The 57,505-nt window shown below is 72.4% G+C and carries 48 protein-coding genes and 2 tRNA genes (1 of these 50 cut by a window edge); 30 read left to right on the forward strand and 20 right to left on the reverse strand.

Features of this window, described 5'->3' with window-relative positions:
* The first annotated feature begins 155 nt into the window (after positions 1–155).
* From ACYF6T_RS33660 to moeZ, 5 genes are all read left to right on the forward strand, one after another.
* The gene (locus ACYF6T_RS33660; RefSeq protein ID WP_461701277.1) at positions 156–2,093 is read left to right on the forward strand and encodes a DUF3492 domain-containing protein; all 1,938 of its coding nucleotides are present in this window, start codon (positions 156–158) and stop codon (positions 2,091–2,093) included.
* Positions 2,090–3,433, forward strand: a complete 1,344-nt coding sequence (locus tag ACYF6T_RS33665; RefSeq protein WP_461701278.1) for a hypothetical protein — start codon at positions 2,090–2,092, stop codon at positions 3,431–3,433. The genes ACYF6T_RS33660 and ACYF6T_RS33665 overlap by 4 nt, the downstream gene beginning before the upstream one ends.
* Positions 3,434–3,512: 79 nt before the next feature.
* Positions 3,513–4,472: an NAD-dependent epimerase/dehydratase family protein gene (locus ACYF6T_RS33670; RefSeq protein WP_461701280.1), complete on the forward strand. Its 960-nt coding sequence runs from the start codon at positions 3,513–3,515 to the stop codon at positions 4,470–4,472.
* A complete protein-coding gene (locus ACYF6T_RS33675) occupies positions 4,460–5,209 on the forward strand; it encodes a spherulation-specific family 4 protein (RefSeq protein WP_461701281.1) in 750 nt (249 codons plus the stop codon). Before ACYF6T_RS33670 ends, ACYF6T_RS33675 begins: the two co-directional genes overlap by 13 nt.
* A 63-nt stretch (positions 5,210–5,272) precedes the next feature.
* Complete coding sequence (gene moeZ, locus ACYF6T_RS33680; RefSeq protein ID WP_461701283.1) at positions 5,273–6,451, forward strand: adenylyltransferase/sulfurtransferase MoeZ; 1,179 nt, start codon at positions 5,273–5,275, stop codon at positions 6,449–6,451.
* 62 nt (positions 6,452–6,513) lie between these two features.
* Here moeZ and ACYF6T_RS33685 read toward each other — a convergent pair whose 3' ends face one another.
* The 3 genes from ACYF6T_RS33685 to ACYF6T_RS33695 all read right to left on the reverse strand — a co-directional run bounded on the left by ACYF6T_RS33685 (position 6,514) and on the right by ACYF6T_RS33695 (position 12,543).
* Complete coding sequence (locus tag ACYF6T_RS33685; protein ID WP_461701284.1) at positions 6,514–8,067, reverse strand: alpha/beta hydrolase; 1,554 nt, start codon at positions 8,065–8,067, stop codon at positions 6,514–6,516.
* A gap of 138 nt (positions 8,068–8,205) precedes the next feature.
* Positions 8,206–9,750 carry an alpha/beta hydrolase gene (locus ACYF6T_RS33690; protein ID WP_461701285.1) on the reverse strand — a complete coding sequence of 515 codons (1,545 nt, stop codon included), beginning with the start codon at positions 9,748–9,750 and terminating at the stop codon, positions 8,206–8,208.
* Positions 9,751–9,822: 72 nt separating this feature from the next.
* Positions 9,823–12,543 (reverse strand): lysylphosphatidylglycerol synthase domain-containing protein, encoded by a 2,721-nt coding sequence (locus ACYF6T_RS33695; protein ID WP_461701286.1) that lies wholly within the window; start codon positions 12,541–12,543, stop codon positions 9,823–9,825.
* 186 nt (positions 12,544–12,729) lie between these two features.
* On the opposite strand from ACYF6T_RS33695, the gene ACYF6T_RS33700 reads away from it, so the two are divergent.
* From ACYF6T_RS33700 to nudC, 5 genes are all read left to right on the forward strand, one after another.
* A complete protein-coding gene (locus ACYF6T_RS33700; protein ID WP_461701287.1) occupies positions 12,730–13,107 on the forward strand; it encodes an MGMT family protein in 378 nt (125 codons plus the stop codon).
* A gap of 257 nt (positions 13,108–13,364) precedes the next feature.
* Positions 13,365–16,877, forward strand: coding sequence for an ATP-dependent helicase (locus ACYF6T_RS33705; RefSeq protein WP_461701288.1), 3,513 nt, complete (start codon positions 13,365–13,367; stop codon positions 16,875–16,877).
* A 59-nt stretch (positions 16,878–16,936) separates the two neighbouring features.
* Positions 16,937–20,521 (forward strand): UvrD-helicase domain-containing protein, encoded by a 3,585-nt coding sequence (locus tag ACYF6T_RS33710; RefSeq protein ID WP_461701289.1) that lies wholly within the window; start codon positions 16,937–16,939, stop codon positions 20,519–20,521.
* Positions 20,522–20,531: 10 nt separating this feature from the next.
* The gene (locus ACYF6T_RS33715; RefSeq protein WP_461701290.1) at positions 20,532–21,944 is read left to right on the forward strand and encodes a dipeptidase; all 1,413 of its coding nucleotides are present in this window, start codon (positions 20,532–20,534) and stop codon (positions 21,942–21,944) included.
* A 72-nt stretch (positions 21,945–22,016) separates the two neighbouring features.
* On the forward strand, positions 22,017–22,961 hold the full coding sequence (gene nudC / locus ACYF6T_RS33720; protein WP_461701291.1) for an NAD(+) diphosphatase: 945 nt from the start codon (positions 22,017–22,019) through the stop codon (positions 22,959–22,961).
* 117 nt (positions 22,962–23,078) lie between these two features.
* Here the strand turns inward: nudC and ACYF6T_RS33725 are convergent, their stop codons facing one another.
* Positions 23,079–23,321 (reverse strand): mycoredoxin, encoded by a 243-nt coding sequence (locus ACYF6T_RS33725; protein WP_461701292.1) that lies wholly within the window; start codon positions 23,319–23,321, stop codon positions 23,079–23,081.
* 182 nt (positions 23,322–23,503) lie between these two features.
* Between ACYF6T_RS33725 and ACYF6T_RS33730 the strand changes: the two genes are divergently transcribed.
* The 5 genes from ACYF6T_RS33730 (at position 23,504) to ACYF6T_RS33750 (ending at position 27,408) form a co-directional block, all read left to right on the forward strand.
* On the forward strand, positions 23,504–25,711 hold the full coding sequence (locus ACYF6T_RS33730; RefSeq protein WP_461701293.1) for an ATP-dependent DNA helicase UvrD2: 2,208 nt from the start codon (positions 23,504–23,506) through the stop codon (positions 25,709–25,711).
* 162 nt (positions 25,712–25,873) lie between these two features.
* Entirely contained in the window at positions 25,874–26,194 is a 321-nt protein-coding gene (locus ACYF6T_RS33735) for a hypothetical protein (RefSeq protein ID WP_461701295.1), read from the forward strand.
* A 176-nt stretch (positions 26,195–26,370) separates the two neighbouring features.
* A complete protein-coding gene (locus ACYF6T_RS33740) occupies positions 26,371–26,739 on the forward strand; it encodes a WhiB family transcriptional regulator (RefSeq protein ID WP_019072119.1) in 369 nt (122 codons plus the stop codon).
* Positions 26,736–27,059 (forward strand): hypothetical protein, encoded by a 324-nt coding sequence (locus tag ACYF6T_RS33745; RefSeq protein WP_461701296.1) that lies wholly within the window; start codon positions 26,736–26,738, stop codon positions 27,057–27,059. The genes ACYF6T_RS33740 and ACYF6T_RS33745 overlap by 4 nt, the downstream gene beginning before the upstream one ends.
* 136 nt (positions 27,060–27,195) lie before the next feature.
* On the forward strand, positions 27,196–27,408 hold the full coding sequence (locus tag ACYF6T_RS33750; RefSeq protein ID WP_461701297.1) for a hypothetical protein: 213 nt from the start codon (positions 27,196–27,198) through the stop codon (positions 27,406–27,408).
* A 22-nt stretch (positions 27,409–27,430) separates the two neighbouring features.
* Here ACYF6T_RS33750 and ACYF6T_RS33755 read toward each other — a convergent pair whose 3' ends face one another.
* Positions 27,431–28,798 carry an ABC1 kinase family protein gene (locus tag ACYF6T_RS33755; protein ID WP_461701298.1) on the reverse strand — a complete coding sequence of 456 codons (1,368 nt, stop codon included), beginning with the start codon at positions 28,796–28,798 and terminating at the stop codon, positions 27,431–27,433.
* Entirely contained in the window at positions 28,791–29,945 is a 1,155-nt protein-coding gene (locus tag ACYF6T_RS33760) for a TOMM precursor leader peptide-binding protein (protein ID WP_461701349.1), read from the reverse strand. Before ACYF6T_RS33760 ends, ACYF6T_RS33755 begins: the two co-directional genes overlap by 8 nt.
* Positions 29,946–30,311: 366 nt before the next feature.
* Between ACYF6T_RS33760 and ACYF6T_RS33765 the strand changes: the two genes are divergently transcribed.
* From ACYF6T_RS33765 to ACYF6T_RS33780, 4 genes are all read left to right on the forward strand, one after another.
* A complete protein-coding gene (locus ACYF6T_RS33765; protein ID WP_461701299.1) occupies positions 30,312–30,908 on the forward strand; it encodes a M48 metallopeptidase family protein in 597 nt (198 codons plus the stop codon).
* Between the two features lie 132 nt (positions 30,909–31,040).
* Complete coding sequence (locus ACYF6T_RS33770; protein ID WP_461701300.1) at positions 31,041–32,711, forward strand: TerD family protein; 1,671 nt, start codon at positions 31,041–31,043, stop codon at positions 32,709–32,711.
* Positions 32,712–32,724: 13 nt separating this feature from the next.
* Entirely contained in the window at positions 32,725–33,405 is a 681-nt protein-coding gene (locus ACYF6T_RS33775) for an AIM24 family protein (protein WP_461701301.1), read from the forward strand.
* An 18-nt stretch (positions 33,406–33,423) separates the two neighbouring features.
* Positions 33,424–34,179 carry an AIM24 family protein gene (locus ACYF6T_RS33780; protein WP_461701302.1) on the forward strand — a complete coding sequence of 252 codons (756 nt, stop codon included), beginning with the start codon at positions 33,424–33,426 and terminating at the stop codon, positions 34,177–34,179.
* A 64-nt stretch (positions 34,180–34,243) separates the two neighbouring features.
* Here the strand turns inward: ACYF6T_RS33780 and ACYF6T_RS33785 are convergent, their stop codons facing one another.
* Both ACYF6T_RS33785 and ACYF6T_RS33790 read right to left on the reverse strand, forming a co-directional pair.
* Entirely contained in the window at positions 34,244–34,765 is a 522-nt protein-coding gene (locus ACYF6T_RS33785; RefSeq protein ID WP_461701303.1) for an NUDIX hydrolase, read from the reverse strand.
* Positions 34,762–36,219 (reverse strand): zinc-dependent metalloprotease, encoded by a 1,458-nt coding sequence (locus ACYF6T_RS33790; protein WP_461701304.1) that lies wholly within the window; start codon positions 36,217–36,219, stop codon positions 34,762–34,764. The genes ACYF6T_RS33785 and ACYF6T_RS33790 overlap by 4 nt, the downstream gene beginning before the upstream one ends.
* 193 nt (positions 36,220–36,412) lie before the next feature.
* Here ACYF6T_RS33790 and ACYF6T_RS33795 point away from each other — a divergent pair, with 193 nt between their 5' ends.
* The 4 genes from ACYF6T_RS33795 to ACYF6T_RS33810 all read left to right on the forward strand — a co-directional run bounded on the left by ACYF6T_RS33795 (position 36,413) and on the right by ACYF6T_RS33810 (position 39,624).
* Complete coding sequence (locus tag ACYF6T_RS33795) at positions 36,413–37,525, forward strand: SDR family oxidoreductase (protein WP_461701305.1); 1,113 nt, start codon at positions 36,413–36,415, stop codon at positions 37,523–37,525.
* 149 nt (positions 37,526–37,674) lie between these two features.
* Positions 37,675–38,136, forward strand: coding sequence for a molybdenum cofactor biosynthesis protein MoaE (locus ACYF6T_RS33800; protein ID WP_461701306.1), 462 nt, complete (start codon positions 37,675–37,677; stop codon positions 38,134–38,136).
* A gap of 151 nt (positions 38,137–38,287) precedes the next feature.
* Complete coding sequence (locus tag ACYF6T_RS33805) at positions 38,288–38,452, forward strand: hypothetical protein (RefSeq protein WP_461701307.1); 165 nt, start codon at positions 38,288–38,290, stop codon at positions 38,450–38,452.
* An 80-nt stretch (positions 38,453–38,532) separates the two neighbouring features.
* Positions 38,533–39,624, forward strand: a complete 1,092-nt coding sequence (locus ACYF6T_RS33810; protein WP_461701308.1) for a YlbL family protein — start codon at positions 38,533–38,535, stop codon at positions 39,622–39,624.
* Positions 39,625–39,634: 10 nt separating this feature from the next.
* On the opposite strand, the gene ACYF6T_RS33815 is transcribed toward ACYF6T_RS33810, so the two are convergent.
* Positions 39,635–40,177 (reverse strand): PPA1309 family protein, encoded by a 543-nt coding sequence (locus ACYF6T_RS33815; protein ID WP_461701309.1) that lies wholly within the window; start codon positions 40,175–40,177, stop codon positions 39,635–39,637.
* 163 nt (positions 40,178–40,340) lie between these two features.
* Between ACYF6T_RS33815 and ACYF6T_RS33820 the strand changes: the two genes are divergently transcribed.
* The 4 genes from ACYF6T_RS33820 (at position 40,341) to ACYF6T_RS33835 (ending at position 45,638) form a co-directional block, all read left to right on the forward strand.
* The gene (locus ACYF6T_RS33820) at positions 40,341–43,295 is read left to right on the forward strand and encodes a UPF0182 family membrane protein (RefSeq protein ID WP_461701350.1); all 2,955 of its coding nucleotides are present in this window, start codon (positions 40,341–40,343) and stop codon (positions 43,293–43,295) included.
* 43 nt (positions 43,296–43,338) lie between these two features.
* Positions 43,339–43,412 (forward strand) — tRNA-Met (locus ACYF6T_RS33825).
* A 206-nt stretch (positions 43,413–43,618) separates the two neighbouring features.
* Positions 43,619–45,478: a tetratricopeptide repeat protein gene (locus tag ACYF6T_RS33830; protein WP_461701311.1), complete on the forward strand. Its 1,860-nt coding sequence runs from the start codon at positions 43,619–43,621 to the stop codon at positions 45,476–45,478.
* An 86-nt stretch (positions 45,479–45,564) separates the two neighbouring features.
* Positions 45,565–45,638: transfer RNA gene (locus ACYF6T_RS33835), tRNA-Met, on the forward strand.
* Between the two features lie 66 nt (positions 45,639–45,704).
* Here the strand turns inward: ACYF6T_RS33835 and ACYF6T_RS33840 are convergent.
* From ACYF6T_RS33840 to ACYF6T_RS33855, 4 genes are all read right to left on the reverse strand, one after another.
* Positions 45,705–46,847 (reverse strand): ABC transporter substrate-binding protein, encoded by a 1,143-nt coding sequence (locus ACYF6T_RS33840; RefSeq protein ID WP_461701313.1) that lies wholly within the window; start codon positions 46,845–46,847, stop codon positions 45,705–45,707.
* Positions 46,844–47,704 carry an ABC transporter permease gene (locus tag ACYF6T_RS33845; protein ID WP_461701314.1) on the reverse strand — a complete coding sequence of 287 codons (861 nt, stop codon included), beginning with the start codon at positions 47,702–47,704 and terminating at the stop codon, positions 46,844–46,846. Before ACYF6T_RS33845 ends, ACYF6T_RS33840 begins: the two co-directional genes overlap by 4 nt.
* Positions 47,701–48,465 carry an ABC transporter ATP-binding protein gene (locus ACYF6T_RS33850; RefSeq protein ID WP_461701316.1) on the reverse strand — a complete coding sequence of 255 codons (765 nt, stop codon included), beginning with the start codon at positions 48,463–48,465 and terminating at the stop codon, positions 47,701–47,703. Before ACYF6T_RS33850 ends, ACYF6T_RS33845 begins: the two co-directional genes overlap by 4 nt.
* A gap of 150 nt (positions 48,466–48,615) precedes the next feature.
* A complete protein-coding gene (locus ACYF6T_RS33855; RefSeq protein WP_461701318.1) occupies positions 48,616–49,032 on the reverse strand; it encodes a Fur family transcriptional regulator in 417 nt (138 codons plus the stop codon).
* 144 nt (positions 49,033–49,176) lie between these two features.
* Here ACYF6T_RS33855 and ACYF6T_RS33860 point away from each other — a divergent pair, with 144 nt between their 5' ends.
* Positions 49,177–50,628, forward strand: coding sequence for a catalase (locus ACYF6T_RS33860; protein ID WP_461701320.1), 1,452 nt, complete (start codon positions 49,177–49,179; stop codon positions 50,626–50,628).
* A 71-nt stretch (positions 50,629–50,699) separates the two neighbouring features.
* Here ACYF6T_RS33860 and ACYF6T_RS33865 read toward each other — a convergent pair whose 3' ends face one another.
* Both ACYF6T_RS33865 and hisN read right to left on the reverse strand, forming a co-directional pair.
* On the reverse strand, positions 50,700–51,092 hold the full coding sequence (locus tag ACYF6T_RS33865) for a CBS domain-containing protein (protein WP_461701321.1): 393 nt from the start codon (positions 51,090–51,092) through the stop codon (positions 50,700–50,702).
* Between the two features lie 179 nt (positions 51,093–51,271).
* Positions 51,272–52,072: a histidinol-phosphatase gene (hisN, locus tag ACYF6T_RS33870; protein WP_461701322.1), complete on the reverse strand. Its 801-nt coding sequence runs from the start codon at positions 52,070–52,072 to the stop codon at positions 51,272–51,274.
* 168 nt (positions 52,073–52,240) lie between these two features.
* Here hisN and ACYF6T_RS33875 point away from each other — a divergent pair, with 168 nt between their 5' ends.
* Positions 52,241–52,846, forward strand: a complete 606-nt coding sequence (locus tag ACYF6T_RS33875) for a TetR/AcrR family transcriptional regulator (RefSeq protein ID WP_461701351.1) — start codon at positions 52,241–52,243, stop codon at positions 52,844–52,846.
* A gap of 127 nt (positions 52,847–52,973) precedes the next feature.
* Here ACYF6T_RS33875 and ACYF6T_RS33880 read toward each other — a convergent pair whose 3' ends face one another.
* The 5 genes from ACYF6T_RS33880 to ACYF6T_RS33900 form a co-directional block, all read right to left on the reverse strand.
* A complete protein-coding gene (locus ACYF6T_RS33880; protein ID WP_461701323.1) occupies positions 52,974–53,318 on the reverse strand; it encodes a DUF1330 domain-containing protein in 345 nt (114 codons plus the stop codon).
* A 102-nt stretch (positions 53,319–53,420) separates the two neighbouring features.
* Entirely contained in the window at positions 53,421–53,744 is a 324-nt protein-coding gene (locus ACYF6T_RS33885; RefSeq protein WP_461701324.1) for a DMT family transporter, read from the reverse strand.
* A gap of 76 nt (positions 53,745–53,820) precedes the next feature.
* The gene (gene rsgA, locus ACYF6T_RS33890; protein WP_461701326.1) at positions 53,821–54,831 is read right to left on the reverse strand and encodes a ribosome small subunit-dependent GTPase A; all 1,011 of its coding nucleotides are present in this window, start codon (positions 54,829–54,831) and stop codon (positions 53,821–53,823) included.
* Positions 54,832–54,843: 12 nt separating this feature from the next.
* Entirely contained in the window at positions 54,844–56,172 is a 1,329-nt protein-coding gene (aroA, locus tag ACYF6T_RS33895) for a 3-phosphoshikimate 1-carboxyvinyltransferase (RefSeq protein ID WP_461701327.1), read from the reverse strand.
* 64 nt (positions 56,173–56,236) lie between these two features.
* On the reverse strand, positions 56,237–56,956 hold the full coding sequence (locus tag ACYF6T_RS33900) for a M50 family metallopeptidase (RefSeq protein WP_461701328.1): 720 nt from the start codon (positions 56,954–56,956) through the stop codon (positions 56,237–56,239).
* 332 nt (positions 56,957–57,288) lie between these two features.
* Here ACYF6T_RS33900 and ACYF6T_RS33905 point away from each other — a divergent pair, with 332 nt between their 5' ends.
* Positions 57,289–57,505, forward strand: the 5' portion of a protein-coding gene (locus ACYF6T_RS33905; protein WP_461701330.1) for an SOS response-associated peptidase. 599 nt of this gene lie beyond the right edge of the window; 217 of the gene's 816 nt are visible here — the first part of the coding sequence; the start codon lies at positions 57,289–57,291; its stop codon lies beyond the right edge, outside the window.

A 57,505-nucleotide genomic window follows, 5' to 3' on the forward strand; every position in this document is an offset into this window, starting at 1 on the left:
CCCCCCCCCCCCCCCCCCCCCCCCCCCCCCCCCCCCCCCCCCCCCCCCCCCCCCCCCCCCCCCCCCCCCCCCACCGCCTTGTCCGCATACGTTCTTCCCGCTGCGAGCCGTCGAGTCAACGGCGGCTCCCCATACGGGAGATCGGGGGTGCACTCGTGCGCATCGGACTGCTTACGGAGGGTGGCTATCCGTATGTGAGCGGTGACGCCAGGCTCTGGTGCGACCGGCTCGTGCGCGGGCTCGATCGACACGAGTTCGACCTCTACGCGCTCAGCACCAGCGAGCGCCAGGAGGACGAGGGCTGGGTCCCGCTGCCGCCGCAGGTCAGCCGGGTGCGCACGGCGCCGCTGTGGATGGCCGAGGACGACGGCGTCGGCCATGGGCGCCGTGCACGGCGGCGGTTCGCCGAGGCGTACGGCGAACTGGCGGCCGTTCTCTGCACGGCCCCGCAGGAGGGCGCGACCGCCGAGGCGGACCGTTTCGGCAGGGCGCTGTACGCGCTGGCCGAACTCGCCCGCGACGAGGGCGGGCTGACGGGCGCGCTCCGCTCCGAGAGCGCCGTACGCGCCCTCGAGCGCGCCTGTCGCGCGCCCGGCGCCCTGCGCGCGGCGCGCGAGGCGCGCGTACCGGATCTGCTCGCCGTCGCCGCACACCTGGAACGCGCTCTGCGCCCCCTCACGCTCGACTGGTACGAGGACGACGGCCTCGGCTCGGTCGACCTGTGCCACGCGACGTCCGGCGGGGCCGCCGCCCTGCCCGGGCTGCTCGCCCACCACTTCTTCGGCGTCCCCCTGCTGGTCACCGAGTACGGGGTGCGGCTGCGCACGCACTACCTCGCCTCCCGCCAGGCCCCGCCCGCCGTGCGGTCCCTGCTCGCCGCCTTCCACGGCAGGCTCGCCGCCGAGATCTACGGGCGGGCCGCGCTCATCACGCCGGGCAACGCCCACGCGCGCCGCTGGCAGGAACGCTGCGGCGCCGACCGGGCCAGGCTGCGCACGGTCTACCCGGGCATGGACGCCTCCCGCTTCGCCGAGGTCGGCGAGTCCCCGGAGAGCGCGGACCCCGACACGCTGGTGTGGATCGGCCGCGTCGAACCCGCCAAGGACCTGATCTCGCTCCTGCACGCCTTCGCGGAGATCCGCAAGGAGGAGCCGAAGACACGGCTGAGGATCGTCGGCACGCCGGCCGGCCCCGAGGGCGAGTCCTACCTCGGCCACTGCCGGGCGCTCGCCGCGCAGCTCTTCCCCGACGAGGCCGACGGCCTGCACGCCGTGGGCGACAACCCCGTCTCCTTCGAGGAGATCGGCGGCCCGGAACTGCCCACGGCCGCGGACGCCTACGCCGCCGGCGCGGTGACGGTGCTGTCGAGCGTCGTCGAGGGTTTCCCGATCACGTTGGTCGAGGCCATGTTCTGCGGGCGCGCGACGGTGTCCACGGACGTCGGCGCGGTCGTGGAGGTCATCGGCGGTACGGGGCTCGTCGTACCGCCGCGCAACCCGCGGGCGCTCGCCGAGGCGTGCGTGGCGCTGCTGCGCGACCCCGAGCGCCGCGAGCGCCTGGGCGCGGCCGCGCGAGCGCGGGCGCTCGAACTGTTCACCGTCGAGCAGAACATCGCGGCATTTCACGGCATTTACCTGGAGATCGTCTCGCGCACGCCGGTCCGCCGTGTCCTCCTCGACCCCGCCGGCGAGCCCCTGCCGTTCGCGGCCCCGGCCGAGTCCCACGTCCCCGGCCGCTGGACCGGGACGGGGACGCGGGTGGTGGCCCGCGGCGGCCCGGGGTGGCCGACGGCCGGCACCGACCGCGGTGGGGCGGGGGGCGCCGAGGATGGGACGGGTCGCGCGGATGCGGATGCGCACGCCGGTGCGGATCGGACGGGGGCAGGACCGGTCGCCGGAGACGGTGACGGTCGGTCCGGAGGCGGTGACGGTCGGCCCTGGGGCGGCAGGCCGGGCGGTGGACGGACGGCCGGTGGACGGCCCAGGTGGGCTGTCAGCGCTTCTGGGACGGGGCCGGCGGTCGGTTCCTCGGCCGCGTTGCGTGCCACTGCTCCGGCTCCGGCTGCCGCTCCCGCTGTGGAGGGAGTGCGATGAGCGGCCTCGGAGAACTGGACCGGCCCGGCATGCCGAGCGGCGCCGACGCATGGGACGCGCGGTCGCGGGAGTGGACGGCGAGGGAGCCGGAGGAGAAGGAAGCCGAGCCGTCGGCTGAGCGGCCGTCGGCAAACGCCGACGCCCCGGCTGCGGCGCGCGGCGACACCCGTACCGCCCGAGCTCCCGAAGCCCCCGGCACCCCGTCCGCCCACCGTCGTCAGCCCCCCTCCCGCCGTACGCCCGCCGACCCCGTGAAGGCGCTGATGCACCGGCACCGCGAGCTGTGCGAACGGGCCGTCGACCCCTTGGAGATCGCGGCCGGCCTGGAGGCGCACGGCGTCACCGACCGGACCGCCGCCCGCTTCAGGCACCGGGACGTCTTCTCGCTCGCGGAGGAGATGTTCGCCCGCGCCTCCCACGCCGACCACGACGAGGACACGCCCCCGCGCCCCGCACCCACACCACCCGACGAACCGCGTACCCGTTGGCCCCTGCTCACCCTCCTCCCCGGCGCCCTGGGCATCGCGACCGTCGTCGGCCTGCGTCTCACACACGGCCGGCCGCGCCTGGCCGTGGCCGTCGTCGGCGCCCTGGCCCTGTCCGTCGCCCTGCGCGCGGCGATCGGCAGGGGCCCGCTCGGCGCGGACCGCACCGGCCCGGCCGCCCCCGCGCAGGCCCCGGGCGCCGGTGTCCGGACGTACTGGCTCCTCGCCTACGCCCTCCTCGGTGACGGACTCCTGCGCGCGGCCGTCGACGCGGGCCCCGCCGGCTTCCCCACCGTCACCGCGAACGGCCCGTGGCCCGTCGCCACCGCCCCGGTCCTGGCCCTCGCCCTGTCCTGCGCCCCCGCGGCCTGGTGCGCCCACCTCTTCACCAGCCGAGCCCGGCGCAGACGGGACGCCAGCCGGCGCCTGGAGGACTTCGCCGCCTCCGTACGGCCCCTGCTGCTCGGCACGTTCGCCCTCTACCTGTGCGCCCTGGCCGCCCTGCTCGCGGTGTGCGGCGCCGCGCTGGACGAGCCCGCGGCCCCTGCCCAGGCCCTGTCCCTGGGCGCCCTCCTGCTCCTCGCCCGCCTCCTCACCACGCACGGCTTCACCCGCGCCCCCGCCCTGGTCCTCACCGCCACGGCCGCCGCCGAGGCGGCCGCCCTGGCCACGGCCTTCGCGGGCCGCCTCCCCGGCTGCGGCTTCCTCGCCACCCCCGTGGAGGCCCTCGTGCAGGCCATGGGCCCCGGCGCGGTCCCGGCCCTCGTCTGCACCGCCGCCGCCCTGACCCTGCTGATCCACGCGACCGGCACCCTCACCCGGGCCTCGGCCCACCCCCCACGGGCCGGCCACTGACGGCAGCAACCGCACCCCCCGAAGGAGAACCCCGAATGATCACCTCCCGACCCGAACCCTCGGCCCCGGGAGCCGCCCGATGAGAGTCCTGCTGATCGGAGCCAACGGCTACCTCGGCCGCTTCGTCGCCGACCGTCTGCTCGCCGACCCGGCCGTCCAGCTCACCGCGCTCGGCCGCGGCGACGACGCCGACGTCCGCTTCGACCTCGCCTCGGGCAGCCCCGGCGCCCTCACCCGCTTCCTCGACGCGGTGCACCCCGGTGTCGTCGTCAACTGCGCCGGCGCCACCCGGGGCGGCGCCCGCGAACTCACCCGCCACAACACCGTCGCCGTCGCCACCGTCTGCGAGGCCCTGCGCCGCAGCGGCTGCGGCGCCCGACTGGTGCAGATCGGCTGCGGTGCCGAATACGGCCCGAGCCAGCCCGGCTCCTCCACGGCCGAGGACGCTATCCCGCGCCCCGGCGGCCCGTACGGCGTCAGCAAGCTCGCCGCCACCGAGCTGGTCCTCGGCTCCGGCCTGGACGCGGTCGTGCTGCGCGTCTTCTCCCCGGCCGGTCCCGGCACCCCGGCCGGCTCCCCGCTCGGCCGCCTCGCCGAGGCCATGCGACGCGCCATGCAGTCCGGCGACGGTGAACTGAAGCTGGCCGGCCTCGGCGCCCAGCGCGACTTCGTCGACGTACGCGACGTGGCCCGCGCCGTGCACGCCGCCTCGCTCTCCGCCGCCCAGGGCGTCATCAACATCGGCTCCGGCCGCGCCGTCCGTCTGCGCGACGCCGCCGCCATGCTCGCCCGCGTCGCCGGATACGGCGGTGCCCTCCACGAACTCGACGGCCCGCCCGGCCCCCTGCGCGCGTCCATCGGCCACCCGCGCACCGACTCCGACCACGCGGCCCCCGTCGTATATCCGTACCCGGACGGCTGCGGCAGCTGGCAGCAGGCCGACGTGCGCACCGCACGCGACCGCCTCGGCTGGCGGCCCCGGATCAACCTCGAAGAGTCCCTCGCCGACATCTGGATGGAGGCGGCATGCCGCATCTGACCAGCACCCGAGCAGGCACCACCGGCACCGACGTCCGTACCGGCTTCGGCGTCCCCGGCTACGCGCACCCGCTCGTCGCGCCGACGGAATGGGGCGAACTGACCCGCCCCGGCACCCCCTTGCACTGGGTCGTCCTCAACGTCGCCGACGGCCCCGGCAGCCGCCCCGACCCGCACTGCCTGGAAGCCGCCGGACGCCTGCGCAACGCCGGCGTCCGCGTCCTCGGCCACCTCGACGCCCTCCACGGAGCCCGCGCCGCCGGCGAGCTGCTCGCCGACGCGCACCAGTACCTCGACTGGTACCAGGTCGACGGCTTCCTCCTGGACCGCTGCCCGACCGAGCGCACCACGCTCCCGGAGATCCGCCGCACCGTCACCACGCTCCGCGCGATGCGTGACGGTGCCCACATCGTCCTCGGCCACGGCACGCACCCCTACCCGGGCTACGCCGAGAGCGCGGACCAGCTCGTCACCTTCTCGGGTCCCTGGAGCGACTACCGCTGGTCGCAGGTGGCCGAGTGGACCGCCGACCATCCGCCCGAGCGGTTCTGCCACTTCGTCCACGGAGTGCCCCGCCCGCACCTGGAGGAGGCCCTGCGCATCGCCCGCTGGCAGGGCGCCGCGACCATCTACTTCACCGACCGCACGGACCGCGGCGGCCGCGCCGACCCCTGGGAGACCATGCCCGGCTACTGGGACGACCTCGTCTCGCGGGTCGGAACGGGTGTCTCGGAATGAAGATGGCCATGGCAGTGTTACAGGGAGAACAACCGTAGTGATTGACCGATCAACGGAGTCCCCGTGTCGCTGCCACCCCTGGTCGAGCCAGCCTCTGAGCTCACCGTAGACGAGGTCCGCAGGTACTCCCGCCACCTGATCATCCCCGACGTCGGGATGGACGGGCAGAAGCGGCTGAAGAACGCCAAGGTGCTCTGTGTGGGCGCCGGCGGCCTGGGCTCGCCGGCGCTGATGTACCTGGCCGCGGCGGGCGTCGGCACGCTCGGCATCGTGGAGTTCGACGAGGTCGACGAGTCGAACCTGCAGCGCCAGATCATCCACAGCCAGGCCGACATCGGCCGCTCCAAGGCCGAGTCCGCCCGTGACACCGTCAAGGGCATCAACCCGTACGTGAACGTGATCCTTCACGAGGAGCGGCTTGAGGCCGACAACGTGATGGACATCTTCAGCCAGTACGACCTGATCGTCGACGGCACCGACAACTTCGCGACCCGCTACCTGGTCAACGACGCCTGCGTGCTGCTGAACAAGCCGTACGTGTGGGGCTCGATCTACCGCTTCGACGGCCAGGCCTCCGTCTTCTGGTCCGAGCACGGCCCCTGCTACCGCTGCCTCTACCCGGAGCCCCCGCCCCCCGGCATGGTCCCCTCCTGCGCCGAGGGCGGCGTGCTGGGCGTGCTGTGCGCGTCCATCGGCTCCATCCAGGTCAACGAGGCGATCAAGCTCCTCGCGGGCATCGGCGAGCCGCTGGTCGGCCGCCTGATGATCTACGACGCCCTGGAGATGCAGTACCGCCAGGTCAAGGTCCGCAAGGACCCGAACTGCGCGGTCTGCGGCGAGAACCCGACCGTCACCGAACTCATCGACTACGAGGCCTTCTGCGGCGTCGTCTCCGAAGAGGCCCAGGCGGCGGCCGCCGACTCCACGATCACTCCCAAGCAGCTCAAGGAGTGGATCGACGAGGGCGAGAACATCGAGATCATCGACGTCCGCGAGATCAACGAGTACGAGATCGTCAACATCCCGGGCGCCAAGCTGATCCCGAAGAACGAGTTCCTCATGGGCACCGCCCTGGAGAGCCTCCCGCAGGACAAGAAGATCGTCTTGCACTGCAAGACGGGTGTCCGCAGTGCGGAAGTCCTCGCGGTCCTGAAGTCCGCGGGCTTCGCCGACGCCGTGCACGTCGGCGGCGGCGTGATCGGCTGGGTCAACCAGATCGAGCCGCACAAGCCGGTCTACTGACCGCACACGCTCCGCTCGGCGGGGGCTCCGCGCACCACGGGTGCCCGGAGCCCCCGCCGTCGTCATGAGCAGACCTTGCCGTCCTTGGGCACCGTCCCGTCCAGCAGGTAGGCGTTCACCGTCGCATCGACGCAGTCGCTCCCGCTGCCGTACGCCCCGTGCCCCTCGCCCTTCCAGGTGAGCTCCACACCGACGCCCTTGCCCAGCTCGTCGGCCATCTTCCGGGCGCCCTCGTACGGCGTGGCCGGGTCGCCGGTGTTGCCGACCACCAGGATCGGCGCCGCACCCGGCGCGCTCACCTCCGGCGTCTCGTACTGCCCGGCCACCGGCCAGTCGTGGCACCAGCCGGCCGTGTCCCAGCCGAGGAAGTCCCCGAAGACCGGCGAGATCTTCTCGAACGTCGGCAGCAGCTTCTTCGTCTCCGCCGCGGTCGGCCGCTCCTTGTCGTCCAGGCACGATATGACCCGTTGCGAGTGGGTCGTCGTGCCGTAGTGCCCCGAGGCGTCGCGTTCGTTGTAGCCGTCGGCCAGCTGCAGCAGCTCCGAACCGTCCCCCTGCTCCGCCGCGTCCAGGGCGCTGGTCAGCGTCGGCCAGCCCTCCTTGCTGTACAGCGGCAGGACGATGCCGGTGACGGCGAGGGTCTGCGTCAGCCTCCGGCCGGGGCTCGACGTCGGCAGCGGGTTGGCGTCGATCCGCTTCAGCAGGTTCGCGATCTTCTGCGAGCCCTGCTTCGGGTCCTGGCCGGTGGACTTCAGGTAGTCGTTCAACGCGCGCTGGAAGCCCCGCGTCTGGTTCTCCGCGTGGCCCACGGCGTCGGCGCTCGGATCGACGACCGCGTCCAGGATCAGCCGCCCCACGTTCTTCGGGAACAGGTGGGCGTAGACCCCGCCCAGTTCGGTGCCGTAGGAGATGCCGAAGTAGTGCATCTTCGTGTCGCCCAGGACCTGCCGCATCAGGTCCATGTCGCGGGCGGTGTCGGTGGTCGACACGTGGGCCAGCAGTTTCCCGGCGGCCTTCTGGCAGCCCTTGCCGAAGTCGGCGGCGTCCTGCAGGTACGCCTTCTCCTCGGCCGGTGTGTCCGGGGTGGCGTCGATGTCCTCGGCGGCGTCGATCGCCTTGTCGCTGCGGCAGCGCACGCCCTCGCTGGCGCCCACCCCGCGCGGGTCCCAGCTCACCAGGTCGTAGCGCTCGCGCAGCTTGGAGACGGTGGCGGCGTACGACGGCAGCGTGGACACGCCCGACCCGCCGGGGCCGCCGAAGTTGAACAGGAGCGAGCCGATGCGCCGGCCCCCGTCGGCCTGCGCGCGGATCAGGGCCAGCCCGATGGTCTCGCCGTCCGGCTTCGACCAGTCCAGCGGCACCTTGAGGGTCGCGCACCGCCAGTCGTTGCCGGGTGCGGGGGAGTCGCCGGTCGCCTTGCAGTGGCCCCAGTCGAGGTGCTGCGCGGTCAGTGAGGAGGGCAGGGCGGCGGTCGTACCGGAGGAGCCGCCCGACGGCGAGGCCGCCGCGCTCGTCTTCCGGTCGCTCTTGCCGTCGTCGGACGAGCCACCGCCGCACCCCGCCACCAGGAGTGCGGCGGCGGCCCCGAAGGCCGTCCACCGTGCGAAACGTGCCATGTGCGTTCCCCCCTCACAGGCCGTCCGCACCGAGCGGCGGACGGCGGTCAGGCCATAGTAGGCGGATCAAGCAGACCCTGCCCGAGCCTGTGGATAACTCTCTGACCTGCGGGTTCGCCTCGATGCTTTGGTCGGGTGCTACGAGCAGACGGTCCCGGCCGCAGGAACCTTCCCGTCCAGCAGATAACCGTTCACCGCGCTCTGCACGCACTTGTTCTTGCTGTCGTAGGCCCCGTGCCCCTGGCCCTTGTACGTCAGCTCCACCCCGACCCCCTTGCCCAGCGCCTGCACCATCCGCCGCGCGCCCTCGTACGGCGTGGCCGGGTCGCCGGTGTTGCCCACCACCAGGATCGGCGCCGAGCCCGACGCGCTCACGTCGGGATGGTCGGCGGCGCCCGGCACGGCCCAGTCGGTGCAGCTGACCATGCCCCAGGCCATGAAGTCGCCGAACACCGGGGAGGCGGACCGGAACTCGGGCACCTTCCCCTCCACGTACCCGGGCGTGTACCGCGCCTTGTCGTCGGCGCAGTTGACGGAGATGTTGGCGGCGGCGATGTTGCTGTACTCGCCGTTCTCGCTGCGCCCGTTCATCGAGTCGGACAGCGCCAGCAGCACCTTGCCGTCACCGTCGTACGCCTGCTCCAGCCCCTCGGTGAGGTACTCCCAGAAGTCCTTCGAGTACAGGGCCTGCGCGATGCCGTTGGTCGCCGCGGTCTGGGTCAGCTCGCGCGGGAAGACGCCGGAGATCGGCTTGGCGTCGAGGTCCTTCAGCAGGGTGGCGATGCGGTCCTCGACGTCCTGGGCGCTGTCGCCGATCGGGCAGGCGGTGGTCTTGGAGGTGCAGTCCTCGGCGAAGTTGTCGAGCGCGAGCTGGAAGCCCCGGGCCTGGCCGAGCGAGCTCTGTTCCATGTCCTGCGTCGGGTCGACGACGGCGTCGAAGACGGCACGGCCCACGTGCCGGGGGAACAGGTGGGCGTAGACGCCGCCGAGTTCGGTGCCGTAGGAGATGCCGAAGTAGTGCAGCTTGTCGTCACCGAGGACCTGCCGCATCAGGTCCATGTCGCGGGCCGCGTCGGTGGTGCGCACGTGCGGGAGCACCTTCTTGGAGTGCTTCTCGCAGGCCGCGTTGAACTCCTTGGTGTTGTCCAGCAGTTGGGTGCGTTCGGCGGCGTTGTCGGGGGTGGCGTCCTGCTGGAAGTAGGCGTCGAGCTGCTGGTCGTTCTCGCACTTCACCGGGGCGCTGCGGCCGACTCCGCGCGGGTCGAAGCTGACCAGGTCGTAGCGGGTGCGCAGGGTCGCGTAGTCCTCGCCGAAGGCGGGCAGGGTGGTGACGCCCGAGCCGCCGGGGCCGCCGAAGTTGAACAGGAGGGAGCCGATGCGCCGGCTCGCGTCGCCGCTCGCCTCCGCCCGGATCAACGCGAGATCGATCGTGTCGCCCTTGGGCCTGGCCCAGTCGAGGGGCGCCTTCATGGTGGCGCACTGCCAGCGGTCACCGTTGGGCAGCGGTGAGGGGGCCGTGCCGTCGCCCTCGGCCTCGGACGGGGTCGGACAGTCCTTCCAGCCGAGCTTCTGGGCCGTCAGGTCCTCGTCCTGCGCGTCGTCGCCGCAGCCCGCCAGCAGGGAGGACAGCAGCACGGCGGTGGCGGTCAGGGCGGCGGCGCGCAGCCGGGGAGGGTTGGGCATGATCCCATCGTGCGGTCACGCGCGTGGGCGCGCTCGGGGCACGGGCCGTACGAGGTACGCGCGCGTGCCCGGTTACAGCGCTCCCTTGCGGGTGAGCTGGTTGAAGGCCAGCCAGCCGGGCAGGACCGGCAGCCACAGCGTCAGCAGCCGGAACAGCAGCACGGCCGGGGCGGCGACCTCCTTGGGCAGGCCCACGGCGATCAGACCGACGGTCAGCGTGGCCTCGACCGCGCCGACACCGCCCGGTGTGGGGGCCGCGGAGCCGAGGGCGTTGCCGGCGAGGAAGACGACGGCGACGCTGGCGATGCTCAGCGACGTCGACTGGTCGCCGAAGGCGCGGATCGAGGCGTCCAGGCACATCACGAAGCAGGCGGTCAGCAGCAGCATGCCGCCGATGCCGGTGACGAGCTTCTGCGGCCGCTGCAGCACGTCCAGCATGCGCGGCACGACGCCGGCGAACAGCGAGCGCACGCGCGTGACGACGAACTTCCGCAGGAACGGCACCGAGGTGACGACCAGGATGAGCACCGCGGCGGTCAGCAGACCCGCGATGACCGTGCGGGACGGCGACAGCGACGGCGTCTTCTCCGTACCGGTCAGGTAGCCGAAGGACAGCAGCATCAGGATGTGGCAACCCAGCCCGAACAGCTGCGAGGCGCCGACGCTCGCCACCGCGAGCCCGGGCCGCACCCCCGCGCGCTGCAGGAAGCGCGTGTTGAGGGCGACACCGCCCACCGCGGCCGGGGCCACGATCTTCACGAACGACCCGGCGACCTGCGCGCCCACCGTCCGCAGGAAGGGCACCCGCTCGGGCACGAACCCCAGCAATGCCATCGCCGCCGCGAAGTAGCTGGCCACCGAGAACAGCACGGCCGCCGCCACCCAGCCCCACTGGGCGTTGGCGACCAGCGGGCCGAACTCGATGTGGGTGAGCTGTGTCAGCAGGAAGTAGGCGCCGATGGCACCGGCCATGAAGCTGATCAGCGTCCGCGGACGCACCCGCTCCAGCCGGGCCGGCTCGACCGGCGCCTGCGGCCGGATCCGCAGCACCTCGTAGCGGATCTGCGTCAGCAGATCCTCCTCGCGCGCCTCCTCCAGGGCCTCGTCGATGGCCCGCTTCTCGGCCCTCGCCTCCGCCCGTACGGCCTTCTTGTCGGGCTTCTCCAGTACGGGCTTGGCGTGCTCCTCGGCTTCCTCCAGGCGGGCCTGTTTGGCCTGCCGGGATGCCTCCAGGACCGCCTCCCGCTCGCGCTGGGCGCGTTCCCTGGCCAGTTTGCGCAGCGTCGCGCGCGTGGAGCGGCTCAGGGCGATGGGCTGGAGCATGGGCAGGCAGTCGGCCACGGCGTCGGGGCCGAGGACGCCCACCGCCGAGGCGACCGCGCGCTCGGCGCCCACCCGCAGGCCGAGCGTCACCAGCAGTTGGGAGACGTCCATGCGCAGCAGCAGGTCGCCGGCCGCGATCTCGCCGACGCGCAGGTCGGTGAGGATCACCGTGCCGGAACGATCCACCAGAATCGCGTCACCCACGAGCCGGCGGTGCGCGATGCGCCGCGACTGCAGCGCCCGCACCTGGTGCCAGGTGTCGTGCAGCAGCTCGTCGGTGATCTCGTCGTCGGAGAGCGAGTCGAGGGTGCGTCCTCCGGTGTGCTCGTAGACGAGCATCACGGCGTCGGGACCGAGCTCGGAGGTCGCGATCAGCTTGGGCGCGTTGGCGCCGGCCGCGATGGCGGCGTACGCGAGCAGTGCCTCCTGCTCCAGGGCCTGGCGCAGCGACTGGAGGCTGCTGCGGGTGGCGAAGCCGCGCAGCGTGAGGTTGCGCCACGCGCGGTAGAAGAACCCCTGCGCCTGCTGCTCCCGGTCGACCACGGTCACGTCGAGGGGCGGCCCGTCCTCCAGGGTGACGAAGTAGCGCCGGCCGCGGTCGCCGGTCTCCGGGGTCTCCGGGACCTCCTCGCGGGAGGCGGTCACCGGACGGAACCCGACGTGCCGCAGGCCCGCCATCAGCGTCCGCCCCGTGGGCCGCACGTTGGGCGAGCCGACCGCGTACAGCGTCCCGTAGGCGATGGTCCAGCCGATCAGCACCGTCAGGATGATCGAGAACGGTGTCGTGTACCCGGTGACGAGCATCGAGAAGGCGTCGAGGAGCAGCACCATCCACAGCACCGCGCGCCAGCGCGGCCGGCGCGACATGCCGACCGCGGTCATGTACGCGATGACCGGCGCGAGATAGCCGTGCACCGGATCGGTGAGGGCGTGGATGTCACCGGGGGAGGGCTGGGTGAGCGCCTCCTGGATGGAGCCCGGGGCGGCCTTGGCGACCCACAGGTCGGTCGCCAGGGTCACCCCGTGCGCGAGGACCGCCGCGAGCACGCCGTCGGCGATGCGCAGCCCGTCGCGCTTGATCAGCCGCTCGATCGCGAAGGCGACCGGCACCAGGAGGATCGCGATGCTGGACGCCAGCCCGGCGATCTTGATCAGCAGGTCGGGGGCCTGGCCGGTGCCCTTGTTGATGTCCTGTTCGAGCCCGGAGGTCGTGCCGTGCGCGACTGCGGAGATCCCCAGCAGGACGACGATCGCCAGCACGCCCACCAGCAGGCGCATCAGGTCGGAGGGGCGGTGCACGCGCGCGGGGAGCAGCGGCTCGTCGCCCTCCACCTCGTCGATGTGCGCCTCCTCGACGAGCTGGGTGCCGTCCCCGCGCACGTCCTCGGCGGGCGTGTCGGCGGTGTCCGGGCGCGAGGAAGCGTCAGAGGTGCTCTCGGCGCCCTCCGGCTGTGCACCCTGCTGCTTCATCGTCTCTTCTTGATCTCGTATCACCAGTCACCGCCCGCACGATGGTGGCATGCCCCACCGACACACGGGGGCATCAGGGTGCAAACGCGGGGGCGCACAGTCTGCCGGATGCGCCGCCCGGGGGCGAGCGTTACGCACAGTCGCGAGCGCGTCGCACTGTCGGTGGCGTGGGGCAGGATGGGCCGGATGAGCGAGGAGAGCCTGCCGTATGAGGACCCTTCCCACGCGCTGCCCGAATACGCCGAGCGCGTCCTGGAGGTGGCCGAACTGATCCCGCCCGGGCGTGTCATGACCTACGGGGACGTCGCCGAATGGCTGGAGGAGGGCGGCCCGCGGCAGGTGGGCCGTGTGATGGCCCTCTACGGGGGTGCCGTGCCGTGGTGGCGCGTCGTGCGCGCGGACGGCGTCCTGCTGCCGGGGCACGAACTGCGGGCGCTCGACCACTACCGCGCCGAGGGTACGCCCCTGAAGGAGGCGAGCCGGGCCGCCGAGGGCCACCTGCCGCGCCTCGACATGAAGCGGGCGCGGTGGGACGGCGGTGAGCGCGTGGAGGGCCACACCTGACAGCTTCCGCCATAGGTCAACCCGAGGTGTGACCGGTGACCCGTACGGGGGAAGCGGGGCACCTCCGTGACATGACGTACGTTCGTGAGGCAAGGGACACGCGCGTCGCGAGTGCCGTGAGGGAAGAGGCGGAAGCCCTGCTTCCGTACTGTCCGTCGGCGTAGCGTCGGCTGCACCCGCCCCGCTCATCTCCCGATCACCGCCCTGCACGGGCGGTGGTCCGACAACCAGCACAACCACCAGGACCGGCGAACCACGTGAGCTCCTCTTCCTCCACCAGGCGCCTGCCGCATCCCGCGATGCGGCAGGGGAACCGTGGCGCTTACCGACTGGTCCGTACCCCGCCGACCCGGCCGGATCCCCCTCGTCTGGACGCGTCCCAGCGCGCCGTGGTTGACCACGAGACCGGACCGTTGCTCGTCCTCGCAGGTCCGGGCACCGGCAAGACCACCACGCTGGTCGAGTCGGTGGCGGCGCGGATCGCCCGCGGAGGGGACCCCGAGCGCGTCCTGGTGCTGACGTTCAGCCGCAAGGCGGCCGTCGAACTGCGCGACCGCATGGCCCTGCGCGTGGGCGCGGCCCGCGCCCCCCAGGCGACCACCTTCCACTCGTTCTGCTACGCCCTGGTCCGCGCCCACCAGGACAGCTCCCTCTTCGTGGAGCCGCTGCGCCTGCTGTCCGGCCCCGAGCAGGACGTCACCGTGCGCGAACTGCTCGCCGGCCAGCCCGACCTGGAGCGACTGGGTCTCGCGCACGTGAAGTGGCCCGACGAACTGCGCGCCTGCCTGACCACCCGCGGCTTCGCCGACGAGGTCCGGGCCGTCCTCGCCCGCAGCCGCGAACTGGGCCTCGACCCGGCCGCCCTGGACGCCTTCGCCCGCCGCATCGGCCGCCCCGACTGGCGCGCCGCGGCCGCCTTCCTCGCCGAGTACCTCGACGTGCTCGACCTCCAGGGCGTGCTCGACTACGCGGAACTGGTCCACCGCGCGGTCCTGCTGGCCCGCCGCCCCGAGGTCGCCGCGAGGCTGGCCGCGCAGTACGACGCCGTACTCGTCGACGAGTACCAGGACACGGACGCTGCCCAGGTACGGCTGCTGCACGCGCTGGCCGGCGGCGGCCGCACCCTGGTCGCCTTCGGCGACCCCGACCAGTCGATCTACGCGTTCCGGGGCGCCGACGTGAACGGCATCCTGGAGTTCCCCGCGGCCTTCCCGCGCGCGGACGGCCGCCCGGCGCCCGTCGCGGTCCTGCGCACCTCCCGCCGCTCCGGCGCCGCCCTGCTCGCCGCGACCCGGCTGCTCACCCAGCGCATGCCGCTGACCCGGCTGCCGGCGGAGAAGGTACGCGCGCATCGCGAGCTCGTCCCGGCGCGGGACGGGGGCCGGGTCGAGGTCTACACGTATCCGACGGCCGGTACGGAGCTGGACAACATCGCCGACATCCTGCGCCGGGCGCATCTGGAGGACGGCGTTCCGTGGGGCGAGATGGCCGTCCTGGTGCGCGCGGGCTCCCGCACGATACCGACGGTCCGCCGCGCGCTCACGGCCGCGGGCGTCCCCTTGGACATCGACGGCGACGACCTGCCCCTCCGGCACGAGCCCGCGGTGGCGCCACTGCTGACGGCGTTGCGAGCGGTGGCCATGGCGGAGGCGGCCGATGGCGGGGCGCGGGGCGAGAGCGCGGGAGCGGTCGGGGGGGACGACGAGGGCGCCGCGGTGGCGGCCGCGGAGGACGCCGAGGTCGAGGAGACGGCGTCGGAGGGCGGTCAGGGCGACCAGGGCGGCCAGGCCAACAAGAGCGACAAGAGCGACAAGAGCGACAAGGCCGACTCCGTCGATCATGTCGATCAGGCCGACGAAAGTGGCGAACCCGATGAAACCGGCGAGCGGGCCGGCTGCTGGCTCGGCACCGAGACCGCCCTCACCCTCCTCGCCTCCCCCCTCGCCGGCATGGACCCCGCCGACCTGCGCCGCCTCGGGCGTGCTCTGCGTGACGAGGAGCGGGCCGCGGGCAACCCCCTGCCGCCGCCCTCGGACGAACTGCTCGCGCGGGCGCTGGCCGAGCCCGAGCGGCTCGTCGCGCACGACCCCGCGTACGCGCGCGGCGCCCAGCGGCTCGGCGCGCTGCTGCGCAAGGCCCGTGAGCGCCTCGCGGGCGGCGGTACGGCCGAGGAGGCCCTGTGGGACCTCTGGGAGGGCACACCCTGGCCCGAGCGCCTGGAGCGCACCGCACGGCGCGGCGGCGCGGCCGGCCGCAACGCCGACCGTGACCTGGACGCCGTGTGCGCGCTGTTCGCGACGGCCGCGCGCGCGGAGGAGCGCACCGGCGGCCGGGGCGCCCTGAACTTCCTGGAGGAGATCGAGGCCGAGGACATCGCCGCCGACACGCTCGCCCGGCGCGCCGTGCGGCCCGACGCCGTACGCCTGATGACGGCGCACCGCTCCAAGGGCCTGCAGTGGCGCCTGGTCGTCGTGGCCGGTGTCCAGGAGGGCCTGTGGCCCGACCTGCGGCGCCGCGGCTCGCTCCTGGAAGCCGACCGCATCGGCCGTGACGGACTCGCCGAACCGCTCACCCCGGGCGCACTGCTCGCCGAGGAGCGCCGCCTGTTCTACGTGGCCGCCACGCGCGCGCGGGAACGCCTCGTCGTCACCGCCGTGAAGGCGCCCGCCGACGACGGCGACCAGCCCTCCCGCTTCCTCACCGAACTCGGCGTCGAGCCCAAGGACGTCACGGGCCGCCCGCGCCGCCCGCTGTCGGTCGCCGCACTCGTCGCGGAACTGCGCGCCACGACCGTCGACCCGCGGGTCTCCGACACCCTGCGCGAGGCCGCCGCGCACCGGCTCGCCCGCCTCGCCGCGCTGGCCGACGAGGACGGCCGCCCGCTCGTCCCGGCCGCCCACCCCTACCGCTGGTGGGGCATGTACGAGCCCACCGAGAGCAAGGTGCCGCTGCGCAACCGCGACCAGCCCGTCGTCCTGTCGGGCAGCGCCCTGGACCAGCTCGCCAACACCTGCGCCCTGCAGTGGTTCCTCGGCCGCGAGGTGCGGGCCGACGCCCCCGCGACGACCGCGCAGGGCTTCGGCAACGTCGTCCACGTGCTCGCCGACGAGGTCGCCTCCGGCCACACACCGGCCGACCTCGCCGTCCTCATGGAGCGTCTCGACTCCGTGTGGAACGCGCTCGCCTTCGACGCGCCGTGGAAGTCGGCGCAGGAGAAGGACAACGCGCGCGTGGCGCTCGAACGCTTCCTGAAGTGGCACGTCATGGACCGCACCGGCCGCACCCCGGTGGCCAGCGAGCACGACTTCGACGTCACCCTCGAAGCGGGCGACTACGAGGTGCGCATCCGCGGCCAGATGGACCGCGTCGAGGCCGACGGCGAGGGCCGCGCCTACGTCGTCGACTTCAAGACCGGCAAACAGGCGCCCACCGCCCGCGAGGTGGAGCGCCATCCCCAGCTCGCCGTCTACCAGCTCGCCGTCCGCGAGGGAGCCGTCGACGACGTCTTCGACGGGGTGCGTCCCGAACCCGGCGGCGCCGAACTGGTCCACCTGCGTCAGGGAGCCGCCCAGCGCGACGGCGGGGAGACGCTGCCCAAGGTGCAGGCCCAGGAGCCCCTGGAGGGGGAGTGGGTCGGCGAGCTGCTCGCCACCGCCGCCGGCAAGGTGCTCGACGAACGGTTCACACCGACCGCCGGACAACACTGCACCCACTGCGCCTTCCAGGCGTCCTGCAGCGCGCGTCCCGAAGGGCGGCACATCGTCGAGTGACGGGGGGTGATCGACGACACCCCCCGTGCTGACCTGCGCTTCCGTGAGCCCCGAGGGCGATGTGGCCTCCGCTGTCAGTGGCCGCCGCTAGCCTCTCTGACGTGCCGCCTCGTATCACCGATCCCGATCAGCTCAAGGAGCTTCTCGGGATCCCGTTCACCCCGGAGCAGACGGCCTGCATCACCGCGCCGCCCGCACCGCAGGTGATCGTGGCCGGCGCCGGGTCGGGCAAGACGACGGTGATGGCGGCCCGCGTGGTGTGGCTGGTCGGCACCGGCCAGGTCGCCCCCGAGCAGGTGCTCGGCCTGACCTTCACCAACAAGGCCGCCGGCGAGCTCGCCGAGCGCGTCCGCAAGGCGCTGGTCAAGGCGGGCGTCACCGACCCCGACGTCATCGACCCGGACAACCCGCCCGGCGAGCCGCTGATCTCCACCTACCACGCCTTCGCCGGCCGCCTCCTGACCGACCACGGCCTGCGCATCGGCCTCGAACCGACCTCCCGCCTGCTCGCCGACGCCACCCGCTACCAGCTCGCCGCCCGCGTGCTGCGCGAGGCCCCCGGCCCCTACCCGGCGCTCACCCGCTCCTTCGCCGACCTCGTCAGCGACCTCCTGGCCCTCGACTCCGAACTCGCCGAACACCTCGTACGGCCCGAGGACGTGCGCGCCCACGACGCCGAGCTGCTGCGCGCCTTGGAGGGCGCCAAGCTCACCAACGCCGACCTGCGCAAGGTCCCGGAGGCCGCCGCCGCCCGCCGGGAGCTCGCCGACCTCGTCGTGCGCTACCGCGCTGCCAAACGCGAGCGGGACCTGCTCGACTTCGGCGACCAGATCGCCCTGTCGGCCCAGCTCGCGCACCAGCCCGAGGTGGGCCGCATCCTGCGCGACGAGTTCCGCGTGGTCCTCCTCGACGAGTACCAGGACACCTCCGTCGCCCAGCGCGTCCTGCTCGCCGGCCTCTTCGGCGGCGGCACCGGCCACCCCGTGACCGCCGTCGGCGACCCCTGCCAGGCCATCTACGGCTGGCGCGGTGCCTCCGTGGCCAACCTGGACGACTTCCCCGAGCACTTCGCCCACCCCGACGGCCGCCCCGCCACCCGGCAGGCGCTCAGCGAGAACCGCCGCAGCGGCGGCCGCCTCCTCGACCTCGCCAACGGCCTCGCCGAACCCCTGCGCGCCATGCACGCGGGCGTGGAGGCCCTCCGCCCGGCCCCCGGCGCCGAACGGGACGGCAGCGTGCGCTGTGCCCTGCTGAGCACCCACGCCGAGGAGATCGAGTGGATCGCCGACTCGATCGCCCACCTCGTCGCCACCGGCAAGGCACCCGGCGAGATCGCTGTCCTGTGCCGTACGGCGACCGACTTCGCGGAGATCCAGGGCGCCCTCGTCGCCCGGGACGTGCCCGTCGAGGTGGTCGGCCTGTCCGGGCTGCTGCACCTGCCCGAGATCGCCGACCTGGTCGCCGTCTGCGAGGTCCTCCAGGACCCGGGCGCCAACGCCTCCCTGGTCCGCCTGCTGACCGGCCCGCGCTGGCGCATCGGCCCGCGCGACCTCGCCCTCCTGGGCCGCCGCGCCCGACTGCTCGTCTCCCACGCGCGCGTGGACGACGACGGCGACCGCGACCGCCGCCTCGCCGAGGCCGTCGAGGGGGTCGACCCGTCCGAGGTGATATCGCTCGCGGACGCCCTGGACACCTTCCTGGAGATGCCGCTCGACGCCGGACAGGAGGACGACGGCCTGCCGTTCAGCGCGGACGCGCGCGTGCGGTTCGCCCGCCTCGCCACCGAACTGCGCGACCTGCGCCGCTCGCTGGCCGATCCCCTGATGGACGTCCTCCACCGCGTCCTCGCCGTCACCGGCCTGGAGGTGGAACTGTCGGCGTCCCCGCACGCCCTGGCGGCCCGCCGCCGCGAGACGCTCTCCAACTTCCTGGACATCGCCGCCTCCTTCGCCGCCGGCGACAACGAGGCCAGCCTGCTCGCCTTCCTCGCCTTCCTGCGCACCGCCGCCCAGTACGAGAAGGGCCTCGACAACGCCCTGCCCGGCGGCGAGAACACCGTCAAGGTGCTCACCGCCCACAAGTCCAAGGGCCTGGAGTGGGACGTCGTCGCCGTCCCCGGCCTGGTCAAGGACACGTTCCCCAGCACCAAGGGCCGCGAGAAGTGGACGGCCCAGGGCAAGGTCCTGCCGCACTCCCTGCGCGGCGACGCCGACACCCTGCCCGACGTCGACACCTGGGACGCCCGCGGCCTGAGGGCCTTCCACGAGGCCATGAAGGAACACCAGCACACCGAGGAACTCCGCCTCGGCTACGTCACCTTCACCCGCCCCCGTTCCCTCCTGCTCGGCTCGGGCCACTGGTGGGGGCCCAGCCAGAAGAGACCGCGCGGACCGTCCGACTTCCTCACGGCCCTGTACGAGCACTGCGCGGCCGGCCACGGAGAGATCGAGGCGTGGGCGGACGAGCCCGCCGAGGACGAGGAGAACCCGGCGCTCCACCTGCCCGCCGCCGACCAGGTCTGGCCCCTGCCCCTGGACGACGCCGCCCTCGCCCGGCGCCGGGCCGCCGCCGCGACCGTCCTGGCCCACCTGGACGACCTGACCGCCGACGCGGAGGGCCACCCCGCGGCCGTACACGACGCGGACCACCACGAGGACCCGGACTGGCCCCCACCCCCGCAGGACGACGAGCCGCCGTACGACGAGGAGGACCCCTTCACCGAAGAGGACCCCTTCTCCGAAGCCGAGGGAAACCCCTTCGCCGAGGAGGCCCCGGACGACTGGGACTCCTGGCCCGCCGAACGCCCGAGCGTGCCGCACCAGGCAGCCGCCCCCGAGGACACCGGGCCGGGAAGCGCCCGCGCGCACCCCGACGCCGGGGCCGGACGCCGGTCCACCCGTCTCACCCCGGAGGAGGCCCGCACCATCGCCTCCTGGGACCGCGACCTCGACGCCCTCACCGGCGAGCTCCTGCGCGCGCGGGAAGCCGTCACGGACGTGCCCCTGCCCGCGTCGCTCACCGCGTCCCAGGTGCTGCGCCTGGCCGCCGACCCGGACGGCTTCGCGCAGGAGCTCGCACGTCCCATGCCGCGCCCCCCGCAGCGCGCCGCGCGCCGGGGCACCCGTTTCCACGCCTGGGTCGAGTCCCGCTTCGAGGAGCTCACCCTGCCCATGCTGGAGCCGGAGGACCTGCCCGGCGGCGAGGCCGAGATCGCCGACGAGCGCGACCTCGAAGCCCTCAAGGAGGCGTTCGAACGCACCGAGTACGCCCACCGCACGCCCTACCGCGTCGAGGCACCCTTCCAGCTCGCCATCGCGGGCCGCGTGGTGCGGGGCCGCATCGACGCCGTCTACAGAGAAGACGACGGCGAGGAGACGACGTACGAGATCGTCGACTGGAAGACCGGCCGCGCCCGCACCGCCGACCCGCTCCAGCTCGCCCTGTACCGGCTCGCCTGGGCCGAGCAGCAGGGTGTTCCCCTGGAGAACGTCAACGCCGCGTTCCTGTACGTCCGCAGCGGTGAAGTCGTACGACACGACGACCTGCCCGGCCGGGCCGCGCTGGAGCGGTTGCTGCTTCAGGAGCCCTCCGCGCAAGCGAACTGTGAGGAACCGCCCAACCAGGATGTCGGTGCGGGCCGATAGGCTCGTGACCATGAGCCAGCCCGTTGACAGTGCCGTCAGCGCCGTCCGTACGTACATCGAGCAGCACCGCGCCGCCTTCCTCGACGGCCTCGCCGAGTGGCTGCGCATCCCCTCCGTGTCGGCCCAGCCCGATCACGCCCCCGACGTGCGCCGCAGCGCCGACTGGCTCGCCGCCAGACTCGCGGAGACCGGCTTCCCGACCGCCGAGGTCTGGGAGACCGCCGGCGCCCCCGCCGTCTTCGCCGAATGGCCCGCCGAGGACCCCGCCGCCCCGACCGTCCTCGTCTACGGCCACCACGACGTGCAGCCCGCCGCCCGCGAGGACGGCTGGGACAGCGAGCCCTTCGAACCCGTCGTCCGCGACAACCGCCTCTACGCGCGCGGGGCGGCCGACGACAAGGGCCAGGTGTTCTTCCACACACTCGGCGTCCGCGCCCACCTCGCCGCCACCGGCCGCACCGCTCCCGCGGTGCACCTGAAGCTGCTGGTCGAAGGCGAGGAGGAGTCCGGCTCCCCGCACTTCCGCGCCCTGGTCGAGCAGCACGCCGACCGGCTGGCCGCCGACGCCGTGATCGTCTCCGACACCGGCATGTGGGCCGAGGACACCCCCACGGTGTGCACCGGCATGCGCGGCCTCGCCGAGTGCGAGATCCGGCTGTACGGCCCCGACCAGGACATCCACTCCGGCTCCTTCGGCGGCGCCGTGCCCAACCCGGCGACCGCCGCCGCCCGCCTGGTCGCCGCTCTGCACGACGAGCACGCGCGCGTGGCGATCCCCGGCTTCTACGACGGCATCGTCGAACTGACCGAGCGCGAGCGTGAACTCTTCGCCGAGCTGCCCTTCGACGAACAGCAGTGGCTGCGCACCGCCAAGTCGTACGCCACCCACGGCGAGGCCGGACACACCACCCTGGAGCGCATCTGGGCCCGCCCCACCGCCGAGGTCAACGGCATCGGCGGCGGTTACCAGGGTCCCGGCAGCAAGACGATCATCCCGTCCTCGGCGATGGTGAAGCTGTCCTTCCGGATGGTCGCGGGACAGGACCCCGCCCACATCGAGAAGGTCGTCCGCGCCTGGGTCGCCGAGCAGGTCCCCGCCGGCACCCGGCACGAGATCACCTTCGGTGCGGCCACGCGCCCGTGCCTGACGCCGCTGGACCACCCCGCCCTGCAGGCCGTCGCCCGCGCCATGGGCCGCGCCTTCGGCACACCGGTCCGCTACACGCGCGAGGGCGGCTCCGGCCCCGCCGCCGACCTCCAGGAGGTCCTGGGCGCACCCGTGCTCTTCCTGGGCATCTCCGTCCCCTCCGACGGCTGGCACGCGCCGAACGAGAAGGTCGAGCTCGACCTGCTGCTCAAGGGTGTCGAGACCACGGCGTACCTGTGGGGCGACCTCGCCGAGACGTGGCGTCATGAGCCCTGAGCGCCCGGCGCCGCCCGTCGCGCCGAACCGCCCGCCGAAACAATCCGTTCCCTGGGGGAGTTGGAAGCACCCGTGACCACCTGGACCGACCACACCGCCGACCGACCCATCTCGCTCACCGCGCCGAGCGGTATCGACCGCGCCGCCCACCACCGCCTCGACGAGGCGTGGCTCGCGGCGGCGTGGAGCCACCCCACCACCCGCTGCTTCGTGGTCTCCGGCGGTCAGGTCCTCATCGACGAGACGCCCGACGGGCGCACCGAACTCGTCATGACCCCGTCCTTCGAGGCCCCCCTCACCGAGGCGCACCGCTACTTCCTGGGCATCGACGCCGACGGCGTCAGCTACTTCGCCCTGCAGAAGGACGCTCTGCCCGGCCGCATCGACCAGTCCGCACGCCCGGCGGGCCTGCGCGAGGCCGGCCTGCTGCTGTCACCGCGCGACGCGGGCCTGATGGTGCACGCGGTCGGCCTGGAGAACTGGCAGCGCACCCACCGCTTCTGCTCGCGCTGCGGCGAGCGCACGGTCATCGCAGCCGCCGGGCACATCCGCCGCTGCCCGGCCTGCGGCGCCGAGCACTACCCGCGTACCGACCCCGCCGTGATCATGGCCGTCACCGACGAGGACGACCGCATCCTCCTCGGCCGCCAGGTCCACTGGCCCGAGGGACGCTTCTCCACCCTCGCCGGCTTCGTCGAGCCCGGCGAGTCCATCGAGCAGGCGGTGCGCCGCGAGGTCTTCGAGGAGGCCGGCATCACGGTCGGCCCGGTCGAGTACGTCGCCAGCCAGCCCTGGCCGTTCCCCTCCAGCCTCATGCTCGGCTTCATGGCCCGCGCGACCACGACCGAGGTCAACGTCGACGGCGACGAGATCCACGAGGCCCGCTGGTTCTCCCGCGAGGAACTCCACGCGGCCTTCGAGTCCGGCGAGGTCCTGCCGCCGTACGGCATCTCCATCGCGGCCCGCCTGATCGAGATGTGGTACGGCAAGCCCCTTCCCACGCGCAGCTTCGTCTGACCGTGAGCTCCGTCTGACGAGGAGCTCCGTCTGACGAGGACCTGCGTCTCACGCGGACATGAGAAAGCGGCCCCCGAGTCTCGTCCCAGGGGCCGCCTTGCACACTCCGGCGTCGCGTTACGCGCCGATCTTCTGCTTCACCTGCGCCAGCGACGGGTTCGTCAGAGTGGAACCGTCCGGGAAGAGCACGGTGGGAACCGTCTGGTTTCCGCCATTCGCCTTCTCGACGAACGCCGCGGACTCCGGGTCCTGCTCGATGTTGATCTCGTCGTACGCGATGCCCTCGCGGTCCAGCTGGCTCTTGAGCCGGCGGCAGTAGCCGCACCACGTGGTGCTGTACATCGTCACAGTGCCCGGCATGTCTCTCGCGCTCCTCGGCTGCTTGGGAATCGGTGGTCGCAGTGGTGGAACGTACTTGAAAGGACCACCATTCCCCTACGGGTGCCCCGCTCGACGTGACGCCTGCCGCATTAGTACGACTACGGGTACCTCCCTGTGGACAACCGGCGCTCGCGTCTCCGGCGACCTGGCAGCATGGCGGTGTGACAGCAGCAACGCACTCCACGCTCTTCCCGCAGGTACCGGACTCGGCCGACGCGGTGCTCGAAGGGCTCGACCCCGAGCAGCGCGAGGTGGCCACCGCCCTGCACGGGCCGGTGTGCGTGCTCGCGGGCGCCGGCACCGGCAAGACCCGGGCGATCACCCATCGCATCGCCTACGGGGTGCGCGCCGGGATCCTCCAGCCCTCCAGCGTGCTCGCCGTCACCTTCACCAACCGCGCCGCCGGCGAGATGCGCGGGCGGCTGCGCCAGCTCGGCGCCGTCGGCGTGCAGGCCCGCACCTTCCACTCGGCGGCCCTGCGCCAGCTGCAGTACTTCTGGCCGAAAGCGGTCGGTGGCTCCATGCCCCGCCTGGTCGACCGCAAGATCCAGCTCGTCGCCGACGCGGCCGCCGCCTGCCGGATCCGCCTCGACCGCGGCGAGCTGCGGGACGTCACCGCCGAGATCGAGTGGTCCAAGGTCACCCAGACCGTCCCCGCCGACTACACGGCGGCCGCCGCCAAGGCCGGCCGCGAGGCCCCCCGCGACCCGGCCGAGATCGCCCAGCTCTACTCCGTCTACGAGGACCTCAAGCGGGAGCGCGCCGTCATCGACTTCGAGGACGTCCTGCTGCTGACCGTCGCCGTCCTGCAGGACCGCCAGGACATCGCCGAACAGGTCCGCGCCCAGTACCAGCACTTCGTCGTCGACGAGTACCAGGACGTCAGCCCCCTTCAGCAGCGCCTGCTGGAGCTGTGGCTCGGCGAACGGGACAACCTGTGCGTGGTCGGCGACGCCAGCCAGACGATCTACTCGTTCACCGGAGCAACCCCCGACCACCTGCTCGACTTCCGCGTCCGCCATCCCTCGGCCACCGTCGTCAAGCTGGTCCGGGACTACCGCTCCACCCCCCAGGTCGTCCACCTCGCCAACGGTCTGCTCGCCCAGGCCCGGGGCCGGGCCGCCGACCACCGTCTGGAGCTGATCTCGCAGCGCCCGGCGGGCCCCGAGCCCGTCTACACCGAGTACACCGACGAGCCCGCCGAGGCCGAGGGCGCCGCGCGCCGCATCCGCGAACTCCTCGACGCCGGCGTCCCGGCCAGCGAGATCGCCATCCTGTTCCGCACCAACTCCCAGTCCGAGACCTACGAACAGGCCCTGGCCGACGCCGGAGTGCCCTACCAGCTGCGTGGCGCCGAGCGCTTCTTCGACCGGCCCGAGGTGCGCAGGGCGATCGTCAACCTCCGCGGCGCGGCCCGCTTCGGAGGCAACGACTCCCTCCTCGACGACGCCGTGGACCTGCCCTCGCAGGTCCGTGCCGTGCTGTCCGGGGAGGGCTGGACCTCGCAGCCGCCGGCCGGCTCCGGCGCCGTCCGAGAGCGCTGGGAGTCCCTGGCCGCTCTGGTGAACCTCGCCCAGGACTTCGCCGCGGCCAGGACCGGCGCCACCCTCGCCGACCTCGTCGCCGAGCTGGACGAGCGGGCCAACGCCCAGCACGCCCCGACCGTGCAGGGCGTCACCCTCGCCTCGCTGCACTCGGCCAAGGGCCTCGAATGGGACGTCGTCTTCCTGGTCGGCGTCGCCGAGGGCATGATGCCGATCACCTACGCGAAGACCGACGAGCAGATCGAGGAGGAGCGCCGCCTGCTCTACGTCGGCGTCACCCGCGCCCGCGAGCGCCTGCACCTCTCCTGGGCCCTGTCCCGGGCGCCCGGCGGCCGTCCCAACCGCCGCCCCAGCCGCTTCCTGGACGGCCTGCGCCCCGGCTCCACCGCCACCGCCACCGCCGGTCGCGGCCCGGCCGGCGGCCCGGGGGGCGTCGAGCGCGGCTACACCAGCAGACCCGACACCGCCGTCTCGCGGCGCACCCAGCGCACCCCGGCGCGCTGCCGGGTGTGCGGGCGTACGCTCACCGACGCGGGCGAGATGAAGCTGATGCGCTGCGAGGACTGCCCCTCCGACATGGACGAGGGTCTCTACGAGCGGCTGCGTGAATGGCGAGCGGTCCAGGCGCAGCGCAGCGGGCAGCCGGCCTTCTGCGTCTTCACCGACAAGACGCTGATGGCGATCGCCGAGGCCGTCCCCGACGACGAGGGCGAACTGGCCCGGATCCCCGGAGTGGGGGTGCGCAAGCTCAACCGCTACGGGGCCGATGTGCTGGCCCTCTGCGCAGGCCGGGAGCCTGCGGAAGGTGACGACGGGGGCGCGTGAAAACTCGTCGGAAAAATAGTTTGCGCATGCCCCAGCAATCCCCATAGGTTCTTAGCCACGGGAACGGAGGCCTTCTCGGAGGCCCCAATTCCGTGTTCTACTTGCATACCCGTCGGACTGGCTCACCCCAGTCCCCCGAGACGCCGAGAGGAGGCGAGTCCAGTGATCAGCATCAACGCCAGCTCCATCAGCACCGCCAAACTGACCGATCACTCGGTCGTCGCCTCCCTGTGCATGCTCGGCGCCTCCGACAAGGGCACCGGTCTGCCCGGCATTCGTGCCGTGCGTCCGGCGTCCTCCGTGTCTCTCGCGGGCCTTCCCGTCCGTGAGCGCGATGAGCGACCGACCAAGGCACTGGAAGCAGTAGCGGCACAGGCGCAGGCCTATGCCTTTACGGCGGCCGGTGCCGGAAACCGGGAGCAGACGCAGCACCACCTGATGTGGGCCTTCCGTGGGCCAGATCCCTGGAGTGATCCAGCCTGATCATCGATCAGGCCGGCGCCTTCAGGGCCGCGGAACCCCATCCGGGATCCGCGGCCCTTCTGTTTGTCCCGCCACCGGGACGACGGAGCGAAGGGGCCTCGGGACAAGAAAAGAACCCGGTACCAGCCGCCTCCCGGCCCAACAGGGCCGGAACGACCAGACGAGGAAGACGACCCGTGCAACTCGAAGCGCACGCCCCGTCCGTACCGCCTTCCGAAACGATCCCCCCGCCCGGCCTCACGGAGGACTCCACCTTGACCCCGCTCACCGCGCTCACCGCGCTCGACGACGCCATCGAGAACCTCGGCGTACCCGTCCCCTGCCGTTCCTACGACCCGGAGGTCTTCTTCGCCGAGTCGCCGGCCGACGTCGAGTACGCCAAGTCCCTCTGCCGCACCTGCCCGCTGATCGAGGCCTGCCTCGCCGGCGCCAAGGAGCGGCGTGAGCCCTGGGGCGTCTGGGGTGGCGAGCTGTTCGTCCAGGGTGTCGTCGTCGCCCGGAAGCGGCCGCGTGGCCGCCCGCGCAAGAACCCGGTCACGGCATGAACATCCAAGGAACCATCGACCGTCCCCTCACGCACGACCCCAAGAAGCAGGCCCCGATGAAGCCGTCCGCCAACGAGCCCACCCGCTCCGCGATCGAAGACACCACGACCACCGGCGCGATCGGTTCGCGTCAGAACAGGACCCGAGAGATGCAACTCATCCCAGAAGCCCTGGCTCGTGCGCATATGCACGACCGGCTGCACGAGGCCGAGCGGGAACGCCGGGCGGTGCGCCTGGCGACCGCCCGCCGGATGCAGCGCCGGGCCGAGCGCGCCTCGATGCGTGCCCGTCGGGCGCTCGCCATGGCCGTCATGCAGTAACCGACGACACCTGAAGCGGTGGCCTCCCCGAGCCGGGAGGCGTTGGCTCCCCGCGGGGGCCGGTCCGTCCGAACGGACCGGCCCCCGCGGTGCGTTGTGCCCGCGGATCGGCCGGACGCGGCGTTATCGTCGCCGGGTGAGGAGTCTTCCCGGAGACAGTGACGAGGCGGAATCCCCGGCGGAACCCCGGGCGGTGGCGTGCGCCCGCTGCGGCACCCGGGCCGAGGGACCGCCACCGGCCACCTGGACCCTGTCCGTCGAGAACGGCGTCCGCCACTACTACTGCGACGACTGCGCCCGGGAGAACCTCAGGGCGATCGAGGGGCGGCTGGACTCGGCCTGGTGGTAGCGCACCGCCCGGCGATCTCCTCTCACGCCTCCGCGGCCGACTCCTCCTCCGTGCCGTCCGCCGGCACGAACCCCGGCAGCCACTCCTCCAACTCCTCACGCAGCCGCACCGTCGCCCCCAGCTGGCACAGAACGCCGATCGTGCTCAGCGTCACGCGGTGGATCAGGAGGTAGGCGGGAGGCAGGTTCAACTGCTTGCCCAGCTGGTAGGCGGGGGAGCGGGGGTCGGCGATGCGGGCCGCCTGGCTGCGCATCCAGCCACGGGTGAAGGTGAACTCCTCGACGCGGGCCGGCTCGATGATCGGCAGCAGGTAGTCGAGGACGGCGGCCGGGTCCAGCTCTATGGACTCCTTGACGAAGCCCTCCGCGCACAGCAGTTCGTAGACGGCCTCGGCGTCACCGTCGAGGGTCATGCGCAGGGAGTCGCCGATGGGGGTGGGCAGGCCGCCCGGGAGACGGTCGACTGTGCCGAAGTCCAGGACGCCCAGCCGCCAGTCGTCCGCACCGGACGGACCGCCCGGCAGCAGCCGGAAGTTGCCCGGGTGGGGGTCGGCGTGCAGCAGGCCGGTGCGGGCCGGTCCGGAGAACAGGAAGCGGGCCAGCAACTGGCCGGCGCGGTCGCGCTGCTCCTGGGTGCCGTCCGCGATGATCTCCGAGAGCGGGACGCCGTCGATCCACTCGGTGATCAGGACCTGCTCGCACTGGTGGACCACGTCCGGCACCACCACGTCGGCGTCGTCGACGAACTCCTCGGCGTGCACCCGCTGGGCCTGGGCCTCCAGGCCGTAGTCCAGTTCCTCCGAGACGCGGTCCTTGAGCTCCGTGATCAGCGGCTTGACGTCCATGCCGGGGATCAGCGGGCCCAGCAGGCGGGCGAAACGGCTCAGTTGGTTGAGGTCGGACAGCAGGGCCTCGCCGGCGCCGGGGTACTGGACTTTGACCGCCACCTCACGGCCGTCGTGCCACACACCCCGGTGCACCTGGCCGATCGAGGCCGCCGCGGCGGGCTTGTCCTCGAACTCGACGAACAGGTCCTGCCAGTCCTCGCCGAGCCGCTCGGCCAGCACACCGTGCACGGTGCGCGTCGGCATCGGAGGCGCCGCCTCCTGCAGCTTCGTCAACGCCGCCCGGTAGGGGCCGGCGATCTCCTCCGGCAGGGCGGACTCGAAGACGGAGAGGGCCTGGCCGAACTTCATCGCCCCGCCCTTGAGCTCGCCCAGTACGCGGAACAGCTGGTCCGCCGTGCGCTGTTGCAGCTCGCGGCCGACGATCTCGGCTGACTCGCCCACGATCCGCTTGCCGAGCCCCCAGGTCGCCCGCCCGGCGAAGCCGAGCGGGAGCGCGGCGAGCTTGGCGGTCCGGGTGACCGCCTTGCGGGGAAGATCAGACATGCGCCCTCCAGGTCCCAGCCGGCCGCGCCCTGTCTGCCTTGCGGCACAACTCCTTCGACGACCGTTGCACTGCCATTGTCTCGTGCGACTCCCCGTCCTTGGAGGTGTGTTCTGCCTTACCTCTCTCCGCGGCTCCGCACGGGCATGCCGGGTGCGCCGGAACCGGCCGCGGCTGCCAGTTCAGAGCGGGCAGGGAGACCTCCCAGCGGGCGCCGGCACTCGACGGGACGCGGCCGTCGAGGAAGGCGAGCGCGTGCGCCGCCGCGAGCCCCGCGACCGTCGTGGCCAGCGGCAGATCGCAGGGCCGTACCGCACGGGACCGCCCCGAGCCGGAGCGCCACTGCGCCACCAGCCGGGGCCAGACCGGGTCCCGGTCGGTGCGCTCTTCGTGTAGACAGCCGGCGCAGGCCGTCTCGCCGGGCAGTACCAGGGGACCGACGACGCCGGTGCCCTCCACCACACCGGCGTACAGATGCGGAGCACCGGAGGCGAGGAGCGGCTCGGCGGCGGCCGGGTCGGGCGCGTGCACGGCGACGTCGTCGCGCGGGGCCAGGATCACCAGGGAGAAGCCGGGTTCGCCGGCCCCGGCGAGCGAGGGCCGGCCCCGGCGCGGCGGGCGGTCGGCCGCGGACCGGCGTACGGCCTGCCGGGCGGCCTCGTCCCTGCGCTCGCCGACGGACTCGGCGGACAGTCCGCCCGGCGCCACGTCCCACGGCTCGACCCGCCCGACGTCCCGCACGTCGACCTCGCCGACGCCCGCGCCCGCCAGCAGCGCTGCCAGCACCGCACCCACCCGGCCGGCGCCGCGCACCTGCACCCGCAGTGACCGGCGGGCGGCCAGACGCCTGATCGCGTCCCCCGGTCGCGAGCCGACCAGGGAGAGGGAGGCGAGGTCCGGGCGCAGCCGGTCGAGGACCTCCGGTCGGTTGCGCAGGACGTCGGCGGCCGGCCCGCCGCCTCGTGCGTCGTCGAGGAGGCCGGAGCGTGCGAGACCCTGCACCATCCCGTCCACATGACCGTCGGGCAGACCCATCCGGCGGCCCTCCTCGCGCAGGAGCGGCAGCCCACGCGTGCCGTTGAGCAGGTCCAGGAAGCTTCCGGTCGCCGGGTCCATCGGCCCCAGCGTCATCGCGTGTGCCGGAGTCATCCCGAACTGGACGGTGTTGAGGTCCCGCCAGGCCCGCCTGAGCGCGGGCTTCGCCAGCGGCGCCGTCACGTCGACGGCATCGGTCCCGCCGTCCGTGCCGCCGTCACTTTCCGTACCGGTCATTTCGGTCGTCTGCATGACAGGCCCCCGTAGCCCTCGTCGCCCTGGTCGAACATCCCCGTCCGCCGACGAGCCCGGTCCCGGCTCCGTCGGCGAGTGCCAGCATGCCCGTCCGCGTCCCGGGGTGCCGAAAGTTGTCCACAGGCGGTGGGTATTCGTCGTACAAATCCAACGCTTGGTGGCGTATCGACACCGAACCGTTCCGGAGTCGGGACTTCCCCCGTGTGCAGCGGGTAACGTCAGGGCGTGCCCGCCGACCCACTGCACAGCGCCGGAATGCCACAGCGCAGCACGACGAGCCAGCCGCCGAGCGGCTCGGGGGCGAGCGCGATCGAGGTCCGCAGGAGCGCCCGTCGACGCAGGACGGTCTCCGCGTACCGCGAGGGCGATCGCACCGTCGTGCTCATCCCTGCCCGGATGTCCGAGGCGGAGGAGCAGCGCTGGGTCACCGTCATGCTCGACAAGCTGGCCGCCCAGGAGAGCAAACGGGTCCTGGGCGACCAGGAGCTGACCGAGCGTGCCGCGCGGCTGTCCGCGCAGTACTTCGACGGCCGGGCACGGCCCACCTCGGTGCGCTGGGTCACCAACCAGAACACGCGCTGGGGCTCGTGCACCCCGGCCGAGGGCAGCATCCGCCTGTCGCATCGCCTGCAGGGGATGCCCGAGTACGTCGTCGACTACGTGCTCCTGCACGAGCTCGCGCATCTGCTCGTGCCCGGCCACGGGCCCCGCTTCTGGCGGTTGCTGGAGGCCTATCCGCGCACCGAGCGGGCCAAGGGCTACCTCGAAGGCGTCGTCGCCGCCGAGCGGTTGCCCCATCTGCCGGGCGCGCGCGACGAGTGAGGGCGGTCCGCGGGTCACGCGGCCGGAAGTCGCCGTTGTGTACCGGGTCTGTACCGGCTTCCGCCGATGTCCGAGTTAGCCGTTAGCCTGGCGCGACGCACTCACATTCGGGATGGGGGACGGTCGTTACGCATGGCCAGGGAATTCCAACGCGGCCACAAGGCCAGGATCAGTGACCTCACCGCGGGCACCGATCTGTACGTAGGCGTGCAGATCGCCGGTCCGGGGCTGACCTTCGACATCAGCTGTTTCGGCCTCGACGCCGACGAACGGCTCTCGGACGACCGCTACTTCGTCTTCTTCAACCAGCCGAAGTCCCCCGAGGAGTCGATCCAGCTCCTGGGTGCGCAGGCGGGCGACACGGAGTCCTTCCGGGTCACGCTCGACCGGATCCCGCCGCAGATCCAGAAGCTGTCCTTCACCGCGACGATCGACGGCGCCGGGCAGATGTCCCAGATCGGCCCCGGTTACCTCCGTATCGTCGCGGGCGGCGAGGAGGTGGCCCGGTACTCCTTCGACGGCTCGGAGTTCTCCACCGAACGGGCCGTGATGCTGGGCGACTTCTACCTCAAGGACGTGTGGCGGTTCGCGGCCGTCGGCCAGGGCTTCGACGGCGGCCTGGAGGCCCTGCTGAAGAACTTCGGCGGCGAGGTCATGGAGGAGGAGGCGCCCGCCGCCCAGGCGCAGCCCCAGACCGGCGCCGCCCCCGGCTTCGCCCCGCCCGCGTTCGCCGCCCCGGCCGCTCCCGCCCCCGCGCCCACCCCCACCCCGCCGCCCGCCCCGGCCCCCGCCCCCGCGCCGAACGTGCACGCCGCGCCCACCATCGTCGCGCCCATGAGCCCGCCCGGCGGCGCCCCGGTACCGCCCCCGGCCCCCGCGCCCGCCCCCTACGGCCAGCCGCCCCAGCAGCAGCCGTACGGCCAGCCGCAGGCCCCGCAGGCCCCGCACGCCCCGACCCTTCCGCCCGGCTACGGTCAGCCGACCCCGCCCCCCGGCTACGGTCAGCCGACCCCGCCCCCGGGATACGGCCAGCCCACGCCGCCCCCGGGTTACGCCCAGCAGCCCCCCGGCGGCCAGGTCCCGCAGGTGCCGGGCCCGGGCCAGCAGGCGTACGGCGTTCCGCAGGGTGCTCCCCAGGGCGGTGCCGGTGTGTCCGCCGCCCTCGCGCAGTTCAAGGAGGCCCCGACCGGCCAGCGCTGGACGCAGCAGAACAAGAAGCTCGTCCGCGTGGACCTCGGCATCGGCGGCCAGCCCGTGCTCGCGCGGCAGGGCAGCATGGTGCTCTACCAGGGCAAGGTCGACTTCAGCTACAAGGGCGCCGGCTTCATGGGCCGCGTCGTGGGCAACGCCACCGGCCAGGAGATGCAGCTGATGCGCTGCACCGGCCAGGGCCAGGTGTTCCTCGCCGAGAACTCCACCCACCTGCACCCCGTCGAGCTCCAGGGCGACGCCATCTGCGTCTCCGCCGAGAACGTCCTCGCCTTCGACGAGGGCCTCCAGTACGAGGTCCGCCGTATCGAGGGGCACGGCATCCCCGGGGGCGCGCTGTTCACGATGCAGTTCCAGGGCACCGGCACGATCGTCGTCAAGACGCACGGCACGCCCGTGGTACTGCCGGTGACGCCCACGACGTTCGCCGACGCCAACGCCGTCGTCGCCTGGTCGGCCGCCGCCCAGGTGATCGTCTCCAGCCAGGTGCGCATGCGCCGCAACGCCTACCCGGGCGCCACCGGAGAGAGCGTCAACCTCCAGTTCCGGGCCGCGCCCGGCAACTTCGTCGTCGTCCAGCCGTACGAGATCTGAGGGAGAGCCCGTCATGAACCAGCCGCTCGCGGGCTACGCTCCCGCACCCGTCACCGCCCGCATGGAGAACCACGGCAACAACATGCTGAAGGTCGCCATGCAGACCGGGAACGACCTCCTCGCGCGCGTGGGGTCGATGGTCGCCTACGAAGGGTTCATCCAGTACGAGCCCAACCCACCGGCCGTGCGCCAGATCGCCCGCGACTGGATGACCGGCGAGGGCGCGCCCCTGATGAAGTGCTCCGGCGACGGACTGCTCTACCTCGCCGACTACGGTGCCGACGTCGTCGTGATCAACCTCAACGGTGACGGCATCTCCGTCAACGCCACCAACCTCCTCGCCTTCGACGCCCACCTGACGTGGGGCGTGGAGCGGGTCAAGGGGCTGGCGAAGTTCGCCGGACAGGGCTTGTGGAACACGAAGATCTCCGGGCAGGGGTGGGTCGCGCTGACCTCTCGGGGCAAGCCGATCGTCGTCGACTGCGGTGGCGGCGAGGACGAGACGTACGTCGACCCGGACGCCCTCGTCGCCTGGTCCCCGAACCTCAAGGTGAAGGGCAAGCGCAGCTTCAAGGCCCAGTCGCTGATCGGCCGCGGCAGCGGCGAGGCCTACCAGATGGCCTTCTCCGGTCAGGGCATCGTCGTCGTCCAGCCCAGTGAGGACAGCACCGACCGCCTGCGGTTCCGGGGCTGAGGGGGAGCCAGAACAACCATGCAGAGCTCGCTTTTCGCCTACAACGACCAGCAGACCCAGGAACGCTGGAGCCTGCAGAACAAGCAGATGCTGCGCGTCACCCTGGAGGGCCACGACGACATCCTCGCCCGCAAGGGCACGATGGTCGCCTACCAGGGGCTCGTCGAGTTCGACGCGGAGTACCAGAGCGGCCAGCAGGCGTACGCGCGCGCGGCCACCGGCGAGGGCCTGGACCTGATGCGCTGCCACGGGCAGGGCACCGTCTTCCTCGCCAACCTCGCCCAGCACGTGCACGTGATGGAGGTGGAGCAGGACGGGTTGACCGTCGACAGCAGCTACGTGCTGGCGATGGACTCCTCGCTGCACCACCAGGTGATCGCCGTCGACAGCCAGTACGGCATCTCCGGCTCCGGGAAGTACCAGCTCAACATCACCGGCCACGGCAAGGTCGCCCTGATGACCTCGGGCGCGCCGCTGCTGATGCAGGTCACGCCCGACAAGTACGTCAACTGCGACGCCGACGCGATCGTCGCCTGGTCGACCGGGCTGCGGGTGCAGATGCAGGCCCAGACGCACTCCTCCGGGGTGTGGCGGCGGCGCGGCAACACCGGTGAGGGCTGGGAGCTCAGCTTCATGGGCTCCGGCTTCGCCCTCGTCCAGCCCAGCGAACTGCTGCCGCCGCAGAACGCGGCCATCGGCTCGGGCCTCGCCGCGCAGTACGGCATGGGGCAGCACGGGGCGCGGGGGCAGAACCAGGGCAACGTCTGGAGCTAGTACCGGTAAGGGGTGACCGCAAGGGCGGTCACCCCTTACCGGTCATCACCCCGTCGTCACCCCGTCAGAGCCTGGCGCGGGTCGCTTCCACGAGCCGTACGACCGACTCGTCCGCCACGTCCGCCACCTCGTCGTAGGCGAACCAGCGCACGTCCAGCGACTCGTCGCTGATCGCGTGCCGGGCGTCCGCGGGCGCCAGCACCGCGTACTGGACGTCGAAGTGGCAGTGGCACGGCGGTGGGATCGGATGCCGGTCCAGCCGGACCGGGCCGCCGGGCAGCAGCGTCAGACCGGCGACGCCGGACTCCTCCGTGGCCTCGCGCAGGGCCGCCGCGGCCAGGGAGGCGTCGCCCGGCTCGCAGTGGCCGCCCATCTGGAGCCACATCCGCAGTTTGCGGTGCAGGGTCAGCAGGACGCGCCCGCGCGAGGGATCGATCACCAGGGCGCTCGCCGTGACGTGCCCCGCCTCGCACGCCTTCCACATGCCGTCCGGATGCGCCGCGAGGTGGTCGAGGTAGGCCTGGCGCAGCTCTTCCTGGCCCTCGAACCCCTTCAGGACGAGGACCGCGTCGTCGTACAGGCTCACTCGGTGTCGTCGCCCTTGCCGTCGCTCGCGTCGTCGTTCTTGTTGTCCCTGTTGTCGTCCTTCTTGCGCAGGTCGGGCTTGTCGGCCGCCTCGCCGAGCATCTTGTCCAGCTCGGAGAAGTCGATCTGCTCGCGGTGCACGAAGCCGTCCGGGTCGTCCAGGTCGGAGGCCGTCGGCAGCATGTCCGGGTGCGCCCACAGGGCGTCCCGGCCGTCGACGCCGCGCGCGTCCGTGAGCGAGGCCCACAGGCGGGAGGCGTCGCGCAGCCGGCGCGGGCGCAGCTCCAGGCCGATCAGCGTGGCGAACGTCTGCTCCGCCGGGCCGCCCGTGGCGCGGCGGCGGCGCAGGGTCTCGCGCAGGGCGTCCGCGGACGACAGACGCGGCTTGGCGGCCGCGTGGACCACCGCGTCGACCCAGCCCTCCACGAGCGCCAGAGCCGTCTCCAGACGGGCCAGGGCGGCCTTCTGCTCGGGCGTGTCCTCGGGCTGGAACATGCCCTGCTGAAGGGCGTCCTGCAACTGCTCGGGGTTCTGCGGGTCGAACTGGCCGACCACGTCCTCCAGCTTGGCGGTGTCGACCTTGATCCCGCGCGCGTACCCGTCGACCGCGCCGAACAGGTGCGAGCGCAGCCACGGCACATGGGCGAAGAGGCGCTGGTGGGCGGCCTCGCGCAGGGCGAGGTACAGCCGCACCTCGTCCCTGGGCACGCCCAGGTCCTTGCCGAACGTCTCGATGTTCACCGGCAGCAGGGCGGCCTTGCCGGCCGGGCCGAGCGGCAGGCCGATGTCGGTCGAGCCGACGACCTCGCCCGCGAGCACGCCCACGGCCTGCCCGATCTGCGTGCCGAACATGGCACCGCCCATGGAGCGCATCATGCCGATCAGCGGGCCCGCCATGGCCTGCATCTCCTCCGGCAGGACGTCCCCCATCGCGGCGCCGACCCGCTCGGCGACCGGGTCGACCAGCTCCTGCCAGGCCGGCAGGGTCACCTCGACCCACTCCGCGCGCGACCAGGCCACCGCGGAGCCGGCGCCCGAGGGCAGCGACGTCACTCCGTCGAGCCACAGGTCGGCCAGGCGTACGGCCTCCTGGACGGCGGTGCGCTCGGCCGGACCGACGCTGGCGTCCTTGACGCCGTCGGAGGTGCCCTGGGAGACCGTCTGGCGGGCGATCTGCTTGGCCATGTCCCAGTTCACCGGGCCGCCCTCGTACGAGAGCATCTGGCCCAGCTGCTGGAAGGCCGCGCCCAGGTCGGTGGGGTTCAGCGAGCCGAACATGGCGGCGAACGGGTTGTCCGCACCGGGACCGCCCAGGCCGCCGGCGCCGGGCAGCCCGAAGCCGAACGGGTTGGCCGGTCCCTGACCACCACCGCTCTGCTGGTCCTTCTTCTTGCCCTCGTCGCCGTCTTCCGGCTCCTCCGGCGGAAGGCCGAATCCGAATGGGGTGTCACTCACGGGATTCCTCGGCTGGTAAGGCCACCGGTTCTCGCCCGGCGGCACGGCTGCCCTGCAACACCACCCAGCGTAGACACCCCGGCCCGATCGGGCCTCGGTGCTTCGCCGACTCTTGGCCTGCGGCAGGATGGATGCCACCTGGTACGGGCGCGTCAGTCGCGTCCGTACTGAAGACAACCGCTGGAGACGCCCGGTGAGTTCCCCAGATCCGCAGGTTCGCGCAGCGCGAAACGAGTCAACCCCGCCGACCGTGCGCGGGCCGGTCGTCGCGGTCACCGGCGCCGCGACGGGCGTGGGCGCGCTGCTCACCGAGCGGCTGGCCGCGTCGGAGGAGATCAAGCAGGTCATCGCCATCGACGAGCGGCGCGGCGAGTGCGCGGCCGCGCAGTGGCACATCCTCGACGTGCGCGACCCGGCCATCGCGGAGAAGCTGCGCGGGGCCGACGTGGTGGTGCATCTGGCGCTCGACCTGGACCTGGAGACCGACCCCGCGGCCCGTACGGCCTACAACGTCCGGGGGACGCAGACCGTGCTGACCGCCGCCGCGGCGGCCGGCGTGCACCGGGTCGTGCTGTGCACCTCCGCGATGGTGTACGGCGCGCTGCCGGACAACGAGCTGCCGCTGTCGGAGGACGCGGAGCTGCGGGCGACCGCCGAGGCCACGGGCGTCGGCGACCTGCTGGAGATCGAGCGGCTGGCGCGCCGGGCGCCCCGGGCGCACCCTGGGCTGAACGTCACCGTGGTGCGGCCCGCGGTGCTGGTGGGAGGCACCGACACCGCGCTGACCAGGTACTTCGAGTCGCCCCGGCTGCTGGTGGTCGCCGGGTCGCGGCCGGCGTGGCAGTTCTGCCACGTCGAGGACCTGTGCGGCGCCCTGGAGTACGCCGTGCTGGAGAAGGTCGAAGGGGAGCTCGCCGTCGGCTGCGACGGATGGCTGGAGCAGGAGGAGGTCGAGGAGCTCAGCGGGATCCGCCGGATGGAGCTGCCGTCCGCGGTGGCGCTGGGCGCGGCGGCCCGGCTGCACCGGATCGGCCTGACGCCGTCCCCGGCCGGTGATCTCGCGTACACGATGTACCCCTGGGTGGTGAGCGGCAGCCGGCTGCACGACGCGGGGTGGCGGCCGCAGTGGACCAACGAGGAGGTGCTCGCGGAGCTCCTGGAGGAGGTCTCCGGCCGGCACACGGTCGCCGGGCGGCGCCTGGGCCGCAAGGACGCGACGGCGGCCGGCGCGGCGGGTGCCACGGTGGCCCTGCTCGGCGCGGCGGCGGTGGTGCGGCGGGCCCGGAAGGCCCGGCGGCGGATCTGAGGGACGGTTCGCCCGCGCGGGCGAACCGGAACCGAGTGGCTCCCCTGGGTGCGTCCGCGCGCTCTGTAGGAGGCTCCAAGACGGCACGCGCGTGTGCCTGGTGAACGTCGTATTCCTCGCTGTCACCGCCGTGAGGCACGATGGGAGACATGGCACCCACCACCAACCACCCCGGCGAGCAGGTCTCCGAGGACCCCGTCAAGCTCATCGCCATCCGCGAGACGGCGCTCTCCCTGGACGAGGTCTTCCGGGCCGTCGGGGACGACGCCGCCGGCGGGACCGCGCTGTTCGTCGGCACCGTGCGCAACCACGACGGGGGTGCCGACGTCGACCGGCTCGGCTATTCGTGCCACCCCAGTGCCGAGGCCGAGATGCGGCGCATCGCCGAGAAGGTCGTCGCCGAGTACCCCGTGCGCGCGCTGGCCGCGGTGCACCGGATCGGGGACCTCGTGGTCGGCGATCTGGCCGTCGTCGTCGCCGTGTCGTGCCCGCACCGGGGCGAGGCCTTCGAGGCCTGCCGCAAGCTGATCGACGACCTCAAGCACGAGGTGCCGATCTGGAAGCACCAGACCTTCTCCGACGGCACGGAGGAGTGGGTCGGCGCCTGCTGACCGCGCGGCCTGCCTGCCCGCCGTCCCGAAACCCCTTTGTCGGCCCTCCGGTTGCGTAACCGCACCCCCGGCGCGAGCGTTGTCAGTGCGGATGGTTAATCTGCTGATCAGTCAGTTCTGGCGGTCGCTCAGTCGGGGTCGGGAGGTCGGCGTGGGGGCGCTTGTGTGGTTGTTGATTCCGCTTGTCGCCGGGATCGTCGCCGGCTTGTGGGGCAGTTGGGCCAACCGGACCAGGAAGGTGCGCAGCGACGGCCCCGAACTCGACGGGTACGCCCGCTTCCGCGAGGCCATGGAGAAGTCCCACTCCGGCACCTGACGGACACGTGACGGAACACCCGTACATGACAGAGGTGGGGCTGACGGTGCGCTGACAGCGACGTCCCGTACTGTCTTGGCATGCCACGCCGCACCGCGACGATGCTCGCCTCCACCCTGATGCTGATCGCGCTCCTGTGCGCGGGAGTGTTCATCCCCGTGCCGTATTCGGAGATGTCACCGGGACCGACGGTGAACACGCTCGGGGACCACGACGGCGAGCCGGTGCTGCAGATCTCCGGGCGCAAGACCTACGCCACCAGCGGGCACCTGAACATGACGACCGTCCGGGTCACCAGCGCCGACTACCGGATGAACATCGTCGAGGCCGTCTACGGGTGGCTTGCGCACGACACCAAGGTCGTGCCGCACGACACGCTCTACCCCGACGGCAAGACGGAGGAGCAGTCGACCCAGGAGAACGCCGAGGAGTTCAGCCAGTCCCAGGAGAGCGCCAAGGTCGCCGCCCTGAAGGAGCTCGGCATCCCGGTGAAGTCCTGGGTGATCGTCTCCACGGTCGTCAAGGACTCCCCGGCCGAGGGCAAGCTGCACGCCGGTGACGTGATCAAGGCCGTCGACGGTACGGCCGTCAAGGCGCCGGAGGACGTCGCCAAGCTGGTGACCAAGCACAAGCCGGGTCAGGACGTCGTCTTCACCATCGTGCCGGCTAAGGAGCAGGCCGCCGCCGAGAAGGAGAACAGGGCGGCGACCAGGACCGAGAAGGTCACCATCACCACGACCACCTCGGACGACAGCGGCGAGAAGCGCGCCATCGTCGGGATCTCCGCGGGTACGGACCACACGTTCCCGTTCACCATCGACATCAAGCTCGCCGACGTCGGCGGCCCGAGCGCCGGTCTGATGTTCGCGCTCGGCATCTACGACAAGCTCACCCCGGGCAGCCTCACCGGCGGCAAGTTCGTGGCCGGCACCGGCACCATCGACGACGACGGCAAGGTCGGCGAGATCGGCGGCATCGAGATGAAGACGGTGGGCGCGCGCAGCAAGGGCGCCCAGTACTTCCTGACGCCCGCCGACAACTGCGCGGCCGCCGCCAAGGACACCCCCGGCGGGCTCACCCTGGTCAAGGTGAACACCATCGAGGACGCCCTCGGCGCGCTGAAGGACATCCGGTCCGGGAACACCGCCGACCTGCCCAAGTGCACCAAGTAGCCCGAAGGGGCTACTCCTCGAACGTCGCCGACAGCGCCTCCGCGAGCCCCGGCACCAGGTCGCGGCCGGTGAGGACCTCCGTGGGGGAGTCCTTCTCCCGCAGCCGCAGGGCCGACTCGCGGGCGCCGTCGCGCAGCACCGCGACCGTCATGCGGACCTCCTGGCGGTCGGGGTGCTCGGCCACCCACTTCGTCAGCCGGGCCCCGTCCAGCCCCTCCGGGACGGCCGCCTCCGCGGACGGCGGCAGCATCAGCCGCTCCACCGTCAGCGCGCAGCCGGCCACCGCGTCGGGCCACGCGATGGTGCCGAGGAACTCGTCCAGCGGCTTGCCCGCCGGGATCTCGTCCTGCTCGATCGGGGTGAGCCCGCTGGACGCCTGCTCGTCCTCCAGGCCGAGCTGCGCCGCGAGGGCGGGTTCCTGGGCCCGCAGCCGAGCGGTGTCGACGAGGGCGAAGAGACGGGCGGGCTGGTCCCAGCCGAGGCCGGAGGCGTACTCGTCGATCTCGAGCACGGCCCGGGTGAGCGGGCTCGCCGCCATGGGAGTGTTGGACATGGTCACAATCCTGCCTCGTTCCCGGCCCGAATCGGGAACCGAGTAATGGGTGAGTAAGTTGCATAGGTGTGGGCTCGCGATCACGGGGGGCCACGGATGGTCCACGAACACGGGGGCCTGACGGAACAACAGCGACTTCGAGGTGCGCACCTTGGCTTTCCAGATGCCGGACCGCGGCGGAGGCCCGACGGGGCCACGGATCAGAGTGGGCCGCCCGTCCCGGCGCGCTCGGACCCTGCTCATGACACTGGGCGTGCTGGCCGTCCTCGGCATGGCCTTCACCATGTTCGCCGGCTTCTGGACGGACTGGCTGTGGTACCGGTCGGTGCACTACTCGTCCGTGTTCACCACCACCCTGTGGACCAAGATCGGCCTGTTCTTCGTCTTCGGTCTGCTGATGGCCCTCGCGGTCGGCGTCAACATCTGGCTGGCGCACCGGCTGCGGCCGCCGCTGAGCGCGATGTCCATGGAGCAGCAGAGCCTGGACCGCTACCGGATGGGCATCGCGCCGTACAAGAAGTGGCTGCTGCTCGGCATCACCTCGCTGGTCGGCCTGATCGCCGGCGCCTCCGCCTCCAGCCAGTGGCGGACCTGGCTGATGTGGGTCAACGGCGTGCCCTTCCACCAGAAGGACCCCCAGTTCCACCTGGACATCTCCTTCTACACCTTCGACCTGCCCTGGTACCGCTTCCTGCTCGGCTTCGGCTTCGCCGCCGCGATCCTGTCCGTGCTCGCCGCCGCGCTCACGCACTACCTGTACGGCGGTCTCAGGGTCACCTCCCCGGGCGCGCGCGCCACCGCCGCCGCGACCGGGCACCTGTCGGTGCTGCTCGGCATCTTCGTGGCACTCAAGGCGGTCGCCTACTGGCTCGACCGCTACGGCCTCGCGGTGAAGTCGAGCGACTTCAAGGCGACGGACAACTGGACGGGCCTGAGGTACGTCGACGCCAACGCCTACCTGCCGGCGAAGACGATCCTGTTCTGCATCGCCGTCATCTGCGCGCTGCTGTTCTTCGCCACCCTGTGGCGGCGCACTTGGCAGCTGCCGGTCATCGGCTTCGGCCTGATGGTGCTCTCCGCGATCCTCATCGGCGGGCTCTACCCGGCGATCGTGCAGAAGTTCCAGGTCCAGCCGAACGAGCAGGCCAAGGAAGCCCCGTACGTCCAGAAGAACCTCAAGGCGACCCGCGAGGCGTACGGCATCGACGACGCGAAGGTCACCGAGTACACGGGCACCAGCACCACCAAGGACAAGACCAAGCTGCGCGACGACGTCGACTCGGCGGCGAGCATCCGCATCCTGGACCCGAACATCGTCTCGCCGACGTTCCAGCAGCTCCAGCAGATCAGGAACTACTACGCGTTCCCGAACAACCTGGACGTCGACCGCTACAGCAAGGACGGCAAGGACCAGGACACGGTCATCGGTCTGCGTGAGCTGAACCTCAACGGCATTCCGAAGAACAACTGGATCAACGACCACTTCCGCTACACCCACGGCTACGGCGTGGTCGCCGCCAAGGGCACCGAGGCCGACGACGAGGGCCGCCCCGTCTTCACCGAGTCCGACCTGCCGTCCAAGGGCGACCTCGGCACGTACGAGCAGCGGATCTACTACGGCGAGAAGACGACGACGTACTCGATCGTCGGCGGCCCGCAGAAGGAGATCGACTACTCCGACGACGCCGGTGAGAAGACCACCAGCTACACCGGCAAGAGCGGCGTCAACCTCTCCAACCCGATCAACCGGGCGGCGTACGCGGTGGCGTTCAGCGAGCCGCAGATCCTCTACTCCGGGGCGATCGGCGAGGGTTCGCGCATCCTGTACAACCGCACCCCGAAGCAGCGCGTCGAGGCGGTCGCCCCCTGGCTGACCATCGACGGCGACGCCTACCCGGCGGTGGTGGACGGCCGTATCCAGTGGATCGTCGACGCGTACACCACGACGAACGGCTACCCGTACGCCTCCCGTACGACCCTCGGCGACACCACGGCCGACTCGCTGACCGCGACGAACAACTCGCGTGCGGTGGTGGCCCAGCAGAACCAGGTCAACTACATCCGCAACTCGGTGAAGGCGACCGTCGACGCGTACACCGGCGAGGTCAAGCTCTACCAGTGGGACACCGAGGACCCGGTGCTGAAGACCTGGATGAAGGCCTTCCCGGGCACGGTGCAGCCGAAGAAGGCCATCTCCTCCGACCTGATGGCCCATCTGCGCTACCCGCAGGACCTATTCAAGGTCCAGCGCGAGCTGCTCACCCGCTACCACGTCAAGGACGCGCAGACCTTCCTCAGCGGCTCCGAAGTGTGGCAGGTGCCGGACGACCCGACGAACAAGTCGGGTGACGCGGTGCCGCCGTACTACCTGAGCATGAAGATGCCCGACCAGCAGAGTCAGGCGTTCTCGCTGACGACGACGTTCACGCCCAACGGGCGGGACAACCTCAGCGGGTTCATGGCGGTCGACGCCGAGGCGGGCACACCGGACTACGGCAAGATCAGAATCCTGAAACTGCCGACGAACACGACGGTCAACGGACCCAAACAGGTCCAGAGCCAGTTCAACTCCGAGCAGAACATCGCCGAGACCATCAGCCTGCTCTCCCGCGGCGACTCCGAGGTGGAGTACGGCAACCTGCTGACGGTGCCCCTCGACGGAGGACTGCTCTACGTGGAGCCGGTCTACGTACGCGGTGGTGGACTCAAGTACCCGCTGCTGCGGAAGGTGTTGGTGACCTACGGAGGCAACACCGCCTTCGAGGACACCCTGGACGCGGCCCTCGACAAGGTCTTCGGCGCGGACGGTTCGAGCACCACACCACCTGACGAGAGCACCACGAATCCGCCGACGTCGGGCAACCCGACGGTCCAACAGGCGCTGGACGACGCCCAGAAGGCCTTCGACGCCGGCCAGGAGGCTCTGAAGAAGGGCGACTGGCAGGCGTACGGCGAGGCGCAGAAGGACCTCGAGGCCGCGCTCAAGCGGGCCGAGGAGGCGCAGGCCAAGGCCGGTAAGACCGGCGGCAGCGGCAGCGGCAAGACGAGCAGCAGCCCGAGCCCGAGCACCAGCGGCAGTCCGAGCAGCAGCCCGAGCGGCGGCTCCGGCGGCGGCTGATCAAGTTCCCCTCCCGCGCCGTGATACGGTTGCCGCACAACGGCGCGGGGTGGAGCAGCTCGGTAGCTCGCTGGGCTCATAACCCAGAGGTCGCAGGTTCAAATCCTGTCCCCGCTACTGCGATCGAAGGCCCGGATCCTCACAGGGATCCGGGCCTTCGTGGTGTGCGAACGCATGTGCCGACGTCATCGGGGCACGTGCCGCCATGGGGAGTTGGGGGATCTGTGTTTGACTTGTCTCTCTGTGGGCATGTCGACAAAACGCTGAAGTGACCTCACTGGCTGCGGTATACCAGGTGTACCCAGGTTGCAGGTGGTGCGACGATGGACGTTATGGGGGACAAGGCAACTCTGTTCGAGACAGGGCGATTTGTGCAGCCTTCCGATCGCGCCTCCGACCGTGTTTCCGATCAGGACTCCGACCAGGCCTCCGATCGCGACGTGGCGGCGGAGGTCGCTGACGACGCTGCCGAGGAAGTACGCCAGCGGCTCGCGGCCGAGGCCGGCGACGTCGAGGCGATGAGCGTCCTCGGGGCCATGCTGCTGCGCCGCGGCGATCTCGACGGAGCCGAGCCCCATCTGCGTGCCGCCACCGCCGCCGGGGACCGCGCCGCCGCCAACAACCTCGGGGTCCTGCTGCACCAGCGCGGGTACGCCGACGAGGCCGCCGGATGGTGGCGCATCGCCGCCGTCGCCGGCTCGGCCGCGGCCGCCCACGCCCTGGGCCGGCACCACCGCGAACGGGGGGACGAGCCCGCCGCCGAGTACTGGCTGCGCCAGTCCGCCGAGCAGGGCCACACCCTCGGCGCCTACGCGCTCGCCGACCTGCTGGAGCACCGCGGCGACCCCGGGGCCGAGGAGTGGATGCGGGCCGCGGCCGAGCGGGGGCACCGGGAGGCGGCGTACCGGCTGGCGCGCGCGCTCGACCGCAAGGCCGCGCGTGCGGGCGAGGACGGCTCTGACAACGGTGTCCCGCTGCTGGAGCAGGCCGAGCAGTTCTACCGCCAGGCCGCCGCGCGCGGGCACCGCCGGGCGGCGCTCCAGCTCGGCACGATCCTGGAGCGGCGCGGCGAGCTCAAGGAGGCCGGGCGCTGGTACCTGACGTCCGCCAAGGACGGCGAGGCGCGGGCCGCCTGCGCGCTCGGGTTCCTGCTGCGGGACGCCGGCGACACCGAGAGCGCCGCCGTGTGGTGGCTCAGGGCCGCCCAGGACGGCGACGGGAACGCGGCCAACGCGCTGGGCGCGCTGCACGCCGAGCGCGGCGAGACGCAGACCGCCGAGCGCTGGTACCGCGCGGCGATGGACGCCGGCGACGACAACGGCGCGTACAACCTCGGGCTGCTCTGCGCCGAGCAGGGGCGCACCGCGCAGGCCGAGCAGTGGTACCGGCGCGCGGCCTACGCCGGGCACCGGGAGGCGGCGAACGCGCTGGCCATCCTGCTGCTCCAGGGCGGCGACGCGACCGGGGCCGAGCCGTGGTTCTCCAAGGCGGCGGAGGCCGGCAGCGTGGACGCCGCGTTCAACCTCGGCATCCTGTACGCGGGGCGCGGCGAGACCGCGGTGGCGCTGCGCTGGTACGAGCGCGCCGCGGCCGCCGGGCACACGGAGGCGGCGCTCCAGGTCGGCATCGCCCGGCTGCGGGAGGGCGACGAGACGGCGGCGGAGCGGTATCTGCGGTGCGCGGCGGGGGGCGGCAGCGCGGAGGCGGCGTACCGGCTGGCGACGGTGCTCGACGCGCGGCGGCCGCCGGCGCCCGCGCACGAGCTCGGGGAGCCGCTGCACGACAAGAGCGAGTGCGAGGAGTGGTACGAGCGGGCCGCGTCCCAGGGGCACCGGCGCGCGCAGGTCCGGGTCGGCATGATGGCCGCGGCCCGCGGCGACGTCGTCGAGGCCGCGCGCTGGTACCGCGCGGCGGCCGAGGCGGGCTCCCGCAACGGCGCCTTCAACCTGGGCCTGCTGCTGGCCCGGGAGGGCAGCGAGCCGGAGGCGGCGGTGTGGTGGACGCGGGCCGCCGACGCCGGGCACGGGCGGGCGGCGTTGCGGCTGGCCCTCGTCTACGCGCGTCGTGGCGAACTGGCGGAGGGCCAGCGCTGGGCCGACCGCGCGGTGACCCTGGGCCCGGACGAGGTGGCGCAGCGGGCGGCCCGGCTGCGGGACGCGCTGCGCGAGGAACTGTCGGCGTGAGGACCGGTACGGGGCCGTCGACCAGCGGGCCGTCGAGCACCGATTTGCCTCCGTCCGCGCCCTTGACGTAATGTTGCGTTCACCGACGCGGGGTGGAGCAGCTCGGTAGCTCGCTGGGCTCATAACCCAGAGGTCGCAGGTTCAAATCCTGTCCCCGCTACTGAAGGCCGAGGGCCGGAACCCAGGACATGGGTCCCGGCCCTCGGTGCGTTCACGGCGCAGGCGCTCACGGCACATGGCCGACGGCCTCCTCGTAGAAGGCGCGGCTCACCGTCCTCGACTCGGGCAGCGGCGCTCCCGACTCGGCGCCCTGGGCGCGGTAGGCCGCCTGCAGGCGGCTCGTCGTGCCGCTGCGGATCTCCCAGTCCACGCGCAGGGACGGCGTGGACGACAGGACGCTCCGGTCGGTCTTCAGCAGCTTCGCGAGATACGTCACGAAGGCCGCGTCCCGCTTGTAGTCGCCGGCGAAGTACGTGTTCACCGTGCGGATGTATGCCCGCAGCAGCGCCACGCCCGCGTCCACGTCGTCGTGCAGCAGCGCGGGCCCGTACAGCATGCCGCCCAGCGGCTCGCCCACCGGCTGGCCGCCCAGGAAGGCGTATCCCGGCCTGCCGTCGACCTCGCGCCACACCGGGTCCAGCAGCCAGGCCGAGTCGACGCCGCCGTTGCGCAGGGCCGTGAGGACGTCCGCCGAGCCCAGCTGCCGGTACCGGATGCGGTCGAGGCCGCCGCCGTGACCCGCCAGGGCCTTCTGCATCGGGTAGGCGATCACGGACCCCTTGCCGATCATCGTGCCCAGCGTGCGGTCCGCCATCCCGACCCGCGTCGCGCTCTCGCCCTTCTTCAGGCGCACCCACAGGCCGCTCTTCGACGCGGGGTCGGGCGAGAAGTTCCCGGCGACCCACCTGATGTCGAAGCCGCCCTTGAGGCCGTTCATCACCGCCGCCTCCGGAGCCGCCCAGAGGGCGTCGAGGTCCCCCTTGGCCAGCAGGGGCAGCGCGTCCGGCGTCGGCAGCACCTTCAGGGTGACGTCGAGGCCCTCCCGCTCGAACTCGCCCTTGTCGACCGCCACCCGCAGCGGGGCCACGTACTCGGCGCTCAGCGTGCCGGTGGCGATGGTCAGCCTGCGGCGCTCGGCGAGCGGCTGCGGCGCGGGCGCCCGGGGCATGCAACGGGCCGGGACACGGGTCGCGGAGAGGTCGGCCGGGTCGGTCCAGGACGACGTGCCGCAGCCGTCGACGGGACGGATGGTGCGCTCGCCGGGGCCCGTCGCCGTCCCCGTGCCGTCGGAGTACGGCGACGACGAGCAGGCCGCCGTCGCCAGCAGCGCGGCCACGACCACCGCGGCGAGGCGAAGACGCCTTTTCACGACTGGCCCCTCCCTCGGTCCCTCGGCGCCCACGGCGTGAGCAACCGGCCCGCCACCCGCACCAGTTCGGAGAACAGCACGCCCAGCAGCGCCACGCAGACGATGCCCACGAACATCACGTCGTTCTGGAACAGCGCCCGCGAGTCGAAGATCAGATGGCCCAGGCCGTTCGCCGCGGCGATCTGTTCCGACGCGACGATCACCAGGACGGCCACCCCGGCCGCGATCCGCGCGCCCACCAGGACCGCCGGCAGCGACGCCGGGAGCAGGACGTGGCGGAACATCTGCCAGGGGGAGGCGCCGAAGACGCGGCCCGCGTCGCGGTGGCCGGCCGGGACCGCGACCACGGCCGCCATGGTGGAGATCCAGACGAAGAAGAACACCGTCGTCGCCACCAGCGCCACCTGCGGGCCCTCGCCCAGGCCGAACATGTTCAGGAAGACGGGGAGCAGGGCCAGCTTCGGTACGACGTACAGCGCGTCCAGCGTCGGCTCCAGCGCGGCCCGGACCAGCGGCAGCGACCCCATCAGCAGGCCCAGGGCGTAGCCGGCCGCCGTGCCGATCGCGTAGCCCGCCAGGACGCGCTGGAGTGTCGCCCGGACGTCCGGCCACAGGTCGCCGGCCGCGGCCCGGTCCCAGCCGTCGGACAGGATCGTGGACGGGGCCGGGTAGACGCGGTCGTCGATCCAGCCCCGCGCCGCGGCCAGTTGCCACAGCAGGACCAGGGCCAGCGGGACGGCGGCGGCGAGGAACAGTTCGAGGGCGCGCCGGCGACGGTGGGTGCGGGCGGGGTGGAGTTCCTCGGGGCCCGGACGGCGGACCAGGACCGGGCCCGGGCGCGGAGCGAGCGTCGTCATGCCGGGACCGCCTCCTTGCGCAGCAGGTCCCACAGTTCGCTTCTGAGGGCGGTGAACTCGCCGGTGGCGCGCACGTCGCCGGTGCGCGGGCGGGGGAACGGCGGGCGGTGCTCGGCGATGATCCGGCCGGGGCGGGCCGACATGACCAGGACGCGGTCGCCGAGGACGATGGCCTCCTCCAGGCTGTGGGTGATGAACAGGGTGGTCGTGCGCAGCGCCTGGGTGATCTCCAGCAGCTCGTCCTGGAGGATCGTGCGCAGTTGGGCGTCCAGGGCGGCGAACGGCTCGTCCATCAGCAGCAGTTCGGGCTCCACGGCCAGGGCGCGGGCGATCGCGACGCGCTGGCGCATGCCGCCGGAGAGCGCGGCGGGATAGGCGTCGGCGAAGTCGGCGAGGCCCATGCGGGCCAGCCACGCGTCGGCGCGCGCGTTCGCCTCGCGGCGCGGGACGCGCTGGATGTCGAGGCCGAAGCGGACGTTGGCGCGGACCGTCTTCCAGTCGTAGATGCCGTAGTCCTGGAAGATCATGGCGGCCGGGCGGGGGTCGGCGGTGCGGATCTCCAGGGTGCCGGAGCTGGGGCGGAGCAGGCCTGCGGCGATGCGCAGCAGCGTGGACTTGCCGCAGCCGGACGGGCCCACGAGACAGACGAACTCGCCCGGGGCGACGGCGAGGTCGAGCGGGCCCAGGGCGTCGACGGGACGCGGCGCGCGGAAGGTGCGGGTCAGATGTCGGGCGTGCAGTTTCGGATACGGCTCTCCCACTTCGGTCTCCTCGCGGAGTGCGGTACGGACTGGTGGGTGCCGTTGACCATATGACGGTCCGTCAGATTCGGGAAGGTCGCACGCGGCATGAAGGTCGCGCGCAGCACGAAGCCCCGGCGCCTATGGGGTGCCGGGGCTGTCGCGGAAGTCCTAGGCGGCCGCGCAGTTGGGGCAGAGGCCGCGGTAGGTGACCTCGACGTCCGAGACCGTGAAGCCGAAGCGCTCCGAGTCGGGGAGGTCGGCCAGCGGGTTGCCGCTCGGGTGGACGTCCCGGATGGCGCCGCACCGGGCGCAGACCAGGTGGTGGTGCGGCCGGTGCGCGTTCGGGTCGTAGCGCTTGGCGCGCTTGTCGGTGCTGACCTCCAGCACCTCGCCGAGGGAGACCAGCTCGCCCAGCGTGTTGTAGACCGTCGCCCGCGAGATCTCGGGCAGCTTGGCGACCGCTCGGGCGTGGACCTCGTCGGCGGTCAGGTGCACGTGCTCGCCGTCGAGAACCTCGGCCACGACGCGCCGCTGCGCGGTCATCCGCCATCCGCGGCCGCGCAGCCTCTCCAGAAGGTCACTCATGCGATCCAGCTTAACAGCAAGGGGACCAGATCCTGAACAGGTGTGACTTTGGAGCCTTGCTTGACTTGGACTAAGTCCAATGTAGGATCGAGACTGGCTTTAGCCGAGTGACAGGAGCAGTGGGACGTTATGCAGGAGGCGCACGTGACGCAGGGACCGCTCACTACGGAGGCCGGTGCACCGGTGGCCGACAACCAGAACAGCGAGACCGCGGGCGCCGGCGGCCCGGTCCTCGTGCAGGACCAGCTCCTGCTGGAGAAGCTGGCCCACTTCAACCGGGAGCGCATCCCGGAGCGCGTGGTGCACGCGCGCGGCGCCGGCGCCTATGGCACCTTCACGGTGACCGCCGACGTGACGCCGTACACCCGCGCCGCCTTCCTCTCCGAGGTCGGCAAGCAGACCGAGGTCTTCCTGCGCTTCTCCACCGTGGCCGGCAACCTCGGCGCCGCGGACGCCGTGCGCGACCCGCGCGGTTTCGCGGTCAAGTTCTACACCGAGGAGGGCAACTACGACCTCGTCGGCAACAACACCCCGGTGTTCTTCATCCGGGACGCCATCAAGTTCCCGGACTTCATCCACACCCAGAAGCGCGACCCGTACACCGGCTCGACCGAGGCCGACAACGTGTGGGACTTCTGGTCGCTGTCGCCGGAGTCCACCCACCAGGTGACCTGGCTGTTCGGCGACCGAGGCATCCCGGCGTCGTACCGGCACATGGACGGCTTCGGCTCGCACACCTACCAGTGGAACAACGGGGCCGGCGAGGTCTTCTGGGTCAAGTACCACTTCAAGACCGACCAGGGCATCAGGAACCTCACGCAGGAGGAGGCCAACCGGCTCGCGGGTGAGGACCCCGACTCCCACCAGCGGGACCTGCGCGAGGCGATCGAGCGCGGGGAGTTCCCGAGCTGGACCGTGGGCGTGCAGATCATGCCGGCCGCGGACGCGGCGACGTACCGCTTCAACCCCTTCGACCTGACCAAGGTGTGGCCGCACGCGGACTACCCGGTCGTCGAGATCGGCAAGCTGGAGCTGAACCGCAATCCGCGGAACATCTTCGCCGAGGTGGAGCAGAGCATCTTCTCGCCCGCGCACTTCGTGCCCGGCATCGGCCCCTCGCCCGACAAGATGCTCCAGGGCCGGCTGTTCGCCTACGGCGACGCGCACCGCTACCGCGTCGGCATCAACGCCGACCACCTGCCGGTCAACCGCCCGCACGCCACCGAGGCGCGCACCAACTCCCGTGACGGCTTCCTCTACGACGGCCGGCACGGCGGCGCGAAGAACTACGAGCCGAACAGCTTCGGCGGCCCGTACCAGACGGACCGCCCGCTGTGGTCGGCCACCGCCGTGAGCGGCGCCACGGGCAGCCACCCGACGCCCGTGCACGCCGAGGACGACGACTTCGTGCAGGCGGGCAACCTCTACCGGCTGATGTCCGCGGACGAGCAGGAGCGGCTGATCGCCAACCTGGCGGGCTTCATCGCCAAGGTCTCCCGTGACGACATCGTCGAGCGCGCGATCGGCAACTTCCGCCAGGCGGACGGCGACTTCGGCAAGCGGCTGGAGGTCGCCGTGCGGGAGCTGCGCGGCTGACGCTCCGGCGGCCGGCCGTTCGCCGTGGCCGTGGGCCGGGCTCCGTCACGGGGCCCGGCCCGCCGGTGTGCTCAGGCCGGCACGTGCTGCCGGGCCGGCGCCCAGCAGCGGATGATGTCGCGGACGGAGACGATGCCGACGGTCTCCCCGTCGTCGAGGACGATGAGGTGGCGGAAGCCGCCGTGGGCCATCGCGCGGGCCGCCTCCTCCAGGGTCCAGGACGGCGCGGCGAAGACGACGTCGGTGGTGGTGTGGGCGTGGGCGCGCTCCGTGTCCGGGCTCTGGCCCAGGCCCACGGAGTTGAGGATGTCGCGTTCGGTCAGTATGCCGATGCCGGTGCCGTCGGGGTCGTGGACGACGGCCGCGCCGACGCGGCGGGCGGACATCAGGGCGGCTGCCTGGCGGAGGGTGTGCGTGGGGCCGATGGTGAGGACCACCGTGCTCATGGCGTCGCGGACGAGCATGGACTGGAGCCACCTCCTGGCGGATTCCGTCGCTGCCGGGCTCCCGGTGCCCGATAGTTCACGGATTCACAAATTCACAAGTGGGGGGCTCTCAGAGTGACAGGTAAAGCGGGGGTCAACAAGGGGGCGCGTGCGGCCCATTGAGGGCGTGCGCGCTCAGCGGTGCCGGGCGGCGGCGCTCAGTAGCGCTGGTTGAGATACCCCAGCAGCTCGTCGTGCAGCAGGCCGTTGGACGCGGCCGCGTTGCCGCTGTGCGGGCCCGGGCGGCCGTCGAGGCCGGTGAAGGCGCCGCCCGCCTCCGTCACGACGATCGAGGTCGCGGCCATGTCCCACAGCGACAGCTCGGGCTCGGCGCAGATGTCGACCGAGCCCTCGGCGACCATCATGTACGGCCAGAAGTCGCCGTACGCGCGCGTGCGCCACACCTCGCGGGTGAGGTCCAGGAAGCCGTTCAGCCGGCCCTGCTCCTCCCAGCCGGTCAGCGAGGAGTACGCGAAGGAGGCGTCCGCCAGCTTCGAGACCCCCGAGACGTGCAGCCGGGAGGCCGAGGACAGGCTGCGCCCGCTGTACGCGCCGTGGCCCTTCGCCGCCCACCAGCGGCGGCCCAGCGCGGGCGCGGAGACGACGCCGACGACCGGCTGGAAGCCGCCCTCGCCCGCCTCCATCAGGGAGATCAGCGTGGCCCACACGGGCACGCCGCGGACGTAGTTCTTGGTGCCGTCGATCGGGTCGATCACCCAGCGCCGGGGACCCGTGCCCTCGACGCCGTACTCCTCCCCGAGGATCGCGTCGCGCGGGCGCGCCCGCTGCAACTGACCGCGGACGAGCTCCTCCGCGGCCTTGTCCGCCTCGCTCACCGGGGTCATGTCCGGCTTGGTCTCGACCTTGAGGTCGAGGGCCTTGAAACGGTCCATGGTGGCCGCGTCGGCGGCGTCCGCGAGGACGTGGGCGAAACGCAGGTCGTCGAGGTAGTCCGGCATGGAACGAACGCTATCCGGCGAGTTGGCCGGGGGGCCACACGGGCCCGATTACGGTCTGGCGGCACATGGTGACCGAAGGGCGCCCCCGCATGCTTTCACGAACCCTTGACAGTGCCCCTGTGCGCGTCAAATCTGGGCGCAGAGTCGCTCCGCCCCAGGGAGGCGATGATGCCTGCAGCGCGGGAATCCCTACTGGACGCCGCCTACACGGCGCTGGCGCGCCGGCCGTGGTCCGCCGTGCGGATGGTGGACGTGGCCGCGGCGGCCGGAGTGTCCCGGCAGACCCTCTACAACGAGTTCGGCAGCAAGGAGGGGCTCGCCCGGGCGCTGGTCAGAAGGGAGGCGGACAGCTATCTCGCGGGGGTGGAGCGGGCGCTGGCCACCCACTCCGACGCCCGCGACCGGCTGACCGCCACCGCCGAGTGGACGGCGTCGGCGGCCCGGGAGAACGCGCTGGTACGGGCCATGCTCACCGGCTGCTGGAGCGAACGGCTGCCCAACCCGACCCTGACCGCGGTGCCGTCCTCCTCGGCGGTGCCGGCGCAGCGCCGGGCCGACGGGCCGTTACCCTCGCCCGGCGACTTCGTGGCGATCGTCCGCGACCGGGCCGTGGCGGTCCTCGCCGGCCCCGGCGCCCACAAGTCGGACACCGCCGAACTGGCCCGCACCTGCGAACTGGCCGTCCGCCTCGCCCTGTCCTGCGTCGCGGCCCCACCGGGCGAGGGCGGCGTAGCGGACCTCATCCGCACAGCCCTGCCCCGCCAGGTCGCCTAGGCCGGTTCTTCCGCTCAGGCCCCGGCTGCGGATACGGCGCCTCCCGGCCGGGCCGAGCGGGAGCGAGGCCGAGCGTGGGGGAGTGCGTGCCGGGCCCGTGACGCCGGGGCGATCCGGAAGTCAGGGTCTAGGACCCCGCCTCCGCCCGGAGTTTCTCCGCCCGGTGGCGCGGGTCGTAGTGCGGGTCGACGCCCTCGGCGAGGACGAGGTCGCCCTGGATGTGGTCCGTGCGCAGGCGGAGGATCTCCTGGTAGGCGGGGGAGGAGTACCAGGCCCGCGCGGCGGCGAGGTCGGGGAACTCGATCAGCACCATGCTGCCCGGCCAGTCGCCCTCCACCACCTCCGCGGGCGGGCCGTGGATCAGGAAGCGCCCGTGGAAGGGGTCGAGGGTGGCCTGGATGCGCTCCAGGTACTCCAGCACGTCGGGGTGGTGACGACGCTCGCGCAGATGCGCGAAACCGTACGCGGACACGGCGTACTCCTTCACTCGTCCGTCGGAAGGCCGGAAATCCGCGACGAACGTAGCCACCGCCCCCGGCACCCGGCGATTACCCCGGAGGTAAGGGCGGCGGGGCTAGTGCGCCGAGCCCGACAGCTGGAGGCCGATCACGCCCACGATGACCAGGCTGATCGAGACGATCTTCAGCGTCGAGACCAGGTCGCCGAGGAAGACCATGCCGTAGATCGCGGTGCCCGCCGCGCCGATACCCGTCCACACGGCGTAGGCGGGGCCGACGTCGAGCTTTCTCAGGGAGAGGGTGAGCAGGCCGAAGCTGCCGAGCGCGAAACAGCAGAACGCGATCGTCGGCCAGACCCGGGTGAAGCCGTGGGAGAGCTTGAGGCACACGGCGAAGCCGGTCTCGAGAATCCCGGCCACGATGACCAGCAGCCACGCCATGTGCTGTCCTCCCGCATGTCCGGCTCGGTGCGATTATGCACTTACCGAGCTGACGTACAGGCAAACAACCCGGTGCTCAGTCACCCTCCTTGCGCTCCCGGGTCGCGAGGAGCCGGCGCAGCGAGTAGAGGCGGGCGGGGTCCGCGTGCCCCTCGGCCACCCACGCGTCCAGCGCGCAGTCCGGCTCGTCGTGGCTGCACGCGCGCGGGCAGTTCACCGTGCCGGGCTCCAGGTCCGGGAAGGCGTGGATGACCCGGGACGGGTCGATGTGCGCCAGACCGAAGGAACGGACGCCGGGCGTGTCGATCACCCAGCCGTCGGAGCCGCCCAGCGGCAGGGCCAGCGCGGAGGTCGTGGTGTGCCGGCCGCGGCCCGTCACCGCGTTGACGTGCCCCGTCAGCCGGCGGCGGTCCTCGGGCACCAGCGCGTTGACGAGCGTCGTCTTGCCGACGCCGGAGTGGCCCACGAAGGCGGTGATCTTGCCGTCCAGCTGCTCCCGCACCCGCTCCGCCGCGTCGCCGCTCTCCAGCTCCTGACGGCTGGTGACGACGTACGGGATGTCCAGGTCGCCGTACAGCTCCAGCAGCTTGTCCGGCGGGGCCAGGTCCGACTTGGTCAGCACCAGCAGCGGCTCCAGGCCGCCGTCGTACGCCGCCACCAGGCAGCGGTCGATCAGCCGCGGGCGCGGCTCGGGGTCGGCGAGGGCCGTGACGACGGCGAGCTGGTCGGCGTTGGCGACGACCACGCGCTCGTACGGGTCGTCGTCGTCCGCCGTACGGCGCAGCACCGACGTCCGCTCCTCGATGCGGACGATCCGCGCGAGGGTGTCCTTCTTGCCGGACAGATCACCGACCAGCGCCACCCGGTCGCCCACCACCGCCGCCTTGCGGCCCAGCTCACGGGCCTTCATCGCGAGCACCGTCCGGTCCTCGACCAGGCAGGTCAGCCGGCCGCGGTCGACGGTGAGGACCATGCCCTCGGCGGCGTCTTCGTGCGCGGGGCGGATGTTCGTCCGGGGGCGGGTGCCCTTGCGGTTGGGACGGGTGCGGATGTCGTCCTCGTCGGTGTGCTTGCCGTAGCGGCGCATGGTCGTACGCCCCTACGCCCCGACGCTCCCGAGCATCCCGGCCCACAGCTCGGGGAAGTCCGGCAGGGTCTTCGCGGTCGTCGCCACGTTCTCGATCTGCACGCCCTGGACCGCGAGGCCGATGACCGCGCCGGCCGTCGCCATGCGGTGGTCCTCGTAGGTGTGGAAGATCCCGCCGTGCAGCCGGCGCGGGCGGATGTGCAGCCCGTCGGCGGTCTCCGTCACGTCACCGCCGAGTTCGTTGATCTCCTTGGTGAGCGCGGCCAGCCGGTCCGTCTCGTGCAGCCGCAGATGGGACACGCCCCGCAGGGTCGAGGGGGAGTCGGCGAGGGCGGCCACCGCCGCGATGCCCGGGGTCAGTTCGCCGACCTCGCCCAGGTCCACGTCGATCCCGTGAATGCCACCCGAACCGGTGAACTCCAGTCCGTACTCGGTGAGTTCGCAGGAACCACCCATTTCGGTGAAGATCTCCCGCAGCCGGTCACCGGGCTGGGTGGTGCGGGCCGGCCAGTCGGGGATGACGACCCTGCCGCCGGTCACCAGCGCGGCGGCCAGGAAGGGCTGCGCGTTGGACAGATCGGGCTCGATGGTCAGGTCCCGGCCCAGCAGCGCGCCCGGCGTCACCCGCCACACGTTCGGCTCGCCGCCCGACTCCGGCGTGTCGACCTGGGCGCCGACCGCGCGCAGCATGTCCACGGTCATGCGGATGTGCGGCAGGGAGGGCAGGGAGGCGCCGACGTGCCGGACCTCGACGCCCTGGTTGAACCGCGGGCCGGACAGCAGCAGCGCCGACACGAACTGGGACGAGGACGAGGCGTCGATCTCCACCGGGCCGCCGTCCAGGGCGCCCCCGCCGTGCACGGTCAGCGGCAGCGCGCCCCGGCCGTCGTCGTCGATCCGGGCCCCGAGCACGCGCAGGGCGTCGATCACGCCGTGCAGGGGGCGTTCGTACGACCGCGGGTCGCCGTCGAAGCGGATCTCACCGTTGGCGAGGGCGGCCACGGGGGGCAGGAAGCGCATCACGGTGCCGGCGTTGCCGACGTCGACCGTGGCCGGGCCGTGCAGGCCGGTGGGCAGGACGCGCCAGGTCTCGCCGGTGCCGTCGGGGCCGACGCCCTCCTCGATGTCGACGCCCATCGCGCGCAGGGCGCCCAGCATCAGCAGCGTGTCGCGGGAGCGCAGCGGGCGGCGCAGCCAGCCGGGCTCGCTGGCCAGGGCCGCGAGGACGAGGGCACGGTTGGTGACCGACTTGGACCCCGGGACGTGGACCGTCGCGTCGACGGCTCCGCTCGCGTGGGGGGCGGGCCAGAGGGCGGTGTCTTCGGCGGGGGTTTGGGCCATGGGGCCACTCTATAAGGAGGGGGTGAGGGGGATCGTCGTCCGTGTGCGGGTGCGTTGTGGCTGGTCACACCTCCAGCAGCCAGCGCCCTCCGCCTATCAGGGAACACAGCGACACCGCGTGGAACAGGAACAGCCACAACCCCGCCGGCACATGCGTCAGCCGTGACAACTGGTCGGCGTCCGAGTCCCCCGCGCCGCCCCGCATCCGCTTCGCCTGCAGCTCGAAGGCCGGCCGTACGCCGCCCACCAGCAGGAACCACACGACCGCGTACGCGAACGCCGCCTGCACCTGGGGGCCCGCCAGCCAGGACACCAGCAGGAACATGCCGCCGGTGAGGATCACCGTCAGCGCGCCGTAGGCGTTGCGGATCATCACCAGCATGGCGATGAGCAGGGCCGTCGCCAGCCACAGCAGCAGGGTGATGCGGCCCTCCGCGAGGAGCGCGGCGCCGCCCAGGCCCAGCAGCGGGGGAGCGGTGTAGCCGGCGGCCGCGGTGAGGATCATGCCGATGCCGTGCGGCTTGCCGCGGCTGACGGTGAGGCCGCTGGTGTCGGAGTGCAGCCGTATCCCGGTCAGGGTGCGGCCGGTGAGCAGGGCGACCAGGCCGTGGCCGCCCTCGTGGGCGATGGTGATGGCGTTGCGCGAGACCCGCCACAGGCCGTGCGGGACGGTCACGGCGAGCGCGGCGACCAGGGTCGCCGCCACCACCCACAGGTCGGGGTCGGGCTGGGTGCCGGAGACCTGGTCCCAGAGGGAGGCGAGCGAGGAGGCGGTGCTGTCCATGGTCGGCGGTGACTCCCGGGGTCTCGGCGGATCGGGCGGGCGGCGCGTAGGTGCGGACGGTACCTGAGACGCCCACCCGGCAGGGAACGTTCCTGGCCATGAACGTGCAGGTCACGCTGGTGGGGCGGCGGAACGAACCCCGGCTCCCGCTTTTACCCGGGCCGGCTGTGCGCTTCCTGGGGATTGCCTGTGCCGCGCCCCGGCATGCCGGTTCCGCCCGCGTTTTCCGGCCACGGCGGTTCGTCCCGGGCCGGGTCGGCGGCGCGTGGCCGTTCCGTAGGGTGGAGGGCGTCAGCGAGACGCCGGTGAGGCGGTCGGAGGGGTGGTCGGAGATGTGCGGACGGTACGCGGCGAGTCGCAGGCCCGAGGACCTCGCGGGAATCTTCGAGATCGAGAAATGGGAGCCCGAGGAGACCCTCGCGCCCGACTACAACGTGGCCCCGACCAAGGAGGTCTACGCCGTCCTCGACCGCCCGCTGAAGGACGCCGGGGACCCGCGCCCGGTCCGGCAGCTGCGCACGCTGAAGTGGGGGCTCGTGCCGAGCTGGT

The sequence above is a fragment of the Streptomyces sp. 7R007 genome, assembly GCF_054850255.1.

Coding starts and splice junctions, on each gene's coding strand:
- ACYF6T_RS33830 (WP_461701311.1), top strand. CDS start 43,619: ATGGACGTTATGGGGGACAAGGCAACTCTGTTCGAGACAGGGCGATTT.
- ACYF6T_RS33810 (WP_461701308.1), top strand. CDS start 38,533: ATGCCACGCCGCACCGCGACGATGCTCGCCTCCACCCTGATGCTGATC.
- ACYF6T_RS33760 (WP_461701349.1), bottom strand. CDS start 29,945: ATGACTCCGGCACACGCGATGACGCTGGGGCCGATGGACCCGGCGACC.
- ACYF6T_RS33885 (WP_461701324.1), bottom strand. CDS start 53,744: ATGGCGTGGCTGCTGGTCATCGTGGCCGGGATTCTCGAGACCGGCTTC.
- ACYF6T_RS33845 (WP_461701314.1), bottom strand. CDS start 47,704: ATGACGACGCTCGCTCCGCGCCCGGGCCCGGTCCTGGTCCGCCGTCCG.
- ACYF6T_RS33710 (WP_461701289.1), top strand. CDS start 16,937: ATGTGGCCTCCGCTGTCAGTGGCCGCCGCTAGCCTCTCTGACGTGCCG.
- ACYF6T_RS33670 (WP_461701280.1), top strand. CDS start 3,513: ATGAGAGTCCTGCTGATCGGAGCCAACGGCTACCTCGGCCGCTTCGTC.
- ACYF6T_RS33855 (WP_461701318.1), bottom strand. CDS start 49,032: ATGAGTGACCTTCTGGAGAGGCTGCGCGGCCGCGGATGGCGGATGACC.
- ACYF6T_RS33755 (WP_461701298.1), bottom strand. CDS start 28,798: ATGTCTGATCTTCCCCGCAAGGCGGTCACCCGGACCGCCAAGCTCGCC.
- ACYF6T_RS33725 (WP_461701292.1), bottom strand. CDS start 23,321: ATGCCGGGCACTGTGACGATGTACAGCACCACGTGGTGCGGCTACTGC.
- aroA (WP_461701327.1), bottom strand. CDS start 56,172: ATGGCCCAAACCCCCGCCGAAGACACCGCCCTCTGGCCCGCCCCCCAC.
- ACYF6T_RS33715 (WP_461701290.1), top strand. CDS start 20,532: ATGAGCCAGCCCGTTGACAGTGCCGTCAGCGCCGTCCGTACGTACATC.
- ACYF6T_RS33665 (WP_461701278.1), top strand. CDS start 2,090: ATGAGCGGCCTCGGAGAACTGGACCGGCCCGGCATGCCGAGCGGCGCC.
- ACYF6T_RS33770 (WP_461701300.1), top strand. CDS start 31,041: ATGGCCAGGGAATTCCAACGCGGCCACAAGGCCAGGATCAGTGACCTC.
- ACYF6T_RS33690 (WP_461701285.1), bottom strand. CDS start 9,750: ATGCCCAACCCTCCCCGGCTGCGCGCCGCCGCCCTGACCGCCACCGCC.
- ACYF6T_RS33775 (WP_461701301.1), top strand. CDS start 32,725: ATGAACCAGCCGCTCGCGGGCTACGCTCCCGCACCCGTCACCGCCCGC.
- ACYF6T_RS33685 (WP_461701284.1), bottom strand. CDS start 8,067: ATGGCACGTTTCGCACGGTGGACGGCCTTCGGGGCCGCCGCCGCACTC.
- ACYF6T_RS33695 (WP_461701286.1), bottom strand. CDS start 12,543: ATGAAGCAGCAGGGTGCACAGCCGGAGGGCGCCGAGAGCACCTCTGAC.
- ACYF6T_RS33700 (WP_461701287.1), top strand. CDS start 12,730: ATGAGCGAGGAGAGCCTGCCGTATGAGGACCCTTCCCACGCGCTGCCC.
- ACYF6T_RS33675 (WP_461701281.1), top strand. CDS start 4,460: ATGCCGCATCTGACCAGCACCCGAGCAGGCACCACCGGCACCGACGTC.
- ACYF6T_RS33865 (WP_461701321.1), bottom strand. CDS start 51,092: ATGCTCGTCCGCGACGCCATGAGCACGGTGGTCCTCACCATCGGCCCC.
- hisN (WP_461701322.1), bottom strand. CDS start 52,072: ATGCCGGACTACCTCGACGACCTGCGTTTCGCCCACGTCCTCGCGGAC.
- ACYF6T_RS33875 (WP_461701351.1), top strand. CDS start 52,241: ATGCCTGCAGCGCGGGAATCCCTACTGGACGCCGCCTACACGGCGCTG.
- ACYF6T_RS33745 (WP_461701296.1), top strand. CDS start 26,736: ATGAACATCCAAGGAACCATCGACCGTCCCCTCACGCACGACCCCAAG.
- ACYF6T_RS33780 (WP_461701302.1), top strand. CDS start 33,424: ATGCAGAGCTCGCTTTTCGCCTACAACGACCAGCAGACCCAGGAACGC.
- rsgA (WP_461701326.1), bottom strand. CDS start 54,831: ATGCGCCGCTACGGCAAGCACACCGACGAGGACGACATCCGCACCCGT.
- ACYF6T_RS33820 (WP_461701350.1), top strand. CDS start 40,341: ATGCCGGACCGCGGCGGAGGCCCGACGGGGCCACGGATCAGAGTGGGC.
- ACYF6T_RS33800 (WP_461701306.1), top strand. CDS start 37,675: ATGGCACCCACCACCAACCACCCCGGCGAGCAGGTCTCCGAGGACCCC.
- ACYF6T_RS33815 (WP_461701309.1), bottom strand. CDS start 40,177: ATGTCCAACACTCCCATGGCGGCGAGCCCGCTCACCCGGGCCGTGCTC.
- ACYF6T_RS33900 (WP_461701328.1), bottom strand. CDS start 56,956: ATGGACAGCACCGCCTCCTCGCTCGCCTCCCTCTGGGACCAGGTCTCC.